We start from the raw sequence: 44,134 nt of genomic DNA, 5'->3' as shown, positions 1-44,134 counted from the left end.
GTGCTGAATGCCTTCGCCATCACGTTCGGTGACCGCTGGCCGGCCGCCGAGAACTACTGACCAATGCCAGAAACACCGTTCGCGTTACGGACCCCCCGCCGCCTATGCCGCGGCGCCCTGCCGTCCCCGTTGGGCCCGCTGCGCCGCTGTGTCAGTCGCGCCCGCCGTGTTGGTCGGGTCCCTGTGCCGTGTCGGTCGCGTCGCTGGCGCCCGCCCGTGTCGTTGTGCCTGCGTCGCTGTGTGAGGCCGCCCCGCCGAGCTGCTGCGCGGTCGTATCCGTTGAGCCGGCCGCGCAGCCGTGTTGGCCGGGCCGCTGCGTGGTCGTGCCGGCGTCTACCGCGCTGCCGTGCTGGCTGCCTGCCGGGTCGCTGCGCGATCGTGTCGGTTAGAACTGCCGTGCCTGCCCTAGCGAAGCGGTGCCGCCCTGTAGTCGCGCCGATCCGGTCGAGCTATTTCGTTCAACGTCCCCTTTGCTCTGAGTGCATATATGCGCCACTCGCAGCTGCACGAAACCCGAGGCTGCATCGAAGTGATGCGCGTATGTGCTCAGAGCAAGCGAGGTTGTTCGGGTGGAAGGCAATTGCGGTGGTGCCTATATGCGCTCAGAGCAAGGGCTGGACTCGGACATGAAGTCGCCGGCTTTGATGCGCGGCGGGGCGTCAAGGCGTTGGCTATGCGCGTTTAGAGCAGCGCCTAGTTCTGTTGATGCGGAACGCAAAAGTGTGTCGCGCGTCGAGGATGGGCGGGCTGTCCCGCGCGCTCAGAGCGAGAGCAGGCCGGCGAGTCGTTTGTTGCGGAGCGGTAGGGCGTTGGGGCGGGTGTTGCCCATACGCGCTCAGAGCAAGGGGGGCCGTGTGGGTTGGCGCGGAGCGCCGCAGGGGGTTGTTTACGCAGAATGAAGGGGTGGGCGGCTCTGTTCTGGCCGGTCACGGCCTTGGAGCCGGGTGACCGGCCTCGGCGGGAGTGCCCTGTGTCAACCCATGTCGGGTTTTGGGTGTTGTTGGAGTAGCAGGGTTTGCAGGGCCCGGTGTTGGTCGGGTTGGTAGGGGGTGTTGGTGGTCCAGCACTTGAAAATGATGGAGAGCCAGGCGCGGGCCAGGATGCGGGTGGCGTGGTTGTGGTTCTTGCCGCGTGCGCGGGCTTGTTGGTAGAGGTTGGCGGCCCAGGGGTTGGCTTTGCGGCTGTCACCGGCGAAGTCGCAGACCGCGTCGCGGAGTTGTTTGTCGACCGCCCATCGGAACGCGACGATGCGGGTGTGCCCGGATTGCCGGGTGGAGGGGGTGACTCCGGCCAGCCCGGCCAGGGCGGCTGCGGTCGGGAACCGGCCGCGGCAGTCGCCGATCTCGGCGAGGAGCCGGGCGGCGCGGGTCGTGCCGGCGCGGGGCAGGCTGGTGAAGATCGCCGCGTCCGGGTGTGCTGCCAGGGCACCCGCGATCTGGGTTTCGAGTGCTTCGATGTGGGTCATGACGGTGTTCAGCGCGCCCAGATAGGCCTGCGTGATCCCTGCCATGGCCTGCCCGGCTGCTCCGGTGACCCCGGGGGGCGCCTCTCGCAGGTGTTGCAGCAGCACGGTCGCGGGTTTGACGTGGTAGTACCGCTGCCGCAGCCACGGTTGTAGCTGCTTGGCGGTCAGCGCGTCGACGGCGTCCTGGGTGCCGAACGCGGCGATGAACGCCCGTGAGGTCGCCGCGTCGAACTCGCTGAACAGCCCGACCACACCGGGCAGCACGATGAGCAGATGCGCGCGTAGCTGGTTGGCGACCGCGAGGCGGTGCCCGACCAGGTCTTTGCGGGCCCGTACCAACGCGCGCAGTGTTCGGGTCTCTGGGCGGTCGTTGACCAGTGGTGCCAGCCGGCGCTGGTCGGTGCGCACCACATCGGCCAGGACGAACGCGTCGAAACGGTCGTCTTTGTTACCCGCGGACCCGTAACGGCTCCGCAGGTTTCTGACCTGCGAGGGTGCGATGACGAACACCGGCAGGTCTGCCGCTAGCAACGCCACCACCAGCGGCCCGTCACCGCGTTCGATCCCGACCCCGGCCACCTGCGCACGGGTCAGCACCGTGATCAGCCGGGCGATACCGGCTTTGTCATGCACAACGGTGATCCGGTCGATCACCTGCCCGTCAGCGTCGACCAAACACACGACGTGGTTGTTTTCCGCCCAGTCGACACCAGCGAACACTCGCGCCGCTGGGCCAGGCCCTGTCAGACTCGACATTGCTTCTCCTGCTGCTCGATTCAGCTGGACAAGCACCTGGTGGTTCCGGGGTCATCACTGCCGGACGCTCATTGAAGGCGCTCTACGGCGCAGTGCCCTGTCGCCAGTCGGGATGCCCCCGGACCGCCAGACCCCCGCAGACACTCCCGCAAGCCCTCAACAAAAAAAAGGGGGCAGCAACGGTGGGCGGTGAGCCTGACAATCCAGATGCTGCCCGACCCTGACGGGCCGGACAAGATCAAGGGTCCACCAATGAGCGACGGTCAGAACCACCCACCGAGCAACGACATCAAGCTCTTGATCTTGATCTGGGGTGGTGGGCCGAAGAGGTGCGGCATCAAGCTCTTGATCTTGAGGTGAGGAGGAGCGTCAGAGGTTGGTTTCGTCGAGCCAGGTGAGGATCATGTCGCAGCTGCGGAGGACTATTTCGGCGGCTCGGCGCTGGGCGGGGGTGGTGCCTGGGCGGTTGGGCTCGTGGCGCCAGCGGTCGGCGGCGGCGTAGGCCTCGGACCAGATGTCGTCGGCGGTGGCCTCGGCGGGCATGTTGAGGCGTTCGCCGACGCTGGTGCCGGCGCCGCCCAGCAGGCGGCGGGCCTCGGCGGCCGACTCCGCGGGCAGGTCGACGCGGCCGGAGCGCAGGGCGGACAGCAGGCGCAGCTCGCGGAAGGGGTGCACCTCGGCCATCAGGAGTTCGATCTCGGCCAGGTGGTCGCCTTGACCGGGCGGGGGTTCGGTGCGCAGCAGGTGGTCGAGCACGGTCAGGGTGGATCGTGCTTTCAGGGTGGCTCGGCGGGCGGTGAAGAGTTCGGCCACGGCCGATTGCAGTTCCTTGAGGCCGCTGTACTCCTGGAGGCGTTCGGACAGGTCGGCCCGGGTGGTGCAGCCGGTGCGGACCAGGGTGATGGCCAGGCGGACGCCGCCCAGGCCGAGGCGGCGGAGCAGGCGGTCGCGGTTCTCGACCGGGACGCCGGGGATGGCGTCGGTGGCGGTGAAACGGTCGGCCGACAGCAGGTAGGGCTCCAGGTCGGTCCGCTGGTATCGGGCCAGCTCGGCCAGGGCGCGGAACTCGTCCTCGTGCAGCATGCGGGCGGCGTGGCCGATCAGGGGGGACGCGGCGATCACGTCCTGGCAGAGGGCGCCCACCCTCGGTTCGCGGCGACGGCGGCGGGCCACCTGGCGGGCGGTGATCATGGCGTCGGGGCGGCCGCCGGAGGTGGCGTCGGCGCGGGACAGGACGACGATCACGTGCACGGGGAACACCGACGGGCCGCGCAGGCCGCGGCCGGCCCAGAGGAAGTTCAGGTCGGACTCGTCGAGGTGGCCGGTGAGGTAGAGGACCGCGTCGGCCTCGTGGAAGACGCGCTGCGCGCCGGTCTGGTCGTCACCCTCGGCCAGGCCGCCCAGGGTGTCCACGATGCGGGTACGCCGCAGCGCGCGGCTCGGCCACTCGACGATGGCCCGGCGCGTCTGGTCGGGACCGGGCGGGGAGGAAGCCGCGCCGGTGCTCAGGCTCAGGCCGGGCGTGGTGCGGACCATCGACACCTGGTGTGGCCGTTGGTCGTCGGCGAACCACCAGGCCCGCGGCTCGGGGCCGTCCTGGTAGGAGGCGAACGTGACCGGGCCGTCGGTCGGCGCGGCCGGCGCCACGTCGTCGCCGATCAGGGCGTTGACCAGGGTGGACTTGCCGGATCGGGGCGGGCCGGCGACGGCCAGGCGCAGCGGCTCGGCCAGGCGTACGGCGGCCTCCTCGAGCCGGGCGGACGCCGCGAGGTTGCCCCGGTAGGCGTGTTTCGCCTGGTCCAGCTGCCGGTGGACGCGTTGCTCGAGCTCCTCGTCCTCGATCACGACGCGCTGCGCTGCGCGGGGATCGCCTGGCGTTTCGGGCCGGCGGCGAGCGCGCGGGACTGCTGGGACAGGGCGGAGAGCTGGGCCAGCTCGTGCTGGACGGTGCGGGCGCGCTGGTCGCGGGCCGCCACCTCGCGGTCGGCGTCGGCCTTGGCGCTGCGCAGGGACTCCATGACGGCTTCCTGCAGGTCTTCGGTCACGGCCGTGAAGTGGTCACGCAGGGTGCGCTGGATGCGGCGCACGGTGTCGCGGGCGTCCTTGGTGAGGCGTACGAAGATGTCGTCGACGTGGCGCTGCACCGCCGTCCGCGCCTCGACCTGGCGCCGTTTCAGCAGCGCCTTGCTCTCGTCGCGGATGCTCTTGCCGCCGAACAGCGCGCCGCCGCCGATCGAGATCGGGTTGATCAGCGACATCCCGGTGAGGCTGGTGACCAGGCCGAACATGATGACGCCGCCGTACGAGCCGCGCAGCCCGATGAACAGCTTCTGGCTGGCGCTGAACGTGGCCACCGCCGGCGCGTCCAGGCCGCCCGGACCGTCGACCAGTTCGTCGGGCACCGCGAACATCTCGGCCGGCAGCACGTCACCGGCGTCCGGGGGGAACTCGTCGGCCACCTTCCGCGCCATCCACTGCGCCCGCTCGACCAGCCAGGTCAGGCTGGTCCGGGTCAGGTCCTCGATCGACTCGCGCAGCCAGGGCTCGAACTCGTCCCAGTTCTTGGCCGGGTCGGCCGTGGTGAAGAACTCGTCGACCTCGGACAGCACCGCCCGGGTCCGTTCCCGCAGGTCGTGCTCGATGTCCGACATCAGGTCGCCGACCTCGTCGGCCAGTTTGTTCTGCCACCGGCCGGTGCAGCGCCGCAGGTCGTCGAGCCGGCGCTGGGTGGCGTGCAGCCGGGCCACCGCCTCGGATGCCTCGCTGGCCTGGTCGGCGGTCAGTTGTGCCCGCAACGGCTTGGCCAGGCGTTCGAGCACGGTCCGGCTGAGCACCGCCGCCGTGGCCGTGGCCAGCTGGTCGGGCTTGGCCGCGAGCAGCTGCTGGAGGCGGACGATCAGGTCGGGGAAGCCCGACTCGGTGTTCAGCCCGGCGTCACCGGCCTTGACCGCGTGCAGCCGCAGCGACGCGGACACCGCGGCGATCGAGGCCGGCACCCCGGCGCGGCTCAGCCGCTCGCGGTTGCGGGTCAGGTGGTGCCGCCAGTCGGGGGCGTAGTCGGCCTTGGTCAGCACGACCATCAGGGTCGGGAAGAGGCGGGCCAGGTCGGTCAGCACCACCATCTCGGCGTCGCTCAGGTCGCGGTTGGCCTCGCAGGTGAACAGGACCAGGTCGGCGCCGGCGCCGGTGGTCAGGTCGCGGGCCTGGGCGACCGCGTCGGCCCCGCGGCCGGGCAGCCCGGTCAGCGGCGGGGTGTCGATCAGCACCAGCCCGCCGGCGAGCAGCGCGCGCGGGACGCCGATGTCGGCGTGCAGCGGGGTCGCCGCGGGCAGGCGGGCGGCGGTCTGGAGGATCGCGGTGTCCAGCTGTTCCAGGGCCAGCGGGATCCGGTCACGCAGCGCGACGTCGCCGATCCATTCCGCGCTGGGGGAGTCGCGACGGACCAGGTCGGCGACGGGCGAGTCGGCGTGCCGGATCACCGCCGGCACCGTGGTGCCGCCATGGTCCGGGACGCCGCACACGGTCGCATTGATCAAAGCGTTGATAAGCTGGCTCTTGCCCTGTTTGGCGGCCCCGGCCACCAGCACCCTCAGCTGCGGTTCGAGCATGCGGGTGCGGCGCCGGGCGAGCCAGTTGGCGATCTCCGCGCGGCCGTGCGCGGAGCAGGCGCGGATGGTCGCGTCCATGACGTCCAGCCACGACAGCGGCGCGTCGGCCGCCCGCAACGGGTCGGGCATCGCCCGGTTCAGCGGGATGAGGGAGGTCGGACCCGCATACGCCGTGGGTCCGGCCTCCCAGTTACCCATCCTCGCCAATCCTGCCCTTCCGGCCTGTCATGTCGGGCTGTCCGCCGGACGGGCCACCGATCAGAGGTGCAGGTCGGTGAGACCGCCGAGGGCGCCGTGCCCGGTGTCCGTGTCGGCGTGCGCGTCGGTGCCACCGAGCAGCCCGCCGGTGACGCCGTGCACCGTGTCGACGGTTCCGCTGACCGTGCCCGCGACGGTGCCGTGCACGGAGTGCACCACATCGTCCGTCAGGTCCGGCTTGACCACAGACGATACGACCGAAGAGGTTGCCCCCTCGACGCCCGACACGTCAAGGCCCGTCACGTGGCTCAGGTCGAGCGACGTCGGAACATTGGCCACGTTGTCCAGCGTCTCGATCGGGCGCAGGTCGGTGTCCGGAAGGACGTGACCGGCGGCCGGGAGGACCGCGTCGACCGTGCCCTGGACGGCCACACCGGCGTCCAGGTCGAGGGCCGGGTCGTGGTCGACGGAGAGATCGGCCACAGTGCCCGTGTTGACGCCGCCGACACCCGGGATGTTGAGGCCGCCGCCGGAGAACACCGAACCGGTCAGCAGGTCGTCGCCGCCCAGGCCGACGGCCGCGGTGTGCACGCCCGCGACGCCCACGTTCAGGTCCTGCACGGTGCTCTGCACCGGCGAGAGCGCGGCGTGCGCGGTGATGGTCTGGAGGTGGGCGACCGCGCCCGCGACATCCAGGTTCGCCACCCCGTGCGACAGGTCGTCGACGCCGCCGAGCTCGGTGACACCGGAGACCGGCGCGTAGTCGACGACGAGCGGGAGCACCTGCTGCACGTCGACCGGGCTGATGTCGCCGAGGCCCGCCTGCTGAAGGGCCGCCTGCGGGTCGGCCTCGAAGGCCGTCCGGGCTTCCGGACGGTAGAGAAGATCCAGGACGAAATCCTGCAACGTCGGCGACGCATCCATTCGAGATTTTCCTCCACTGTGGGTGGTGCATGAGTGGCGCCGGTCATCAGCGCCGGGGCAACCGTACGGTTCCCGGCAACCCCCGGGCATCGGGGCCGAGCCCCCTATCGGCCGGAGGCGTACGGTACTCGGCAACCCCATTCCGATTAGGGGATTAGGGGATTCCGGGGCCGGATTTACGGGGGCGGCCCGGGTCGGTTCTTCTGGTACGAAGGGATGTCCCATCCGGCCGAGAAGAGAGGCTGACGTGCCCTACCTCCTGGGTATCGACATCGGTTCCGGCAGCACCAAGGCTGCCGTCACCAGGCCCGGCGCCGCCCGCGACGCGCGCGGTCCACTGTGGGAACCGTTGTCGCTCGGCGTACGCACACGAACCGTGCCGTCCGCCCTCGCGACCACCCCGGAGGGCGCCGTCGCCCCGGCCGAGGCACACCGTGACAACTCGGCTGCGGTGAGTGGCTACCTGGCCCGGGTCGGCGACAGCCTGCCGATGCGGGTGGGCAGCGCCTACTACCCGGCCCACGGTCTGGTCGCGGCGATGGCCCGCTGGGTCGTCAACCAGGCCTGGGAGCTGCTGGACGAGGCGCCGGAGCGGGTCGCGCTGGCCTGCCCGACCGGCTGGGGCCCGGGCCGGGCGCGGCTGGTGCACGCGGCGCTGGCCGAGGCCGACCTGGCCGGCGCCGCCCTGGTGACGCGGGCCCGCGCGGTGGTGGAGAGCTTCCAGGCGGCCGGCCGGGTCGCGGCGTCCGGCGGGATGCTGGTCGTCTACCGCCTCGGCGAGGCCGGCGTGGAGGTCTCGGTGGTGCTCACGCACGGCCCCGGCCGGCTCGAGCTGCTAGGAAGTTCGGAGATCGAGGAGATCAGCGGGTACGAGCTGAGCGGCGCGACCCCCGACGAGGCGCGCGCGGTTCTGCGGTCCACCGTGGACCTGGCCGAGCACACCGTGCGGAGTTGCGGGGGAGTGCGGGCCGAACTTGCCGCCGTACTGATCGCCGGAGGCTCCGCGGCCGTACATCCCATCGTGACCGATCTGCTCAGTGCGGCCTTCCCGGTTCCCGTGCTGGTGGACCACGACGCCGAGATGACGGTGGCCGGCGGCGCCGCGCTCGCGGCCCGGCCGCAGATGCGTGCGGCGCCGCCCGCCGCCCCGCCGCCCGCGGCCGCCCCGGCCGTCGTCGGCACCACGCCGGCCTGGCCCGAGACGGCCGGTGGCGTGCGGGTGGTGCCGGAACGCCCGCCGCGCCCGCCGGTCCGGGTCAGCCCGGTGCGGGTGGAGGCCAAGTGAGCGCGCCCGTGCTGCCCGACCCGATGCTGAGCCCGTCCGCCCTGGTCAGCCGCCTGACCTCCGACCCGCGGGCCCCGTTGCGGCTGAGCGTCGGCGCGCCCGGCGGATACGGCAAGACGACGCTGCTGCGCGAGCTGGAGCGGGCCGGCCGCCGCGCCGGCCTGACCGTGGCGACGCCCTGGCCGGCGGCCGGCGCCGCGGACGCCGACCTGCTGCTGGTCGACGACGCCCACCTGCTCGACGAGGACCGGCTGGCCGAGATCAGCCGGCTGGCCGAGCGGCCCGAGGCCCGGCTGGTCGTGGCCCACCGGCCGTGGCCCCGCTCGGCCGCCCTGCTGCGGCTGCTCGACCTGCTGCGGCGTACCCATCCTCCGGTGACGCTGACGCCGCTCGGCGCCGACCAGATCCGGGCCCTGCTACCCCCCTCGTCCACGCCGGAGCTGGTCGCCTTCGTGGCGGCGCAGACGCACGGCATCCCCCGATACGTGGAACGCGTGGCGGCCGGCCTGAGTGCGGCAGATCCCGCGTTGCCGCCACGCGTTCCCGCAGCTTCCCTGGCCCCGTTCGCGGCCGACCTCGACGAGCTGCCGGCCGCCCTGCGCACGCTGCTGCTCGCCGTGGAGGCCGGCGCCGGCCTGTCCTACGACCTGATCGCCGCGCTGCTCGGCCAGGACGCGGACCGGGTGGCCGACCTGGCCGACGCCGGCCGGGCCACCGGCATGCTGGCCGTCGACGGCACCCTCGTGCCGCTGGCCCGGCTGGCCATCGCCGCGCTCGGGCCGATCGCCCAGCGCATCGACGTGCGGCAGCGGCTGGCGGCGTCGCAGCTGGCCCGCGGCGGCCCGGTCCTGCCCCTGGTCCGGCCGCTGCTGGGCACCGCGTCCGGGGTGGGGCTGGTGCCCGGGGCGGCCGGCAACGACCTCGGACCGGTCTACGAGGCGGCCGGTGAGGAGGCGCTCGGCGACGACCCGGCGCTGGCCGCGCAACTGTTCGCGGCGGCGGCCGGCGCCGGGCGGACCACCGCGGCCCGGCGCGCCCTGGCCACCGCGCTCTCCGGCGACCTCGACCTGGCCTCCCGCCTGGCCGACCAGGCCCTGGTCGCGGGCACGACCGACCAGCGGTCCGAGGCGGCGTACGTCTCCGCCGTGGTGCTCACCCACCGCGGCCAGCCGGCCCAGGCCGTGGCGCTGTATGACTGGTCCCGGCACGGCGCCGCGCCCGGCTTCGGCGCCATCGGGCTGCTCGCGACCGGCCGCCTCGCCGACGCGCAGCAGCGGATGGCCGCGGCCGGCGCCTCGCCCGAGCCGCCGACCTCGCTGAGCGCCACCGCGTCGCTGATGGCCCGGGGCGTGCACGACTCGGTCACCGCCTCGCCCACGGCCGCGCTGTCCGCGCTGGTCCAGGCGTCGGCGCTGATCGAACCGGCCGGCCAGGGCGTGCTGCTGGCGGACAGCCCGGCGGCGCTCGGCGCGATCATCGCCGTCCAGGGCGCCGAACTGGACACCGCCGACATGCTGCTGTCCCGGGCGGCCCGCTCCGGCACCGGCGGCGCCCTGCTCCAGCCGCGGCACCGGCTGCTGCAGGCGTGGATCCTGATGCTGCGCGGCCGGCCCGTGGCGGCGGAACAGCACGCCCCCGCGGCCGAGGCCGGTGACACGACGGTGCGGTCCGGGCGCGACGTCCTGCTCGAGGCGGCGCTGCGGGCCGGGCTCGCCCGCCGCAACAGCGACCTGGTCGCCCTGCGCGCCACCTGGCCCGACGCCTGCCAGGCCCTGATCGGCCACCCGGTCGACCTGTTCGGGCTCCTCCCGCTGGCCGAGCTGACCGTGGCGGCGGCCCGGCTGGGCGAACGGCACCGGGTGGCCGACCACCTGGCCCAGGCCGACCAACTCCTGAGCAGCCTCGGCGACCCGCCGCTGTGGAGCACCCCGCTGCACTGGAGCCGGCTGCACGCGGCGATCCTGGCCGAGGACCACGCGTCGGTCGAGCGCCACGCCGAGGCGCTCGACCGCAACCGCGACTTCAGCCCGTACGCGGGCGCCACCGCCGCGGCCGCCGCCGCCTGGCGGCAGGTGCTGGCCGGGCGGATCGAACCGGAGCCGGTGATCGACGCCGCCCGCCGGCTCGGGGCGCTCGGGCTGACCTGGGACGCGACCCGGCTCGCCGGGCAGGCCGCGATCCGCACCCCGGACCGCAAGGCGATGACCGTGCTGCTCGACTGCGCGCGCACCCTGCAGGCCCCGGCCGAGGTCCGCGGCGCCCCCGAGCCCGGCGCCCCCGCCCGCACCCGGTCCGCCGACGGCGGGCAACACCTGCTCAGCGAACGGGAGCACGAGGTCGCCGCGCTGGTCCTCGAGGGGCTGACGTACAAGCAGGTGGCCGAGCGGCTCTACCTCTCGGCCAAGACCGTGGAGCATCACATGGCTCGCATCCGCCAGCGGCTGGGCTGCACCGACCGCCAGGAACTGCTGTCCCGCCTGCGCTCCCTGATCGGCGGCGCCTCCGAACCGGTGTCGGGAGCCCGCCGGTGAGCAGGGGGAAGTGGTGGGCCGGCCTGGCGCTGCTCGCGGTGCTGTGGGCCGCGGCGGCCGTGCCCGCGGTCGCCGCGGCGGTCCGGGTGATGTCCGACCGCGCCGCCGCCGACCGGCTGGAACCGCTCATCGGCCGGGCCGTCCTGGCCCTCGAGGCGGAACGCCGGCTGTCGGTCGCCGAGAACACCCGGCCGGGGACGAGTGCGGCCCCGGCCGGGCTCGCGGCCCAGCGGGCCCGCACCGACCAGGCCGGTGAGCTGCTGCGCCAGGGCGGCGACGGGCTGCTCGACCGGCTGCGGGCGACCGACACCACCCGCGCGGCCGATGCGCTCACCGAACGCATGGGCGGGCTGGCCTCGGTCCGCGCGGCGGTGGACGGCGGCCGGATGGATCGCCACGGGACGCTGGCCGCGTACACGAAGATCATCGCTTTTGACGGGGTTGACCGCAGCCCGCTGAGCCAGGCCCGGGAGCTGCTGTCCGAGGAAGACGCCCTGCTGGCGGCGGTCGCGGGCACGCCCCGGCTGGCCGACGCCGACCGGGCCCGCCTGGCCGAGCTGGCCGGCGCCCGCCGCACGCTGATGACCGGCGCCGACATCCCCGGCGACACCCGGCTGCGGTCCATGGAGGACGCGCTGATCCTCCGCCCCGGCGCGGTCCCGGGCGGCTGGTCGGTGGCGTTCAACCAGGTCAACAACGCGCTGTGGGAGCGGTCGACCAACGCCGATCAAGAGACCCGATCCTCGGGTACGCCGTACGCGATCGCGGTGATCGCCTGGGCCGCGCTGACCGGTGGCGGCGGGCTGATCGCGGTCGCGGCGCTGCTCGTCTTCCTCCGGCGCAACCGCCGCGCCCCCGGCCTGGGCCGGGCCGCACGCAACGCCGAAACCCAGGCACTGCCGCAGGTGACCGCCCGCGGCGTCGACTCGCTGCTGCGCGACCTGGAACGCCGCAACCAGAGCCTGGTGCACCGGCTGCTGCGCCAGCTGGACGGGCTGGCCCGGCACGAGACCGACGACGCGACCCTCGGCGACCTGTTCCGGGCCGACCACCTGGCCAACCGCATGCGGCGCAACCTGGAGAAGGCGGTCCTGCTCAGCGGCGACCTGCCCGGCCGCCGCTGGAGCCGGCCGGTCCCGCTGGCCGACGTGGTCCGGGCCGCCGCCTCCGAGGTCCCCGAGTACGAGCGGGTCTCCACCAGCCGCATCGCGCCGGTCAACCTGGAGGGCGACGCGGTGACCGCCACCATGCACCTGCTCGCCGAACTCATCGAGAACGCCACGACCTTCGCCCCCGCCCAGACCCGGGTACGCGTCTCCGGCGAGCCGACCCCCGACGGCTACGAGATCACCGTGGCCGACGTCGGGCCCGGCATGACCGACGACGACCTGGCCACCGCACACGCCGTGATGACCGACCCCGCGCCCCGGCCCGGCGGCACCTGGTGGGGCCTGTACAGCGCCGGCCGCTTCGCCGACCGCCTCGGCGTCACGATCCGGCTGCACAACGCGCCCGGCGGCGGGCTGGTCGCCACGGTGACCGTCCCCGCGAACCTGCTCGAGGTCCCCGCGGAGTTCCCCGTCGAGGATCTGGTGGGCCAGTCATGAGTCTGTGGACCGAGACCTGGTACGACGAGGAGAGCGGCCCCCTGGTCCGCCGGTACGCGCGGATCGGCGACCGGTCGGCCACCGTCGGCGACGACGATCTCGAACTCAACGCGCTGGTCACCCGCCTGCCCACCCCGGTCGAAGAGCCGCCGTCCGGGCTGTCCTCGACCGAGTCGGCGATCCTGCGCCTGTCCAGCCGAGCGGTGTCCCTGTCCGAGATCGCCGCACACCTCGATCTCCCGATCGGCGAGATGCGTAGTCTGCTCTGCGGCCTGCGCGACGCCGGCCTGGTCGTCGTGCGGCGACCGTCCGACGACGGCGACTCCTCCCCCGACGTCCTGCAGCAACTGCTCGTCGGGCTGCGCTCGCTCTGAGAGACCGGAGGCACCCCATGGCCGACAACACCCGCGGACAACGCCGTACCGTCACGGTCGTCGTCCTTGACTGGCTGCTGGGCCTGGCCGCCCGGGTGCAGGCCGGCCCGACCCCACAACCCCGCGTCCGCACGGCCGCGCTCTCCCGCCGCTCCCGGCTCTGGCGCGTCCTCCTGGCCGCCGGCGTGGCCGCCGCCCTCGGCGGCACCGCCATGCTGATCACGGTCCTGGTCCGCACGCCGGACGCGTCGCCCCTCCGCCCCGAGACCGCGGCCGGCCTGCCCGGGCCACCGTCCCCGCCGCCCGGCACGGTCGTGGCGCAGTCACCGTCGGCCCCACCGACCCGCACCGACTCCGCACCGTCCCTGCCGCCGCTGCCCTCCGCCTCCGCCTCGGCATCCTCGGGCAAGGCCGCGGTTCCCACGTTCCCCCTGCCCGGCGGCGGCGCCCCCTCCGCCTCGGCGGGCGGCAGCGCGCCGGCCCTGACGGCCCGCTATGCGACGTCGTCGCTGCTGGTCGGGTTGCTCGGCTATCACATGGTCGTCACGGTCACCAACCCCGGCGCGGCTACCCGCAACGGGTGGACGCTGGTCGTCACGCTGCCCCGCAAATCGCTGTCGGTCGGCGGGGTCTCGGGGGCGTCGGCCGATCAGGATGGCGCGGCCTGGACCTTCACGCCGGACGACTCCACGTCGCGCATCCCGGCCGGGAAGTCGGTGAGCATTGCCTTCGACGTGCGGGGGGCCACGCTGCTCAACGCGGCGCCGGCCGGCTGCACGATCGACGGCGCTCCCTGCTCCTGACCCTTCTGCTCTGAGCGCGTATAGGCACCACCTTGTCGGTGTGGATGCGCTTCGCCTCTGGGTGGTGCCTATATGCGCTCAGAGCAAAGGCTTGCATGCGGCTTCTGTCGCCACGTGCGGTTGGTGGTTGGTCAGGTCGAGCGGCGGTGGCGGTGAGGTGCATGCTCGCGGCTTCTGGGCTCTGGCGCAGATTGTGTGATGGACGCCGGCCGATGAGTCGTTGTCCGGCTGTGCGATGCCGTCGAGCAACTCCTCCCGTACCTGGCCGGTATCAAGATCGAGGAGGTGCAGACAGGCGCTGAAGTTGTCATCACGGCCGCCGTGCGCGGTGACAAGGGCACGTGCCCTGCCTGCTCGAGGCCGTCTTTCCGGGTGCATTCGCGTTATGGCCGGACCTTGATCGGTGCTGTTCGCCATTCTGGGAACCGTCGTGTGGCACGCCGTCTGGCCCCTCGGGGCGGGTGCTCTGCTCGGCGGCCTGATCGGCCCGGCGATCGCCCGCCGGGTCCGGCCGGCGTCATGCGGATTCTCATCGCCGCTTGCGGTTTTCGTCCTCGCCGGCTGGTTGCTCTTGAGGTAGGAGTTGTCCACCCCGCGGTCCGGGCGCCTTCTTCGCGAACACGCGCTCGAACGGGCGGGTCACCTTCTGCAGCAGGAACATGCCGCGGAACAGTGCGACCAGCTTGCGGGGCGGACCGTCGGCGAACATGAGGTCGAGGCTCCTGGCCGAGCTTCCCGCGGCCTTCGCCCCGCGCCGGAACATCTTCAGCTCGTAGGCGGCGATCGCCTCGTCGACATCGGTGCGGCCGAGCATCTCCCGGGCGAGGTCGGCGCCGTCGATCATGGCCATGTTGGCGCCCTCACCGGCGAACGGCGACATCAGATGCGCGGCGTCGCCCAGCAGCGTCACTCCCGGCACGCGGTCCCACGTGTGACCGGTCGGCAGCGCGTAGATCGGGCGTGGCCAGATCGTGTCGTCGCAGTCGCGGATCAGATCGGTCAGAGCGGGAGCCCAGTCGGAGAACTCCCGCAACAGCGCTTCGCGGGCCGCCGGCGGGTTGTCCCAGTCGATACCGCTGGCGGTGACCCAGTTTTCCGGCACGCGCAGGCCGCAGGCGAACGCGATCTGGTTTCCGCCGTGCCCGCCGATGTACTTGTTGTCCGACAGCGCGAAGAGGTTTCCCGTACCCGTCGTGGCGAGTGCCTCGGGATGCCTGGTGGCCGCGTCGGACAGCCGCATCTCCACCACCGTGATCCCGGTGTACTCGGGCTTCACGGACGTGAGCAGTTCCCGGACCTTCGACCACGCCCCGTCGGCGCCGATCAGCACGTCGGCGTGGGCTGTCCGGCGATCAGCGAACTCCACCTCGTACCCGTCGCCGGCCGACCGGACCGCGGCGACCTTCCGGCCCCACCTGATCGTGCCCGGCGTCAGCGAGTCGACCAACATCTTGCGCAGGATCTTCCGGTCGATCTCCGGGCGGCCGTTGCCGCCCTCCGGCTCGCCGTGGTTGAGGTAGACACGGGCCGTCTTGTCGAGCATCCGGATCGCCTCGCCTCCGGGGTGGGTGCGTTGACGGAACTCGTCGTAGAGGCCCGCTTCCCGCAGCGCGATCTGACCTGAGTCGTCGTGGATGTCCAGGGACCCGCCCTGCTGCCGGGCCGCGTCGGACGGATCCATCTCGTAGACGACGACGTCGATGCCGTGCTGTTGCAGAATGCGGGCGCAGATCAGGCCACTGAGGCCGGCACCCACGACGGTGATGGTCATGTACCGCTCCTCTCGGTCGTTCCGCGGTTTCCGGCCGGTGGGCGTGCTGAGCCGCCGTCGGCCACGATCTGCTGGGGTCGGTGGGTCGGCCGGGTGGCCGCTGAACGCGCCAGGATGCCGTCCAACAGGACGTCCAGGCTCCAGTCGGCCCGGTCTGGCCCGGTCCCCGAGACCAGTTCCGGTCCAAGCCCGCTGATGTTGGGGTACAACCGCGGATCGAGATGATCGACCCGGTTGGCCATCTCGTACACCCGGTCGTCCTCCTGCGCGGGGGGCACCTCCACGTTGTGCTCGATGGCCGTCGCGGCGGGCAGCAACAGAAGAAGATCGACTCCCCATGCCGCGGCGCGGTCATCGGCTCCGCCCTCGCGCAGCAGGGCGAGGATCTGCTCGACGATGCTGGTGAAGTTCGGGCCCGGAGGCTGCGTGGACAGCGCCATTCGAGCCATTTCGGGATGGCTGCGCAGCACCTTGCCGTAGCTGGTCACCAACGCCTTCAGTCGCTCGCGCCAGCCTCCCGTCCCGTCCCGCGTGACGGAGGCGAGCAGCCGGTCGAGAACCTGAGCGTGCACGTCCTCGGTGTCCCGTACGTACACGTAAAGCGAGGCGTGTCCGGTGTCGAGCACGGCGGCGATCCGCCGCATGGTCACCCGCTCCAGGCCTTCGCTGTGCATGAGGCCGAGCGCGGCGTCGATGATGCCTTGCCTGGTCAGAGGTGGTTTAGCGGGCCGATCGCGTCGGCTGCGCGGGGCCGATCCCGGCGTGTTCGCGGTCATGCGATCAACGTAACACGACCATGGTTGTTACGACCACGGACGAAGCGACCGCTGTCGTACCGACCATGGTCGTGTTATGGTTCGCCCTGATCCGTCCCTTCAACCGGCCACGCCGACCTGTCATCCGCCGGCCGGCCGAAGCCCGAAAAGGAGCCCTGTTCAACAGGGCCGACCGGCGCTACCGCATCGGATCGCAGGAAGTACCGCATGCGGCGAACGAACCCCTCGACAAGGAAGTCACCATGCCGACACCGACACCTCCCCGCCGGATACTCGCTCTGGCAACCGCAACGCTGACCGCGACGCTGACCCTCGCCGCGTGCTCATCGAGTTCCGACGACTCCGCCACAACCACCGACGGCGCCTCGGCGAGCCCGCACGGCGGTCATAGCAGCGGGCCGCCGGCACCGGCCGTGCCGTTGCGAGCCGGCGAGCGGTTCGTCAACCTGAAGACGCCCGAGCCGTACACGCCGTCGCCCCCCAGCGGTGGCACGGACGAGTACCGCTGCCTGCTGATTGATCCCCAGTTCACCGAGCCTGGGTTCCTGACCGGCACGCAGTTCGATCCGCAGAACAAGACGATCCTGCACCACGCCCTCATCAACCTCGTCAGACCCGAGGACGCCGCAGTCGCGCGGGCCAAAGACGATGCCGACCCCGGACCGGGCTGGACCTGTTTCGGCAGCCAAGACCTGGGCCCCGACCGTCCCACCTCGTGGGTCGACACCTGGACCCCCAACGGGATCGAAACCGTTCTGAAGCAGGACGTCGGTTTTCCCGTCAAGCCCGGCGGCCTGGTGCTCCTGCAGGTGCACTACAACCTGCTGGCCACGGACGGCCGCCCCGGCGAGACAGACCAGTCCGGCGTTCGGCTGCGCCTGACCAAGGGCACCGCGGCCACCACACCGCTGGAGACGACGCCGGTGCAGGCCCCGATCGAGCTACCCTGCGCCACCGGTGAATCCGGCCCGCTGTGCGACCGCGCCACCGCCATCGCCGACGTCACCAAACGATTCGGCGCCGAGGTCGGCGAAACCGAAGGACAACTGCTGCAGCAGTGCAGCAACGGCAAGCCCGTGCCGGGCAACACCCAACGCTGCGACTACCCGGTGCCGCAACCCGTGCGGGTCTACGCCGGCCTGGGACACATGCACCTGCTCGGACGCTCGATCAAGGTCGAGGTCAACCCCGGCACCGCCAACGCGAAAACCCTGCTCGACGTGCCGGCGTTCAACTTCGACGACCAGAAATACCAGGTACTCCCCACCCCCTCCGACGTCAAGGCCGGAGACATCGTCCGGGTCACCTGCACCCACGACGCGAGCCTTCGAAAACTCCTGCCGCAGCTGAGCAAGCTCCCGCCGCGGTACGTCGTCTGGGGCGACGGCACCAGCGACGAAATGTGCAGCGGCATCCTCACCACCTCCGCCGTCGTCTGACCCACACCACCTCCACACCGCCCAGGAAACCCAGGTAACGGCGTCAACCCGACGTGAGACGCCGTTACCTGGGGTTCGGGCGCGCCCACGAAAGCGACTCCTCGTGTCCCTCACGCCCTCACCCGCCACCGGCGGGACAACACCGCGGCGCACGCGATCGGTCCGCTGGGCCCGGTTCCGGACTGACGCACCACCACAGACGCCGGCCTGTTGTCCATCACCGCCGCGATACGTCGTCGAAAAGGCATCGCCTCCGGCGACGACGAACGACGTACCCTGCTCTGGGCCGGCCTGATCACCGCGACGACCGCCGTCCTCGGCAGGGCCATCGCCCTGATCCTCGCCGCCTGCACCCACCAGGGCTGTCCCGTCGCCTCCACCGGCCCGGGCTCCGCTGCCCGTGCCACGGGGTCCACCTTCGACGGTGACGGTCAGGTCACCGCCGGGCCGGCGACAAGTCCCCTCGTCAAGGTGCCCGTACAAGTCGTCGACGGGCAGGTGGTCACCAGATAGCCCGGCCATGTACGACCGTGGTCGTAACGACCATGGTCGTGCTACGATTTTCCGATGACGTCGCTGACTCCGGAACCTGTCTCGCGAAGCCGCCGGGAGCGGCCCGCGAAGCCCGCCCTGACCAGGCAGGGGATCATCGATGCCGCGCTCGGCATCCTATCCGAGGAAGGCCTGGCGAAGGTCACCATGCGACGCATCGCGGGAGTGCTCGACACCGGTCACGCGTCCCTCTACGTGTACGTGCGGGATACCGAGGATCTGCACGCCCAGATCCTCGACGCGATGCTGGCCGACGTCGAGCCGCCGAGCAGCGGGAACTGGCGTGACCGGCTGAAGGGTCTGCTGGGCAGCTACGGCGAAGTGCTGCGCAATCATCCGGAACTCGCCCGCATGGCGCTGTCGACCCAGCCGAACGGCCCGCACTTCACCGCGATCGTCGAGCAGGTGCTCGCGCTGCTGAGGGAGGGTGGCGCCGACGACCGTTCGGCGGCCTGGGGAGTCGACCTGCTGCTGCTGCTGCCGACGGCGCTGGCCGTCGAGCACAACGTCGAAGTCTCGCCGAAGCGGGAGGCCGAGCGGATCTCCGACATGGAGACCCGCATCAAGGCCGCCGACCCGGAAAAATATCCGAACATCGCCCGGCTCGGCGCCGACCTCGTCTCGGGCGACGGCCGGCTCCGCGGCATCTGGGCACTGGACGTGGTGCTCGACGGAATTCTCGCGCGCGCCGCCGCAAACCGCACGCCATAGCCGGACCGCGGAACTCGCCCGGAAGGCCGCTTGTACGCTCCGCTCACCCCGGCTGCCGCCGCTCACGCCCCCTGCCCCGGGCGACAGTGATGACCGGGGCAGGCGATGCCGTGCTGTCCTAGCTCCACTTCTCATCAGCGCGAGCCATGCCGGCTGGAACGAGCAGGGGAGGGCGCCGGGAATGGTGGAGGGGCTCTGAGCTGGGGGTTTGGTTGGGCGCGAAAAAAGTTGGGGAGAAAGTTGGCGAGGGTGTCGATTGGGGGTGGGGGCGTTCGTAGCCAGGGTGAGAGACCGGCACGAGGTCGGTCGCCGCCTCATCGGAGGAAGCAATGACCACCACCACTGACACCCGCATCGCTGCTGTTCGCGCTGACCGCGGCTCGATCCGGTCGGTCGTCGGGCATGGGCTGGTCGCCGCCCTGGTCGCCGGGGTCGCCACGTCGGCGGTTGCCGCTGCTGGGAGTGCGGCGGGGATCAGCCTCGACGTCGCGGGGGCGCCGATCCCGGTGACCGGGTTCGCCACGCTGACCGTGATTTTCTCGCTGGTGGGGCTGGTGCTCGCGGCGGTGCTGCAGCGGGTTGCCCGGCGGCCGCGGCTGGTGTTCGTGCGGACGACGCTGGTGCTGACGGGGCTGTCGCTCGTGCCGGATGTGCTGGCCGACGCGGCTACTGGTACCAAGGTTCTGCTGATGGTGACGCATCTCGTGGCCGCGGCCATTGTCATTCCGGCGGTTGCTCGCCGGCTGTCCGTCTGACCACCGTCAAAGAGGGGAACGATCATGAAGCAGTACATGCTGGCCGTGCAGTTCGACTACACCGCGCCGTCGCTGCCGGACGATGAGGTTCAGACGTTGTACGGCGACGTCGAACGGGTCAACGAGGAGTTGCGGAAGGCGGGGGCCTGGGTGTTCGGGGGTGGTCTGCTGGCTCCGTCCAGTTCCACCGTCGTGCGGGTCGAAGGTGGGGACACCACGATGACCGACGGGCCGTACGCCGAGACCAAGGAGACGATCGGCGGGTTCTGGGTGCTGCGCTGCGCCGACCTGGACGAGGCGCTGGCCTGGGCCGAGAAGTGCTCGCGGGCCTGCCGGGGCCCGATCGAGGTGCGGCCGTTCGAGGACGAGGACTGAGTGGACCTCGAAGGCATCTACCGCGCGGAGTACGGGCGCTGCGTTGCCACGCTCGCCCGCCTCCTCGGTGACATCAGCCTCGCCGAGGAGGCCGTGCAGGACGCGTTCACGGTGGCGCTGCAGAAGTGGGACGTGGCGCCGCCCAACCCGGGCGCCTGGATCGTGACCACGGCCCGGAACCGGGCCATCGACCGGCTGCGCCGGGAGTCCACCCGCGAGGCCCGCCACGCGCAGGCCATGTTGCTGAACCAGGCCGACGAACCCAGGGAGGTGGGACCGGTGCGCGACGACCAGCTGCGACTGATCTTCACCTGCTGCCACCCCTCACTGGCGCCCCTGGCGCAGACCGCCCTGACGCTGCGGCTGCTGGGCGGGCTCGAGGTGCCTGAGATCGCGCGGGCCTACCTCGTCCCGGAGGCCACGATCGCCCAGCGCATCGTCCGGGCCAAGAAGAAGATCCGCGACGCCGGCATCCCCTACCGGGTGCCGGGCGAGGCCGAACTGCCGGCCCGCCTTCCGCCGGTGCTGACCGTGCTGTACCTGATCTTCAACGAGGGCTACACGTCCACGGCCGGGAGCCTGGTGCGCACCGACCTGTCCGCCGAGGCGCTGCGGCTGGCCCGCGAGCTGGCCGCCCTGATGCCCGACGAGCCCGAGGTGCTCGGGCTGCTGGCCCTGCTGATGCTGATCGAGGCGCGGCGCCCGGCCCGGGTCGGCCCGTCCGGCGAGCTGGTGACGCTGGCCGAGCAGGACCGGTCGCGGTGGAACCGGCCGCTGATCGCCGAGGGCCACGAGCTGGTGCGCCGGTGTCTGCGCCGCAACCGGCCGGGCCCGTACCAGATCCAGGCCGCGATCAACGCCGTGCACACGGACGGTCCGGCCACCGACTGGAACCAGGTGCTGGCCCTGTACGACCAGTTGCTGGCCCTGACACCCACGCCGATCGTCGCCCTGAACCGGGCGGTCGCGGTCGCCGAGGTGCATGGTCCGGCGATGGCGCTGGCCGTCCTGGCCGACGTCGACCTGCCGGGCTACCACCTGCTGCCGGCGACCCGGGCCGCGCTGCTGGCCCGGCTGAACCGGACCGACGAGGCGCGCGCCGCCTACGACGAGGCGATCGCCCTGACCGCCAATGACACCGAGCGGGCTTTCCTCCGCGGCCGTCAGGCCGCTCTCGGAGGGTGACCACTCCCGCACGTGGAGCGGAGCGACCCTCGGCGGGAGCGACGGTCTGAACCACCCACCCGGCTACGACCTCAAGATTGTGACCTTGATCTGTGGTCCGCGGACGACACTGGTCAGATGACTGTGACCGTGGTGTCGGGAGCGACCGGGCGGCTGGGTGGGCGGATCGCGCGGCTGCTGGATGATCAGGGTGTTCAGCAGCGGCTGCTGGTGCGGGACGCGAGCCGGGCGCCGAGGCTGGGCAACGCCGAGGTGGCCGTGGCCGAATACGCCGACCGGGAGGCGATGCGGCGGGCGCTGGACGGCGCCGGCACCGTGCTGATGGTGTCGGGGGCGGAGAGCGCCGACCGGATGGACCACCACCGGGCGTTCGTCGACGCGGCCGCGGACGCCGGGGTCGGGCACATCGTCTACACGTCGTTCTACCGCGCCGCGCCCGACGCCACCTTCACGCTGGCCCGCGACCACTGGGCGACCGAGGAGTACCTGCGCGCGAAGGGGCTGACGTTCACCAGCCTGCGGGACAACCTGTACGCCGACTTCCTGCCGATGATGGCCGGCGACGACGGGGTGATCCGCGGGCCGGGCGGGAACGGGCGGGCCTCGCTGGTGGCGCAGGACGACATCGCGTCCGCCGCGGCCGCGGTGGTGCTGGCGCCGGAGGGCCACGCCGGCCGGGTGTACGACCTGACCGGGCCCGAGGATCTGTCGTTCGCGGAGGCGGCGGCGATCATCAGCCGGGTCACCGGGCGGCCGGTGCGGTTCCACGACGAGACCCTCGAGGAGGCGTACGCCTCGCGCGCGGTCTACAACGCCCCGGGCTGGCAGGTCGACGCCTGGGTCAGCACCTACACGGCGGTGGCAGCGGGCGAGCTGGCCGGCGTCTCGGGGGCGGTCGAGGAGCTGACCGGACATCCGGCGATGTCGCTGGAACAACTTCTGACATCGAAGTGATCACCTATCCGACAGTTACCTTGCGCTGATGTTCGAGGCAGGGATCGAGAAGAATCTTCGTCTCCGGGGTTACGCGGAGTAATGATCAGTGCCAGACTGAGCGTCACCATTAAACGGGTAGCGCGTAGGTAGTTCACCCGTGTCCACTGGAGAACGAGCGCCTCATAGTTGCAGCCAGAAAGGAGTGACCATGTGCGAGCACCTGCCGACCTGCCCCCAGGCGGCCGAACCCGGCCACGACGCCGCCCGGGTCGTGGCTGCTCACCCTGAGCAGGGCTGGAGCCTGCTCTGTAACGGTGTGGTGACCTTCGATGACACCGGCGAGTTGATGCCGGACGGTAGTGCCGTCGCCCCCCACCCGCCCAAGATCAGGATGGAAACCGCCGTACCCGCGTGATTCCGGCCATCCCGGCAGCGGTGCGCACCCACTAACGTGCTCTCCTATGAGCACTGCCACGACCGCGCGTGGTTCCCTCGGCAACCTTCCCGCCGAGGTGACCAGCTTCGTCGGTCGTCGGCAGGAAGTGACCGGCATCCGCCGGCTGTTGTCGACCAACCGCCTGGTCACGCTGACCGGCGGCGGTGGGGTCGGCAAGACCCGCCTCGCGCAACGCGTCGGCGGCGAGATGCGCCGGGCCTTCCCGGACGGCGTCTGGTTCGTCGAGCTGGCCGAGCTGCGCGACCCCGACCTGGTGGCGGTCACGGTCGCCGAGGCCCTGGGCATCCGTGAGGAATCGATCGGCGCGGCCGCCCCCGGCCTGGCCGAGTTCCTCGCCGACCACCAGGCCCTGATCATCCTGGACAACTGCGAACAGCTGGTCGCCGCCTGCGCCGACCTCGCCGCGCTGCTCCTGCGCAGCTGCCCCGAGGTGCGCATCCTGGCCACCAGCCGGCAGGCCCTGCGGGTGGCCGGCGAGGCCACGCTGGCCGTGCAGCCGCTGTCGGTGCCCGACCCCGAGGTTCCGGCGACCCCGGCCGAGCTGGCCCGCAACGAGTCGGCCAGCCTGCTCGCCGAGCGCGCGGCGGCGGTGCTGCCCGATTTCACGGTGACCGAGGAGAACTCGGCCACCATCGCCCGGCTGTGCCAGGCGCTGGAGGGTCTGCCGCTGGCGATCGAGCTCGCGGTGGCCCGGCTGCGGGTGCTGTCGCTCGATCAGATCCTGGAACGCCTCACCGACCGTTACCGGCTGCTGACCAGTGGAACACGGAACGCACCCGCGCGGCAGCAGACGCTGCGTGCACTGATCGACTGGAGCTGGGATCTCTGCTCGGACGCGGAGCGTACCCTCTGGTCGCGGGTCTCGGTCTTCTCCGGCGGGCTGGAACTCGACGCCGCCGAGCAGGTCTGCGCCGACGACGCCCTGCCGGCCGAGCAGATCCTCGACCTGATCGCCTCGCTGGTCGACAAGTCGGTGCTCAACCGGATCGGTGACGGGCCGCGGGCGCGCTACCGGATGCTCGAGGTGGTCCGCGAGTACGGCGCCCTGCACCTGGCCGAGGCCGGCGAGCAGGACCGGGTCGCCGGGCGACACCTGGAGTGGTTCGCGCGGCTGGCCACCTACGGCGACCGGAACTGGGTGAGCCCCGACCAGGCCGCGGTCATGCAGCGGCTCAAGGACGAGAAGGCCAACCTGCGGGTCGCGCTCGAGTTCGCCGTCTCACACCAGCTCACCAACGTCGCCTGCCGGCTCGCCGCCGACCTGGAGAACCACTGGTTCGTCCGCGGCTTCCTGTCCGAGGGACGCCACTGGCTCGAGCGGGCCCTGGCGCTGCCGCCCCAGAAGCACTGGACGCGGGTGAAGGCGCTGCGGGTGGCCGCGTTCATCGCCACCGTGCAGGCCGACCTGACCCGGGCCGAGCGCCTGCTCATCGAGACCCGTGCCCTGGTGAACGAGCTGCCGCCGTCGATCGAGCGGGCCTACGTGCCGCTGATGGAGGGCCAGATCGCGATGTTCAGCGGCGACAACATGCGCGCGCTGGAACTGTTCGGCCGGTCGCTGATCACGTTCCGCGAGTTCGGCGCGCGCGGCGGCGAGATGTGGACGCTGTGCTGCCTCGGGCTCACCCGGGGCCTGTCCGGAAGACCCTCCGACGGGTACGCCGACCTGGCCGCCAGCCTCGACCTGGGCTCGGCCAGCGGCGAGGTGTGGTGGCGTTCGTTCGCGCTGTGGGCGTTGAGCGTGCTGCGCTGGCTGGACGGCGACAACGCCGGCGCCGCGGCGGCCGCCAAGGAGGGCCTGGACGTCCGCCGGCTGGTCGAGGACGAGCAGTTCGGGGTGGGCCTGTCGCTCGAGTCGCTGGCCTGGGTGGCCGCCGTCGAGCAGCGCGACCAGCGGGCGGCCCGGCTGCTCGGCGCGTCCCAGCGGGTGTGGCACGCGATGCACACGTCGCTGGCGGCGTTCCACCGCCTTGGCGACTTCCACGACCAGACCGTGGCGTCGGTGCGTTCCCGGCTGGGCGGCCGCGCCTTCGACGCCCAGCTCCAGCGTGGCCTGGCGCTGAGCGCGGCCGACGCGGTGGCCTACGCCCTGGAACGCGCCGCGGCGCCGGCCCAGCGCACCGCCGCGGCCCCCGACGACTCCGGCCTCACCAAGCGCGAACGCGAGGTGGCGGCCCTGATCGCCGAGGGCCTGAGCAACCGCGAGATCGCCGCCCGCCTGGTGGTCGCCCAGCGCACCGCCGAGGGCCACGTCGAGAACATCCTCAGCAAGCTCGGTTTCACGTCCCGCTCCCAGGTGGCCGGCTGGCTGGCGGCTCAGTCGACGCCCGATTCCTGACGCGCCCTGTCAGCCTCTGCCCGCAGACTGGGGCCATGACCACGTCTGGATTCGCCACGTTGGCAATGCTCAACCTCGACGCCGACAACCCGGCCGAGCTGGCCCGGTTCTACAGCCAGGTGCTGGGCTGGGAGGTCCTGCACAGCGCCGACGAATACGCCATGATCGGCGACGGCTCGTCCAGCATCGGCTGGGGCAAGGTGCCCGGCCACTCGGCCCCCGGCTGGCCCGACGAGCAGTCCCCGAAGCGCTTCCACCTCGACCTCTACGTCGAGGACCTGGACAAGGCCGAGGCCGAGGCGCTGGCCCTGGGCGCGACCAAGCCGTCCACCCAGCCGGAGCCCGATCGCTGGCGCGTGCTCCTCGACCCCGGCGGCCACCCGTTCGACCTCTGCCTGAAGAGCTGAGATCAAGAGCTTGATGTCGTAGCGCGGTGGGTGGTTCAGACCGTCGCTCCCGCCGAGGGTCGCTCCGCTCCACGTGCGTGAGCGGTCACCCTCCCGAAGGCCCGCGGCGCCTGAGCGCCGCGGGCCATCGGACAAAAGTTACTGCTGCTGCTGGCTGTCGCCGGCGCCGGTGCGCTGCTGGGCGGCGTCGACACCCTTGTCGATCTGGTCCGAGTGCTTGTTGCCGGTGCGCTGGTCGACCTGGTCGCCGGCCTTCTCGAGACCCTGGTCGACCTGCTCGTCGTGCTTGTCGGCGAAGTTCTTCGCCTGGTCCGCGATACCCATGATCGAGTTCTCCTTCGCTACTGCTGTGCGGCCTGCTTGGTCTGCTGGGCCGACGAGGCGGCCTGGTCCTTGGTGGTCTGAGCCGCGTCCTGGGCGGTCTCCTTGACCTGGGCCACCGCCTGCTGGGCGTTGTCCTTGAGCTCGGCGCCGAAGTCGCTCGCGGTCTCCTTCACCTTGTCGGTGAGGTCGCCGCTGTTGTCCCGGATCTGCCGGCCGGCGCGCTGCTCGGCGTCGGTCACCGGGATCAGCGTGGCGGCGAGCATGCCGACGCCGAAGGCGATGACCCCGGCGGCGATCGGGTTGCCCTGCGCCTTCCGGGCGACGGCGTGCGGCGCGGCGCGCACCGAGCCGGCGGCCTCGCGGACCGAGTCGGCGGCCGAGCTCGCGCCGTCACGGACCGAGTCGGCGGCGGAATGGGCCGCCGAGCCGGCCGAGTGGACGGCGGAGCCGGCGGCGTCACGGGTGGACTCCGTCGTACCCATCACCTTCTCGCGTACCGCGGTCCACCGGCGCCGGGCCACCTGACGCGGGCTGGTCTTCTCGGCCAGCAGGTCCACGTCGCGGGTGAGCGAGGCACGGGTGCCCTCGATGTCCCGCCTCAGCCGGTCGGGTTCTTCAGCCATTTCGCGTCCTCCTTCAGGGTGTCGACCGTGCGGTGCGGAACCGGGTCCACGGTCTTGAGTCGTTTGCGGCCGGTGGTGTAGAGGACGGCGCCGATGGCGGCCCAGACGACCGCCACGATGAGCGCCGCCCATCCGGCGTCGATGACGTTCGCCAGCCCGAAGACCAGCGCGAAGCTGAACAGCACGACGGCCAGGTAGCCGGCGAACCCGGCGCCGCCGAGCAGCCCGGCGGCCTTGCCGGCCTTGGCCGCCTCCTGCCGGATCTCCGCCTTGGCCAGGTCGACCTCCTGGCGGAACAGCTGCGACAGGTCGTTGCTGATGTTGCCGATCAGTTCGCCGACCGAGGTGTCGCCCGGATCCGGCCGCGTGTCGTCCGGGTAGGGCGCGGTCACAGCCCACCACCCGGACGCTCGGTGAACGGGCGCTCGGGGACCGGCGGGACGGCGTCGGGCGTACCGGTTCCGGTCGACACGTACTCGGTCGCGACCGGGGCGGCCGGCTCGGCGTAGACCGGTTCGGCGTAGGCAGGTTCGGCGTACACCGGGGCCGGGTCGACCGGCGGGGTGGTGGCCGGGCCGGGGTCGCGGGAGACGTACGCGTCGGTCTCGGGCTTGTCGTCGGCCTTGGCCACGCTCTTGCCCAGCCGGCCGACCACGAAGCCGGCGGCCAGGGCAGTGGCCAGGAACGCGCCCGGCCGCCGCCGCGCGAAGTCCTGCACCTCACGCAGCACGCCGTCGGGTCCGTGCCGGTCGAGGTAGTCGGCGAACTGCCGGCCGCCGTCGGCCACCCGGGAGACGACCGCCGCGGCCGGCCCGTCGGTGCGCTCGCCACGCATCTCGTCGAGCTGGTCGGCGGTGTCCCGGATGGTCCCGACGAGCTTGTCGTTCTGGGTACGCGCCTGCTCGCCGACCCGGCCGCGGACGTCGGACGCCAGGTTGCGGGCCTGGGCCCCGGCCTCCTGGACGACCCGCTGGGTCTGCTCCTTAGCGGTCTCCTTCACGTCACCGGCGGCCTGCCGGCCCTCGTGTGCGACCTGCTTGGCACGATCACCCGCGGACGGTGTGTCGCGATAGGACCCCGGTGCGTCGATCCCGACGCCGGGGGAGACGTCACTCATGGTGCCCTCCAAGGGGGTGTGATGTGTCCTCGCTGGAGGCTGGCTACCCGCCGCCCTGGCCCGCAATCGTGTTGTGCCAATGAAAATCGGTCACCCCGGATGAGGAATAGTGCTGGTCATCGGGGGTACACGCGCTGGACTGCCATCGCTCGGCGACGGCGCGAAGACTCCACGCTTGTCCCCTGGAGTCGCCGCGCCGGCCGGAACGCAGAGTGATCGCCGACCCGGTGGCGCCGCGCGCCCTCGCTCACGCGCTGCGACCGCGGCTGCACGCGCGCCGAAGAAGATCGGGATCGGGTTTGGCACTCCTCGTCGGCGGGGTAACACCGGCGCCGCAACCCCACCGATCGAGGAGTTTCCATGGCCATTCAAGGCGTCTTCTATTTGATCGCTGTCATCCTGCTCGTGCTCGCCGCGCTGCCGATCGGCACCCGCGGCGTGTCCCTGGCCCTGCTCGGCGCCGCGTTCGCGCTGCTCGGCTACTCGTGGGACACGATCACGGGCTGACCGTGCGGCGGTACACCACGGCCTGCCAGGGGCCGAGGATGCGGTCGGACGGCGCCTGCCCGGTGTTGTCGAGCACCAGTTCGGCGTCGTCCCAGCCGGCCAGATCGTCCAGCGCGGCGGGCGTCGCGCCGAAGTTGCCGGCCACCAGCAGTTCGGTCGCGCCGAGCCGGCGGGTGTAGGCGTACACCTGCTCGTCGTGCGGCGCCAGCATGGTGAAGTCGCCGCTCACCACGGCCGGCTCGGTGTGCCGCAGGTCGATCAGCTTGCGGTAGTGGTGGTAGACCGAGTCGGGGTCGGCCACGGCGGCGGCGGCGTTGATCTCGGAGAACGAAGGATTCACCCGGAGCCAGGGCGTGCCCGTGGTGAAGCCCGCCTGCGGCGAGGAATCCCACTGCATCGGCGTGCGCGCGTTGTCCCGCCCGCGCGCCCGCAGCACCGTCAGCACCTCGTCCGGCCTCCGGCCCTCCTTCTCGACCGCCTGCGCGTACTGCCCGAGCGCCTCGATGTCCCGGAAGTCCTCGATGGTGTCCCAGGGCGCGTTCGTCATCCCGAGCTCCTCGCCCTGGTAGACGTACGGCGTCCCGCGGTGCAGGTGGAGCACCGTGCCGAGCATCTTGGCCGACTCGACCCGGAAGTCGCCGTCGTCGCCGAAGCGGGACACCACGCGCGGCTGGTCGTGGTTGTTCCAGTAGAGGCTGTTCCAGCCCACCTCGGCCAGCCCGGCCTGCCAGCGCCCGAAGATCGCCTTCAGGGCGGTGAGTTTCAGCGGTACGAGCTGCCAGGGGTCGGCCCCGCGGTCGATCCACACGTGGTCGAACTGGAACACCATGTCGACCTCGCCCCGGGCCGGGTCGGTGTAGAGCTTGGCCTCGTCGACCGTGACGCCGGGCATCTCGCCGACGGTCAGCAGCGCGTCCCGCCCGGCGAACACCTTCTCGTGCATCTCGTGCAGGAACTCGTGGTTGCGCGGCCCGTTCAGGTAGTGCGGGGCGCCGTTCGCGTACGACTGGCCGACCGACAGCACGCCGTCGGGCAGCGCCGGGTCCTTGGAGATGTGGTCGATGACGTCCATCCGGAAGCCGTCCACGCCCCGGTCGAGCCACCAGCGCATCATCTCGTACACGGCCTCGCGGACCTCGGGGTTCTCCCAGTTCAGGTCGGGCTGCTTGCGGCTGAAGAGGTGCAGGAAGTACTCGCCCGTGGCCGGGTCGTACTCCCAGGCCGAGCCGCCGAAGACCGAGCCCCAGTTGTTCGGCTCGGCGCCCGGGGTGCCCGGCTCCATGCCGTCGCGGGCCGGCCGCCACCAGTACCAGTCGCGCTTGGCCGGGTCGCGGAACCAGGCGTGCTCGTCCGAGCTGTGGTTCACCACCAGATCCATGATTAGCTTCATGCTGCGGGCGTGCGCTTCGGTCAGCAGCTCGTCGAAGTCGGCCAGGGTGCCGAACAGCGGGTCGATGTCCTGGTAATCGCTGATGTCGTAGCCGTTGTCGTCCTGCGGGGACGGGTAGACCGGGGACAGCCAGAGGACGTCCACACCCAGCTCGGCCAGGTAGTCCAGGTGCTGGATGATGCCGCGCAGGTCACCCATGCCGTCGCCGTCGGAGTCCGCGAAGCTCCGCGGATAGATCTGGTACACCACCGCGCTTTTCCACCAGGGATCCGTCATGCCTCTTCCCTAACACGGGAAGTCCGCGAAATCCCCTCGTAACAAGATCAGGCCGTCACATACTGGCTGAGTGATTTAGACCACTTCGGGAGGCGACATGAAGATTGCCCTGCTGGGACCGATCGCCTGGCGTACGCCGCCGCTGCACTACGGCCCATGGGAGTTGATCACCAGCCTGCTCGCCGAGGGCCTCGCCGCCCGCGGCGTCGACGTCACCCTGTTCGCGACGCTGGACTCGCTCACCAAGGCCACCCTGGACGGGGTCTGCCCGACCGGGTACGCCGAGAACGACGAGCTGGACGGCCGCGTCTGGGAGTCCATGCACGTGGCCCACGCGCTGCGCCGCTCCGGCTCGTTCGACCTGGTCCACAACCACCTCGACTGGCTGCCGCTGGCCTTCTCGCAGCACTGCGCGGCGCCGATGCTGACCACGATCCACGGCTTCTCGGGCAGCCGCATCCTGCCGGCCTACCGCAAGGCCGAGAGCTCGTACGTCTCCATCTCGGACAGCGACCGGTCGCCCGACCTGGACTACGTGGCCACCGTCTACCACGGCGTCGACCTGGAGGCGCTGCCGTTCGACCCGGACGGCGGCGACGGGCTGGTCTGCTTCGGCCGGATCCACCCGGACAAGGGCACGCACGAGGCGATCGAGATCGCCCGGCGCTCGGGCCGGCGGCTGACGCTGTGCGGGATCGTGCACGACGACGCCTACTTCCGCGAGCTGGTCGAGCCGCACATCGACGGCGACCAGGTGGTCTACCTGGGCTCGGTCGGCCCGGCCGACCGCGGCCGGATCCTCGGCGGCAGCGCGGCGCTGCTGCATCCGATCTCGTTCGCCGAGCCGTTCGGGCTGTCGGTGGTGGAGTCGATGGCCTGCGGTACGCCGGTGATCGCGTACCCGCTGGGGTCGATGCCCGAGGTGGTGGACGAGGGTGTCACGGGACGGCTGGTCGGCGGCGTGGACGAGGCCGTGGCCGCGGTGCGGGCCATCGAGGCGATCGACCGGGGTGGATGTCGCGTACGGGCTCGGGAGCGCTTCGGCGCCGATCGCATGGTCGACGACTACCTGCGCGTTTATCAAAAAGTAATCCGATAACAAACTATTTTGGTACGCTCAAAATCAGCTCAAATCGGACACCCTAATGCTGCTGCGGGGAGGCAGCCCCGAGTCCAGGAAAGGCCGGCCATGCCTGCGTCGTACGGCTTTCTCAGCACCTATCCACCGACCCAGTGCGGTTTGGCGACCTTCAATGCGGCACTCGCCACGCATTTGAACGCCGGACATCTGGGCAACGGCGTGGTCCGGCTGGTGGCCGGCGACGACCAGGGCGGCCTGGCCGTGGACAAGGCGGCGCCGCGGGTGACGCACACGTGGCACACCGACCAGCCGGGCGGCTGGGTCGCGGCGGCCAACGCGCTGAACCGGTTCGACGTGGTGATCGTCCAGCACGAGTACGGCATCTACCCGGGCGACGCCGGCGAAGAGGTGCTGCCGCTGCTCCGGGCGCTGAAGAAGCCGAAGATCGTGGTCCTGCACACCGTGCTGGCCAGCCCCGACCCGCTGCAACGCGTGGTGTTGGAGCGGATCGTGGCCACGGCCGACGCGGTGGTCACGATGACCGACACCGCCCGCCGCCGGCTGACCGAGTGCTACCGGGTCGAGCCGCGCAAGATCTCGGTGATCCCGCACGGCGCCAACAGCCACGCCACGTCGGCCAAGGGCCGCACCGAGGTCCCGCACCTGCTGACCTGGGGTCTGCTCGGCCCCGGCAAGGGCATCGAGTGGGCGCTGCGCTCGCTGGCCGAACTGGCCGAGCCGAGGCCGGTCTACACGGTGGCCGGGCGTACCCACCCGAAGGTCCTGGAACAGCACGGGGACGTCTACCGCGACGGGCTGAAGAAGCTCGCCGCCGACCTGGGCGTGGCCGACGTGGTGCGCTGGGAGGACCGCTACCTCGACCAGGCCGAGCTGAGCGCGCTGATCCGGTCGGCCGACGTGGTGGTGCTGCCGTACGACTCGACCGAGCAGGTCACCTCGGGCGTGCTGATCGAGGCCGTCGGCGCCGACGTGCCGGTGGTGGCGACCGAGTTCCCGCACGCCGTCGAGCTGCTCGCCGACGGTCCCGGGCTGCTGGTGCCCCACCAGGACCCGCCGGCCATGGCGGCGGCGATCAAGCGGCTGCTCGCCGACCCGGGCACCACCAGCCGGCTGACCGGGCTGGCCGGCGGGCCGACGCTGCGCTGGCCCGCGGTGGCCGCCCGCTACCAGGCCCTGGCCGGCAAGCTGCTGGCCGTCCGTACGCCCGCCACCGCGGCGAGCGTTCCGGCGTGACGCAGACATTGCGGCTGGTGCCGCCGCCGCCCCGACTCACCGACGCGCCCGCTCCGAGCTGGGCGCAGATCGCCCGGCTGTCCGACGACGTCGGCCTGCTGGAGCACGCCCGCAACGCGACGCCCCGGCGCGAGCACGGCTACTGCGTCGACGACGTCGCCCGCGGCCTGCTGGTCGCCTGCCGGGAGCGCCAGCCGACCGGCGCCGTGGTCACACTCACCGAGCGCTACCTGGCCTTCTGCGCGCACGCCCTGGGCCCGGACGGCGGATGCCGCAACCGGCTGAGCTACGAGCGGCGGTGGCTCGACGAACCGTCAACCGGCGACTGGTGGGGCCGGGCGCTCTGGGGGCTGGGCACGGCCGCCGCCCGCAGCACCGTCCCGTGGATCCGGCGTGAGGCGATGGAGGCGTTCCTGATCGCCGCCCGGCAGCGGTCCCCGTGGTCGCGGGCGATGGCGTTCGCCGGGCTGGGCGCGGCCGAGGTGCTGCGGGCCGACCCGCGCCGGACCGAGGCGGCCGACCTGCTGGCCGACGCGGCCACGGTGATCGGCGTGCCCGGCTCGGGGGAGTGGGCGTGGCCCGAGCCCGAGCTGACCTACGCCAACCCGGCGCTGCCCGAGGTGCTGATCGCGGCCGGTGACCTGCTCGGCGACGAGCACCTGCTGGCCGACGGGCTGCGCATGCTGGCCTGGCTGTGCGCCGAGCAGCAGAACGACGGGCACCTGTCGGTGGTTCCGGTGGGCGGCTGGCGGCCCGGCGTACCCAAGCATCGGTTTGATCAGCAGTCGATCGAGGTCGCGGCGACCGCCGACGCCTGCGCCACCGCCGCCGCGGTCAGCGGGGACGAGGGCTGGGACGCGCGGCTGTTCCAGGCGATCGCCTGGTTCCTGGGCGACAACGACACCGGCACGGTGATGTACGACCCCCAAACCGGTGGAGGTTATGACGGGTTGACACCGGATGGTCCAAATCTGAACCAAGGTGCCGAATCCACCCTCGCCCTGCTCTCCACGCTGCAGCACGCTCGTGCCCTGGCGGCGCGGAGATGCGCGACCCGACCCTCAGGCGGCTTAGCATGACCGCAACCATGAATCCTCCACAGCTCGCCACCCGGCTCGACCTCACCATGGCGCCCGACGACCGGCGCACGGTGATCAAGCTGTTCGTGCCCGGCGAAGACGCCCAGCTCGTGCAGAACCGCGCCTCCGGCCTGATCGAGCGCATCCTGCAGCTCGACGAGGAGCAGATCGGCCGGATGCTGGAGGAGGTGCTGTCCCGGTTCGCCGGCCGGCACCACGACCTGACCGGCGTCTTCGCCCACCACTACGAGCTGGTCAGCCACCGCGTCCCGGCCGAGATCGAGCTGTCGCCGGCCGCCCGGACGCTGATCGGGGCCTACTTCAGCCACGAGTACTCGGTCGAGGCGGCGGCGCTGTGCAACCCGTCGATGGTGCCGCACCCCGACCAGTCCGACATGCGGGCGGGTGAGCTGCGCGCGGCGATCAGCCTGCGCCAGATCGGCGAGGGGCACATCTCGTCGATCGGGTTCGCCACCGCGATCCTCGGCCCCGGCCCGCAGATCCAGCTCGAGGACCGCGGCGGGCCGCTGATGATCGGCCAGCGGGTCGGCGCCAAGCACCTGCTCGAACAGCTGGCCGCCGGGCTGGCCGACGCCGAGATGGACAACGAGGCTTCGGCGTACGTGCTGTCGGCGCTGCCCGACCGCTACGACGACGAGGAGTTCGAGGACGTCCTCGGCCACCTGCCGTCCGAGCTGATGTCCCGGCCCACCACCCAGGAGACGCTCGAGGTCATCCGCCGGATCGTCAGCGCCGACTACGCGGTCGCCTTCCCCTGCACGGTCGGTCTGGACCAGCGGGTGCTCTGGCCGTCCACGCCGGCCGAGAGCAACGGCATGGAGGACGCCCGGTTCGTGCAGGAGATCGAGCCGGACGGGCGGATCATCTACCACGCGACCTACACCGCGTACGACGGCCGGCAGATCGGCGGCCGCCGCGTCACCACCCGCGACCTGCGGCACTTCGAGGTCACCGCGCTGTACGGCCCGGCCGCCCGGAACAAGGGCATGGCCCTGTTCCCCCGGCCGGTCGGCGGCCGCCGCCTCGCCCTCTGCCGCTCCGACGGCGAGACCCTCGGCCTGACCGTGCTCGACGAGCAGAACCGCTGGCAGCCGGCCGAGCCGCTGCTCCTCCCGCACCGCGGCTGGGACCTGATCCAGGTCGGCAACTGCGGCTCACCGGTGGAGACCGAGGCGGGCTGGCTGGTGCTCACCCACGGGGTGGGCCCGATGCGGCGGTACGCGATCGGCGCGATGCTGCTCGACCTCGACCACCCCGAGCGGGTCCTCGCCGACCTCCCCGGCGGCCTGCTGGAACCGGACGAGGAGGAGCGCGAGGGCTACGTGCCGAACGTGCTCTACTCGTGTGGCGGCCTGCTCCACGACGGGATGTTCTGGCTCCCGTACGGCGCCAGCGACGTCCGCGTCGGCTTCGCCTGCATCGAGCTGGACCGGCTCCTCGAAGCGATGGTGCCGGTCCAGCACTGATGCCGTTCGCCGGCCTCGATCTCCGTGCGGGCGCTGGCCTCCTCCTTGCGGTCGGCGGCCTACTTTCCGTCGGCGGCCTACTTTCCGTCGGCGGCCTCGACCAGGCTGAGCAGTTGCCGGCCGAGCCCGGCCGGCGCCTTGACGCGACCGCCGGCGGTCGAGACCGCCTGCGGGCAGGTCGCGTCGCCGAGCACGACGGTGATCGAGTCGGCCCGCTTCTCCCGTGACTCGTTGATGGCGAGCGCGACCGTGCCGGATCTCTCCAGGACGCATTCCTCACCGGCGGGCACGGGTTCGCGCAGCTGGGCGAGCTTGGCCCGGATCTGGGACAGGGTGGCGGCGTCCTGCGCGGTGACCATCTGCGGAGCTTCGCCGAGGACGCTGTCGAAGGTGGCCGGCAACACCAGACCGCCGGAGCGCGGGGCGGGCGCGCCGGCCGGCCAGGTGACCCGCGGCAGCAACTGCTCGTGGCCATCGTCGTCCCCGGCGGAGATGCCGGCCGTCGTCGCCTCGACGTCGTTGCCGAACGCGGTGTAGGTCCACATGGAGTCGACCATGCCGAAGCCGCCCCGCTGAACCTGGATCGGCTGACCGTCCTTCACGATCAGCCGGTCCGGGGTGAGGCTCCGGCCCATGCCCGTCCGGACGACGACCATCCACGCCCTGCCCTCCGACTCGCAGCCGCCGAGGCTGTCCCGGGGCTGCGGCGCCCGCCCGGCTCCCCAGTGCTGGGCGAGATAGACGGTGTTCGGTTGGGCCGTGCACGGCTCGAAGCCGTCGACCCGGCTGGTCTGCCAGCCCTTCGGCACGGCGACCGTCAAGCCGCCGAAGGTTTCCGTCGACCCGGGCGCCCCCGTGGCGTCGGGCCGGTTCGGAATCCCCATGACGACGGGCACGGCCACCACGGCCGCGACCGCGGCGGCGACGAAGCCGGCGGCTCCCAGGGAACGGCGGCGCCGCACACTGCGGCGGCCCAGATCCACCAGGCGGGCGGCGGGATCGGTCTCGGCCGGGGTCACCGACGCGGCCGCGCGGTCGAGCAGTTCGCTCACTTCGTTGTTGGTCACTGCATCTCCTTCGAGGTCTCCAGGAGCAGGCCGCCGGCCCGCAACGCGGCCAGGGCACGGGACGTGCGGCTCTTCACCGTTCCGACGGCGACGCCGAGGGTCTGCGCGACCTCGGACTCGGAGGCGTCGGCCCAGAACCGCAGCACGAGCACCACCCGTTGCTCGGCCGGCAGCCCGCGCAGCACGTCGAACATCTGCACGCTGAGATCCGACTGATCCGCGAAGCCCGGGCCGGACGCGTCCGGCATCTCCCCGGTCGGCACCTCACCGCTCCAGCGCCGCCGCCGCGCCCGCATCGCCGTCCGCACCATCACCCGACGCACGTAGGCCTCGGGCCTGCCGTCCGGCCCGCCGAGCTTGGGCCAGGACCGGTAGGCCGCGATCAGTCCTTCCTGCGCGAGGTCCTCACCCAGGCGGCCGTCCCCGGCCAGCAGCGCTCCGAAGCGGACGATCTCGCGGTACCGCCCGGCCACGAACTCCTCGTAGCCGCCGGTCTCCACTCTGCGAAACAAGCCCATGCCCTATTAAGGTCCCTGGACCCCCACTCTGGTTCCGCGCCCTTTGCTCTGAGCGCGTATAGGCAACACATCGATGGTGGCGGTATCCGGATGTCGCCCGCATCCAGGTGGTGCCTATACGCGCTCAGAGCAGAGGGCCGCGGGGTGGGGGTCGGGCGCGGAGCGCCGGGAGGGTGACCACGCGCGGTGCCTGTACGCGCTCAGAGCAAAGGGCGGCGGGCTGGGGTGGGCGCGGAGCGCCCGTAGGGTGACCACGCACGCGGAATGAAGGTCGCGCGGCTCTGTTTTGGCCGCGCCAGCGGCCAGGAGCCGGGTGACCGGCCTCGGCGGGAGCGACGGTCTGTACCTCCCGCCGAGCTACGACATCAAGCTCTTGATCCTGGTGGGGAAGGGCCGAAGGTATACCTGGTGTCGACGAAGGTCGCTGGCGAAAGAGCGCCGGTCTGGCGTTGACTCGGCGCTGTGTATGACGGGGATGCCGTGACCACGCCGGTGGGGCTGCGGGTGTTGTTCTGGGCGCTGCCGCCGGTGCTCGGGGCGGCCGTGGTTTTCGGGGTCGAGCGGCTGGCCGATGTGGTGGTGGAGTGGCGCTGGGTGCCGTGGAAGGGGCTGTTCCGGGTGATCCACGAGATCCCCGAGCCGTGGGCGACCGGCGGCGCGCTGGTGGTCGGGGCGCTCCTCGGGCTGGTGCTGGCCGCGATGGTCGACGCCGAATCGCTCGCCGTCCGGGTCGACGGGCCCGACCTGGTGCTGACCCGGCCCGGTGTGCGGCGGGTGGTGCCGCGGGGCGAGGTGGTTACCGCGTTCCGGGACAAGGGCAAGCTGGTGCTGCTCGGCCGGAACGGGCGGGAACTGGCGCGGGAGCCGTCGAACACGTCACCCGCCCGGGTCGAGCCGTTGCTGCGGTCGTACGGGATCGCCTGGGCCGAGAAGGACCCGTTCGCGGACGCGTACCAGCGGTGGGTCCCGGACTCGCCGGAGGTGTCGGCCGCGGCCAACGCGGTCTTCGCGGCCCGGCAGAAGGCGCTCGAGTCGGACGACGACCGCGACGTGGCCGAGCTGCGTGAGGTGCTGGCCGGGCATGGCTACGTGGTGCGGGACGAGCGGAAGAAGCAGTACTGGCGCCAGGTCGGCCAGAAAAGCTAGAACGGCTAGAACGGTTAGAACGGCTCGAGGACGGTGCCGGTCACCACCCAGATGGTGAGGACGGCGAGGAAGTCGCCGCGCTCGCCGGCCGCCGCCACCTCGGTCAGCCACGGGTCGCGGTGCCCGTCCGGCCACATCCCGGCGTCGGCCGGCACGACCGGGTTGACCATCGGGAGCACCACGGCCGCCGAGGCCGGCGTACCGAAGAAGAGCGTGACCGGCACCGCCGAGACCTCGCCCAGGCCGTGCCGGACCAGGCGCGATCGCAGCGTACGGCCCATGTCGCGCTGTTCCGGGGCGAAGGTGCTCAGCGTGTGTGCCACCAGGGACCCGGTCAGCTCGGGGGACATCCCGTCGAAGGCCAGCGAGCGCCAGTCGGTGTCGATCAGGCAGATCCGGCCGCCGGGGCGGGTGACCCGGCGCAGCTCGGCGATCGTCTGCTCGGGGTCGGGCACGTGTTGCAGCACCCGCTCGCACCAGACGCCGTCCATGCTCGCGTCGAACAGGTCGAGGTCGGCGATGTCGCCCTGCTGGTAGTCGACGTTGCTGCCGTCGTGCCGGCTGCGCGCCGCCTCGATGTGCACCGCGGAGAAGTCGACCGCGGTGACCGAGCCGGTCGGGCCGGTCCGTCCGGCCAGCATCCGGGCCACCTCGCCGCCGCCGCAGCCCGCGTCGAGCAGGTGCTGACCCGGCCGTGGGTCGAGGGCGGCCATCGCCGCCGCGCGTACCCGCTTGATCTCCGGGTGGCGGGACATCGCCTCCAGCGACGTGATCAGCAAGGCCAGCATGGGCGCGGGCATTCGGTCGAGGTCGGCGAAGGGTGTGCCCACCGTTGCATGGTCCATTCCGCCATTGTGCTGATCCACCGGCCGTGATCCGGGCGCTCGTCGGCCATCCGACAAGCTTCCGGCGTATTAATGCCTCGCTCAGAAATGCCCGGTTTCGGCCGAACGGGGAAAGGTGAGGCGGCTACGCGCGTGGGTTCCGGACACCAGCCTGGGCCGGGTCCGGCTGGTGGCGACGGGGATCTCCGTGCTCGGGCTGGCCGGGCAGACCACCAGCATCGGCGGCGCCACCGGCTCCCCGGCCTGGGACCACGCCGGGCGGATCGCGCTGCTCACGCTCGGCGCCATCGTGCTGAGCACCTACGGACGGGACCGCGCCTGGCCGTGGGAGCCGGTGGTGACCCCGCTGCTCTGCGTCGCCGCCGGATCGGCGATGGACGGCCCGGTCCCGGTGGTCGGCCTGACCATCGCCATGCTGCTGGTCCAGTCGTTGTACGGGAGCCGGCGGGGCTGGGCCGTGCGGTCGGCCGGCGCCATCCTCGCCGTACCCGCCGCGCTCTGGTTGTCGCCCAGCCCGGCCCAGGACATCTCGTTCGACGCGCCCGGCGCGCTGAGCGTCATCCCGCAGATCACGCTGACCACGGTGATCGCCCGGATGATCTACCACGCGCTCACCACCCAGCAGTTCCTGACCGCCCGCGACGCCGTGCTGGCCTCGGCCGGCGCCGCGCTGCTGGCCGCCTCCGACGGCGCCGCGGTGCACCGCGCGGCCCGCGACGCCGCCGCCGAGCTGATCGCGCTGTCGCCCGGCACGGTCGTGCTGCTGTGCGCCCCGGACGCCGGCGGTGTCCTGGTCATCGGATGTGTCGGCCCGGCCACCGACCTGACCGGGCAGGTGCTGCCGGAACGGGTGCTCACCGAACCGGCCACGGTCCTCGAGGGGTTCGCCGACTGGCACGTCGAGCAGCTGTCCGGCGGCCGGCACCGGATGATCGGCCACCCGCGGCGGGTGCCGCCCGGCATGATCAGCGCGTTCCGCTCGCTGACCCGGGGTGTCGAGCTGAGCGAGGCGACCCGCCGCTCACACGACGAGCTGGACCGCCGGGCCAACCACGACCACCTGACCCAGCTGCCCAACCGGGCCAAGTTCTTCGCCGAGCTGGCCGTCGCGGTCGGCCGTGGCCCGGACGGCACGATCGCGCTGCTGAACATCGACCTGGACGACTTCAAGCAGGTCAACGACACCTTCGGGCACGCCGCGGGCGACGAGCTGCTGGTCCGGGTGGCCGAGCGGCTGGGCCGGCGACCGCGGGGTGGCCGCCCGGTTCGGCGGCGACGAGTTCGCGCTGATGCTCGCCGGCGTGCGCGGGCCGGGCGAGGCGGAGCAGGTCGCAACGGATCTGGGTACGCGGCTCAGCGCGCCGCAGCGGCTCGCCACGGCCACGGTCACGGTCGGCGCCAGCATCGGCGTGGCCGTCCACGAGCCCGGCGTCAACGCGGCGGCGCTGACCCGGCGCGCGCGACCTCGATCGTGCAGGGCGTGACGTCCCCCGAGCAGGTCGAGTCGCTGCGCCGGACGCGCGCCGTCGCAGCTCAGGGGCCGTACATCAGCCCGCCCGTGCCGGTGGATCGAATCGCGTCGGTGATTGCTGCTTAAGATCGTCACATGTCTGAAACCGCTTCGGTCAAGTTCGCTCTGGTCGGGTACGGCTCGGGCGGCCGGATCTTCCACGCCCCGCTGCTGTCCTCGGCCGAGGGCGTCGAGTTCGCCGGCGTGGTCACCACGTCGCCGGAGCGGCGCGCCACGCTGCCGGACGGGCTCAAGGCGTACGACTCGCTGGCGCAGGTGGCCGAGGACGGCGTACGCGCGGTATCCATCTCCACCCCGGCCGCAACTCACGCCGACCTGGCCAAGGAGGCCATCTCGCTGGGCCTGGCGGTGGTCGTGGACAAGCCGTTCGCGCTGGACGCCGGGTCGGCCCGCGAGGTGGCCGCGGCGGCCGAGGAGGCGGGCGTGCCGCTCACCGTCTACCAGAACCGGCGCTGGGACTCCGACTTCCGCACCGTGCAGCGGCTGGTCGGCGACGGCACGCTGGGCGAGACGCGGCGCTTCGAGTCGCGCTTCGAGCGCTGGGAGCCGGCCCGCGAGATCGGCGCGTCCGGCGGCGGCACGCTGCGCGACTTCGGATCGCACCTGGTCGACCAGGCGCTGGTGCTGAACGGCCCGGCCACCCGGGTGTACGCCGACGTGCGCTCCGCCTCTGAGCATGATCTGGACGACGACTTCTTCGTCGTGATCAACCACGCCTCCGGTGTCGAGTCGCTGCTCTGGGGGACCTGGCGGCAGGGCGCGCCCGGGCCGCGGTTCCGGGTCACCGGCACGACCGGCACCTACGTGGTCGACGGGGTGGAAGGCATGGACGGGCAGGAGGCGGCGCTGAAGGCCGGGCGTACGCCGGCCTCGCTCGGCGACCGCTGGGGTGTCGAGCCCGAGCACGCCTGGGGCCGGCTCTACCGGGGCCGGGCCGGCGCGCCGGTGCGCTCGGAGCGCGGCCGGTGGGATCAGTTCTACCCGCTGTTCGCGGCCGCGGTGCGCGGCGAGGGGCCGCTGCCGGTCGACCCCAACGACGCGGTACGCGCCCTCGAGGTGCTCGACGCCGCCCGGATCAGCGCGGCGACGGGCACGGCGGTCGAACTGTAAAAGACGTTGCCCGGTGGACGATTCCGGTCGAAGATCGTCCACTGTGCAGCAGACGTGGCGGCTCTTCGACCGGTTGGCGTCCTCGTACGACGAGGTGGTGCCGTTCTTCGCATCGTTCGGCCGGTCGATCGTCTCGGCGCTGGATCCGCCGCCAGGATGCCGCTTCCTCGACCTCGGGGCCGGGCGCGGGGCGTTGACCGATCCGGCCCTGGCCCGCGGGTGCCGGGTCACGGCGGTGGACGCGGCGCCCGGGATGACCGAGCGGCTCGCGGCGGCGTACCCGTCGGCGACGGTTCTGACCTTCTCCCTGGGCTTCTCGGACGAGCTGCCGCTGCCCGCGGCGTCATTCGATCTGGTCGCGGCGGCGTTCGTCGTGCATGTGCTGGACGACCCGGCGGCCGCCGTCGCCTCGGCCCACCGGGTGCTGGCGCCCGGCGGACGGTTCGCGATGACCGGGGGCGGGCATCCGTCGTCCGGGTTCGTCAGCGGCCTCGATGACCTGTTTGCCACCTTCACACCCCACCTGCCGCCGGGCGGAAGCATGGGGGCGCTGCTGCCGCCGGCCGCGTTGCTGGCCGGCTTCGACGACGTCCACGAGGTAATCGTCACCTCCGAGGTGCACATCCCTGACAACGATGTCTTGTGGCGCTGGGTGATGTCGCACGGTTACCGAGCGTTCGTGGAGGACCTCCCACCTGGTCCGCGTGCGTCCTTCGAAGATCACGTGCGTGAGCTGCCACTTGGTGACGGGATGCTGCGGCGCAGCAGCTCCCTGTGGATCGGGACCAAGCCCTCGGGGTGACCATCCGTATCAGGACGGCGAACACGGGTAGTGATGCGGGTAGTTTCCCCGTGTCCCCCGTGCCGGTGCTGACGAAAGATGGAAAACACCAATCGCAGCAGAGAGGGGAACGCCATGGGCCGCCATGCCGCCGGCCGCCCGCCTTTGCATGCCGACCTCTTCACCCCGCCGCCCGGCAGCAGCGCCCGGCAGGCCGGCGAAGCCCGTTCCTCGGCCGCGTTCGAGGCCCTGGTCCGGCCGCACCGCGCCAGCCTGCGGGACTACGTCCACAAGCTCACCGAGGGCGACGACGCCCTCACGGAGTCGATCGTCAAGGAAACCCTCTACCGAGCCTCCCAGGACCCGGCCCGCTATCCGCAGCGACCCTCCGCCGTCCGCCCGTGGCTGGTTCTGATCGCCCGCACCGCGCTCCGCGACGGCGAACGCCTGGCCCCCGCCGGCCATGACGACCGGCCCGACCTCGTCCCGTTCACCGCACCGACCTCAACCACCATCCTCGGTGCGATGGACGCCCTGGCCGACACCCACCGAGACATCCTCGTCGAACTCTTCTACCGCGGCGTCTCCCTCGAGGAGGCGGCCCACCACCGCGGCGTCCCCGTCGAAACCGTCAAGGCGTGGCTGTACTACGCGATGCGTGCGCTCCGCGGTGTGATCGATCGCCAGGTGGGCGATCAATAGACCTTCCCGCCGAGCCGGTCACGCCCCCCGACCGGCTCGGATCCGGAGAACAACCTTGCCCCCCAGGGTCGACTCCGGTGAATGGCGGGCCGGCGTCGTCGCGGCGGCGCCGGCCCCCTCCAGGAGCCCGTTGCTCTCGAACGGGCTCCGGCGCGGGGCCGGGCTTCACCCCTCTGAAGCCCGGCCCACCCGCTCCCGTTGGCACCCATGGATGCGCTGGTCAAGCGGCGTTACACTGCCGCGGTCATGGCAGCTCGGAGCGGGAGTCGGACGCGGTCCTGGTGCACGGCGGCCGGGGTCGCGGTGGCCGTGCTGCTGCTGGTGGCGAGCAGTTCCCCGCCCGGGCGGCGGCCCGAACCGGCGACACCGAGGGACCCGGACGTCACCCTGGTCGCTCTCCGCCGGCACGCTGTCGACGTCCTGGCCGCCGACGGCTCGACCCCGCCCACATGGGACGCCTGGGTCGAGGCTCCCGACGGTGTCAGTGTCGACGCCGTGGCGGGAACGCCGGCCTCGAACCGGCTGACGCTCAGGTTCATCGGCGCGAACGGGCCCGCGACGGAACCGTGCGGTGCCGACTACACCGCCACGGCGGTCGAATCCGGCGCCGCCGTCGCGCTCGTTGTCGTCGAGGATCGCGGCGGCGTGCCCTCGTCGCCGCGGAGCGAGTACGGCGACGACCTCGTCGAGATCTGCACCCTGGCGGGCTTCCCGCGTTCCGGCACGGTGACCCTGACCAGGCCGCTCGGCCATCGCGCCGTGCTGGACACCCAGAGTGGCGCCCAGCTACGCGTCGCGCGGGGTTCCGGTTGACGCGCCGGCCCGTTTCGCTTCGATGAGGGTTCGGGTGGAGTGGGCGGTGAAGGCGCCTTCGGCCTGGATGTGGGTGTGCAGGCGGCGCAAGGGGTCGAGGTAGCGGTCGACGGTGAAGTCGGGGACCCACCAGACGCACTTGCGCAGGATGTAGACGACGGCGCCGATGTCGTGGAAGTGCATGCGGAGGCGGGCGGTTCGGAGAGAGATGATCTCCAGGCCGGCGGCCTGCGCGGCGGCCGTCTCGGCGGACGGGGATCGGCGGTCGCCGTCGCGGGGGAGGGGGCCCAGGAACCACTCGCTCAGCTCGATCGCCGATTGCGGGCCGACGTGCTGGGCCAGGTAGGTGCCGGAGCCGGTCAGCACGCGGGCGATCTCGGGCCAGTCCGGGCGGACCGGGTGGCGGCTGGTCACCAGGTCGAAGGATGCGTCGGGGAACGGCAGGGGCTCGCCGGGGGAAGCCGGCACCACCTCGGCGCCGCGGGGGGTCAGGAGGTGGCGGGCGCGGGCGATGTTCGGGGGCCAGCCCTCGGTGACGGCCATGCGCGGCGGGAACACCGGGGCCTCGGCCACCACTTCGCCGCCGCCGGTGTCGATGTCCAGGGCCGATGTCGCCTCGGCCAGGCGGGCCGTCAGCAGGTGGGAGTAGCGCCACGGCGGGCGTTCCTCGGTGGCGCGGCCGGTCAGCCAGTCGAAGTTCCAGCCCGAGACGTCGGCCGCGGCGGCCTCGGCGATCAGGGTTTCGAAGGTCATATCAGGGTCAGCGCCTCGGTCAGGTTGTGCTCGGCGATGGCCGCCATGAAGTCGCGGTCGGGGAACGGGCCGTCCAGCAGGCGCAGCGGGCCCGCCGTCAGGGACAGGCGCTGGGTCAGCAGGTAGAGGGCCAGCCGGGCCTCGTCCAGCCCCTCGGCGGCGACCAGGGTGTAGTCGTCGTGCAGGCGGATCTCGAGGAAGACGTGTTCCCACTCGACGTCGAAGTACATCAGGTCCTCGATGTCGATCAGCGCCGGTCGGCCGGCCGCGTCGACCATGACGTGGTCCAGGCCCAGTTCGCCGTGTACGACGGAGAACTCGGCCCGGGAACGCACGGCGCCGTGCAACTCGTGCAGGCGCGCGGCGAGGCGTGGCTCCGCGTCGGCGATGCGCTGGTCACGGGCCGCGGCCTCGGACAGGCAGCGCAGGGCGAAGCCGAGAGCCGCCGCCTCGCAGGTGGCGGCCCGGGAGCGGCCG

Annotated in this window: 41 protein-coding genes and 1 pseudogene (1 of these 42 only partly in view); 26 read left to right on the top strand and 16 right to left on the bottom strand. The window is 72.0% G+C overall.

From position 1 onward, the window contains the following. Positions 1 to 973: 973 nt before the first annotated feature. The 4 genes from AB0M54_RS41615 to AB0M54_RS41600 form a co-directional block, all read right to left on the bottom strand. Positions 974 to 2,257 carry an IS110 family transposase gene (locus AB0M54_RS41615; protein ID WP_364477738.1) on the bottom strand — a complete coding sequence of 428 codons (1,284 nt, stop codon included), beginning with the start codon at positions 2,255 to 2,257 and terminating at the stop codon, positions 974 to 976. Between the two features lie 333 nt (positions 2,258 to 2,590). Next, positions 2,591 to 4,066: a hypothetical protein gene (locus AB0M54_RS41610; protein ID WP_364316637.1), complete on the bottom strand. Its 1,476-nt coding sequence runs from the start codon at positions 4,064 to 4,066 to the stop codon at positions 2,591 to 2,593. Continuing rightward, complete coding sequence (locus AB0M54_RS41605) at positions 4,063 to 6,027, bottom strand: GTP-binding protein (RefSeq protein ID WP_364316640.1); 1,965 nt, start codon at positions 6,025 to 6,027, stop codon at positions 4,063 to 4,065. The genes AB0M54_RS41610 and AB0M54_RS41605 overlap by 4 nt, the downstream gene beginning before the upstream one ends. Positions 6,028 to 6,087: 60 nt before the next feature. Continuing rightward, the gene (locus AB0M54_RS41600; RefSeq protein ID WP_364316642.1) at positions 6,088 to 6,951 is read right to left on the bottom strand and encodes an IniB N-terminal domain-containing protein; all 864 of its coding nucleotides are present in this window, start codon (positions 6,949 to 6,951) and stop codon (positions 6,088 to 6,090) included. Between the two features lie 247 nt (positions 6,952 to 7,198). Between AB0M54_RS41600 and AB0M54_RS41595 the strand changes: the two genes are divergently transcribed. From AB0M54_RS41595 to AB0M54_RS41575, 5 genes are read left to right on the top strand one after another with little or no spacing between them, the layout of a single operon-like run. Further along, entirely contained in the window at positions 7,199 to 8,236 is a 1,038-nt protein-coding gene (locus AB0M54_RS41595) for a hypothetical protein (RefSeq protein WP_364477736.1), read from the top strand. Further along, complete coding sequence (locus AB0M54_RS41590) at positions 8,233 to 10,767, top strand: helix-turn-helix transcriptional regulator (RefSeq protein WP_364477733.1); 2,535 nt, start codon at positions 8,233 to 8,235, stop codon at positions 10,765 to 10,767. The genes AB0M54_RS41595 and AB0M54_RS41590 overlap by 4 nt, the downstream gene beginning before the upstream one ends. Next, positions 10,764 to 12,374, top strand: a complete 1,611-nt coding sequence (locus tag AB0M54_RS41585) for a nitrate- and nitrite sensing domain-containing protein (protein WP_364477730.1) — start codon at positions 10,764 to 10,766, stop codon at positions 12,372 to 12,374. The genes AB0M54_RS41590 and AB0M54_RS41585 overlap by 4 nt, the downstream gene beginning before the upstream one ends. Then, positions 12,371 to 12,748, top strand: a complete 378-nt coding sequence (locus AB0M54_RS41580) for a DUF742 domain-containing protein (RefSeq protein WP_364316651.1) — start codon at positions 12,371 to 12,373, stop codon at positions 12,746 to 12,748. Before AB0M54_RS41585 ends, AB0M54_RS41580 begins: the two co-directional genes overlap by 4 nt. 17 nt (positions 12,749 to 12,765) lie before the next feature. Further along, a complete protein-coding gene (locus AB0M54_RS41575) occupies positions 12,766 to 13,551 on the top strand; it encodes a cellulose binding domain-containing protein (protein WP_364477727.1) in 786 nt (261 codons plus the stop codon). Positions 13,552 to 14,080: 529 nt separating this feature from the next. Here AB0M54_RS41575 and AB0M54_RS41570 read toward each other — a convergent pair. Together AB0M54_RS41570 and AB0M54_RS41565 are read right to left on the bottom strand one after the other, a co-directional pair. After that, positions 14,081 to 15,322 carry an NAD(P)/FAD-dependent oxidoreductase gene (locus AB0M54_RS41570; RefSeq protein WP_364477724.1) on the bottom strand — a complete coding sequence of 414 codons (1,242 nt, stop codon included), beginning with the start codon at positions 15,320 to 15,322 and terminating at the stop codon, positions 14,081 to 14,083. Then, complete coding sequence (locus AB0M54_RS41565) at positions 15,319 to 16,098, bottom strand: TetR/AcrR family transcriptional regulator (RefSeq protein WP_364316657.1); 780 nt, start codon at positions 16,096 to 16,098, stop codon at positions 15,319 to 15,321. The genes AB0M54_RS41570 and AB0M54_RS41565 overlap by 4 nt, the downstream gene beginning before the upstream one ends. A 20-nt stretch (positions 16,099 to 16,118) precedes the next feature. Here AB0M54_RS41565 and AB0M54_RS41560 point away from each other — a divergent pair, with 20 nt between their 5' ends. From AB0M54_RS41560 to AB0M54_RS41515, 10 genes are all read left to right on the top strand, one after another. Then, on the top strand, positions 16,119 to 17,537 hold the full coding sequence (locus tag AB0M54_RS41560) for a monooxygenase (protein WP_364477722.1): 1,419 nt from the start codon (positions 16,119 to 16,121) through the stop codon (positions 17,535 to 17,537). A gap of 210 nt (positions 17,538 to 17,747) precedes the next feature. Continuing rightward, positions 17,748 to 18,050, top strand: coding sequence for a Rieske (2Fe-2S) protein (locus tag AB0M54_RS41555; protein ID WP_364477719.1), 303 nt, complete (start codon positions 17,748 to 17,750; stop codon positions 18,048 to 18,050). 54 nt (positions 18,051 to 18,104) lie between these two features. Then, positions 18,105 to 18,800 carry a TetR/AcrR family transcriptional regulator gene (locus tag AB0M54_RS41550; protein WP_364316664.1) on the top strand — a complete coding sequence of 232 codons (696 nt, stop codon included), beginning with the start codon at positions 18,105 to 18,107 and terminating at the stop codon, positions 18,798 to 18,800. A 329-nt stretch (positions 18,801 to 19,129) separates the two neighbouring features. Further along, positions 19,130 to 19,555, top strand: a complete 426-nt coding sequence (locus tag AB0M54_RS41545) for a DUF6069 family protein (RefSeq protein WP_364316666.1) — start codon at positions 19,130 to 19,132, stop codon at positions 19,553 to 19,555. A 24-nt stretch (positions 19,556 to 19,579) separates the two neighbouring features. Further along, complete coding sequence (locus AB0M54_RS41540) at positions 19,580 to 19,930, top strand: YciI family protein (protein WP_364477716.1); 351 nt, start codon at positions 19,580 to 19,582, stop codon at positions 19,928 to 19,930. Next, positions 19,931 to 21,115 (top strand): RNA polymerase sigma factor, encoded by a 1,185-nt coding sequence (locus AB0M54_RS41535; RefSeq protein WP_364316672.1) that lies wholly within the window; start codon positions 19,931 to 19,933, stop codon positions 21,113 to 21,115. 117 nt (positions 21,116 to 21,232) lie between these two features. Next, positions 21,233 to 22,069: an SDR family oxidoreductase gene (locus AB0M54_RS41530; protein ID WP_364477713.1), complete on the top strand. Its 837-nt coding sequence runs from the start codon at positions 21,233 to 21,235 to the stop codon at positions 22,067 to 22,069. 190 nt (positions 22,070 to 22,259) lie between these two features. After that, positions 22,260 to 22,466, top strand: coding sequence for a DUF5999 family protein (locus AB0M54_RS41525; protein WP_364316677.1), 207 nt, complete (start codon positions 22,260 to 22,262; stop codon positions 22,464 to 22,466). Between the two features lie 46 nt (positions 22,467 to 22,512). Then, a complete protein-coding gene (locus AB0M54_RS41520; RefSeq protein ID WP_364477710.1) occupies positions 22,513 to 24,846 on the top strand; it encodes a LuxR C-terminal-related transcriptional regulator in 2,334 nt (777 codons plus the stop codon). 35 nt (positions 24,847 to 24,881) lie between these two features. Next, positions 24,882 to 25,253 (top strand): VOC family protein, encoded by a 372-nt coding sequence (locus tag AB0M54_RS41515; RefSeq protein WP_364316682.1) that lies wholly within the window; start codon positions 24,882 to 24,884, stop codon positions 25,251 to 25,253. A gap of 138 nt (positions 25,254 to 25,391) precedes the next feature. On the opposite strand, the gene AB0M54_RS41510 is transcribed toward AB0M54_RS41515, so the two are convergent. From AB0M54_RS41510 to AB0M54_RS41495, 4 genes are read right to left on the bottom strand one after another with little or no spacing between them, the layout of a single operon-like run. After that, complete coding sequence (locus AB0M54_RS41510) at positions 25,392 to 25,577, bottom strand: antitoxin (protein WP_364316684.1); 186 nt, start codon at positions 25,575 to 25,577, stop codon at positions 25,392 to 25,394. Positions 25,578 to 25,594: 17 nt separating this feature from the next. Further along, positions 25,595 to 26,200: a DUF3618 domain-containing protein gene (locus tag AB0M54_RS41505; RefSeq protein WP_364316686.1), complete on the bottom strand. Its 606-nt coding sequence runs from the start codon at positions 26,198 to 26,200 to the stop codon at positions 25,595 to 25,597. Continuing rightward, complete coding sequence (locus tag AB0M54_RS41500; protein WP_364316689.1) at positions 26,176 to 26,592, bottom strand: phage holin family protein; 417 nt, start codon at positions 26,590 to 26,592, stop codon at positions 26,176 to 26,178. The genes AB0M54_RS41505 and AB0M54_RS41500 overlap by 25 nt, the downstream gene beginning before the upstream one ends. After that, positions 26,589 to 27,317 carry a hypothetical protein gene (locus tag AB0M54_RS41495; protein ID WP_364316692.1) on the bottom strand — a complete coding sequence of 243 codons (729 nt, stop codon included), beginning with the start codon at positions 27,315 to 27,317 and terminating at the stop codon, positions 26,589 to 26,591. Before AB0M54_RS41495 ends, AB0M54_RS41500 begins: the two co-directional genes overlap by 4 nt. 360 nt (positions 27,318 to 27,677) lie before the next feature. Here AB0M54_RS41495 and AB0M54_RS41490 point away from each other — a divergent pair, with 360 nt between their 5' ends. Then, the gene (locus AB0M54_RS41490) at positions 27,678 to 27,824 is read left to right on the top strand and encodes a hypothetical protein (protein WP_364316694.1); all 147 of its coding nucleotides are present in this window, start codon (positions 27,678 to 27,680) and stop codon (positions 27,822 to 27,824) included. Here the strand turns inward: AB0M54_RS41490 and AB0M54_RS41485 are convergent. After that, positions 27,814 to 29,490 carry an alpha-glucosidase gene (locus AB0M54_RS41485; RefSeq protein ID WP_364477707.1) on the bottom strand — a complete coding sequence of 559 codons (1,677 nt, stop codon included), beginning with the start codon at positions 29,488 to 29,490 and terminating at the stop codon, positions 27,814 to 27,816. The two genes, AB0M54_RS41490 and AB0M54_RS41485, sit on opposite strands and share 11 nt — an antisense overlap. Before the next feature lie 97 nt (positions 29,491 to 29,587). On the opposite strand from AB0M54_RS41485, the gene AB0M54_RS41480 reads away from it, so the two are divergent. The 4 genes from AB0M54_RS41480 (at position 29,588) to AB0M54_RS41465 (ending at position 34,391) form a co-directional block, all read left to right on the top strand. Then, complete coding sequence (locus AB0M54_RS41480; protein WP_364316699.1) at positions 29,588 to 30,589, top strand: glycosyltransferase family 4 protein; 1,002 nt, start codon at positions 29,588 to 29,590, stop codon at positions 30,587 to 30,589. Positions 30,590 to 30,679: 90 nt separating this feature from the next. Next, complete coding sequence (locus AB0M54_RS41475) at positions 30,680 to 31,825, top strand: glycosyltransferase (RefSeq protein WP_364477704.1); 1,146 nt, start codon at positions 30,680 to 30,682, stop codon at positions 31,823 to 31,825. After that, positions 31,822 to 32,904, top strand: coding sequence for a glycosyltransferase (locus AB0M54_RS41470; RefSeq protein WP_364316704.1), 1,083 nt, complete (start codon positions 31,822 to 31,824; stop codon positions 32,902 to 32,904). Before AB0M54_RS41475 ends, AB0M54_RS41470 begins: the two co-directional genes overlap by 4 nt. 8 nt (positions 32,905 to 32,912) lie before the next feature. Next, positions 32,913 to 34,391 carry a glycoside hydrolase family 130 protein gene (locus tag AB0M54_RS41465; protein WP_364477701.1) on the top strand — a complete coding sequence of 493 codons (1,479 nt, stop codon included), beginning with the start codon at positions 32,913 to 32,915 and terminating at the stop codon, positions 34,389 to 34,391. A 77-nt stretch (positions 34,392 to 34,468) separates the two neighbouring features. Here AB0M54_RS41465 and AB0M54_RS41460 read toward each other — a convergent pair whose 3' ends face one another. After that, complete coding sequence (locus AB0M54_RS41460) at positions 34,469 to 35,458, bottom strand: hypothetical protein (RefSeq protein WP_364316710.1); 990 nt, start codon at positions 35,456 to 35,458, stop codon at positions 34,469 to 34,471. Next, a complete protein-coding gene (locus AB0M54_RS41455; RefSeq protein WP_364477698.1) occupies positions 35,455 to 35,970 on the bottom strand; it encodes a SigE family RNA polymerase sigma factor in 516 nt (171 codons plus the stop codon). The genes AB0M54_RS41460 and AB0M54_RS41455 overlap by 4 nt, the downstream gene beginning before the upstream one ends. A gap of 486 nt (positions 35,971 to 36,456) precedes the next feature. On the opposite strand from AB0M54_RS41455, the gene AB0M54_RS41450 reads away from it, so the two are divergent. Then, a complete protein-coding gene (locus tag AB0M54_RS41450; RefSeq protein WP_364477695.1) occupies positions 36,457 to 37,122 on the top strand; it encodes a hypothetical protein in 666 nt (221 codons plus the stop codon). Positions 37,123 to 37,136: 14 nt separating this feature from the next. On the opposite strand, the gene AB0M54_RS41445 is transcribed toward AB0M54_RS41450, so the two are convergent. Further along, entirely contained in the window at positions 37,137 to 37,952 is an 816-nt protein-coding gene (locus AB0M54_RS41445; protein ID WP_364477692.1) for a methyltransferase domain-containing protein, read from the bottom strand. 388 nt (positions 37,953 to 38,340) lie between these two features. Here AB0M54_RS41445 and AB0M54_RS41440 point away from each other — a divergent pair. From AB0M54_RS41440 to AB0M54_RS41420, 5 genes and pseudogenes are all read left to right on the top strand, one after another. Continuing rightward, positions 38,341 to 39,451 (top strand): annotated as a pseudogene (locus AB0M54_RS41440) (GGDEF domain-containing protein). A 122-nt stretch (positions 39,452 to 39,573) separates the two neighbouring features. Beyond that, the gene (locus AB0M54_RS41435) at positions 39,574 to 40,608 is read left to right on the top strand and encodes a Gfo/Idh/MocA family oxidoreductase (RefSeq protein ID WP_364477689.1); all 1,035 of its coding nucleotides are present in this window, start codon (positions 39,574 to 39,576) and stop codon (positions 40,606 to 40,608) included. Between the two features lie 43 nt (positions 40,609 to 40,651). Next, positions 40,652 to 41,410, top strand: coding sequence for a class I SAM-dependent methyltransferase (locus AB0M54_RS41430; RefSeq protein WP_364477686.1), 759 nt, complete (start codon positions 40,652 to 40,654; stop codon positions 41,408 to 41,410). A 114-nt stretch (positions 41,411 to 41,524) separates the two neighbouring features. Then, complete coding sequence (locus tag AB0M54_RS41425) at positions 41,525 to 42,091, top strand: sigma factor-like helix-turn-helix DNA-binding protein (RefSeq protein ID WP_364316727.1); 567 nt, start codon at positions 41,525 to 41,527, stop codon at positions 42,089 to 42,091. Positions 42,092 to 42,337: 246 nt separating this feature from the next. Continuing rightward, positions 42,338 to 42,904, top strand: coding sequence for a hypothetical protein (locus AB0M54_RS41420; protein WP_364477684.1), 567 nt, complete (start codon positions 42,338 to 42,340; stop codon positions 42,902 to 42,904). Here the strand turns inward: AB0M54_RS41420 and AB0M54_RS41415 are convergent. Both AB0M54_RS41415 and AB0M54_RS41410 read right to left on the bottom strand, forming a co-directional pair. Further along, on the bottom strand, positions 42,878 to 43,657 hold the full coding sequence (locus tag AB0M54_RS41415) for a methyltransferase domain-containing protein (RefSeq protein WP_364477681.1): 780 nt from the start codon (positions 43,655 to 43,657) through the stop codon (positions 42,878 to 42,880). The two genes, AB0M54_RS41420 and AB0M54_RS41415, sit on opposite strands and share 27 nt — an antisense overlap. After that, on the bottom strand, positions 43,654 to 44,134 hold the 3' portion of the coding sequence (locus tag AB0M54_RS41410) for an aminoglycoside phosphotransferase family protein (RefSeq protein ID WP_364477679.1). 473 nt of this gene lie beyond the right edge of the window; the window shows 481 of its 954 coding nt (coding positions 474-954); its start codon lies off the right edge, out of view; it ends in the stop codon at positions 43,654 to 43,656. Before AB0M54_RS41410 ends, AB0M54_RS41415 begins: the two co-directional genes overlap by 4 nt.

The organism is Actinoplanes sp. NPDC051470 (assembly GCF_040682035.1).
Taxonomy (GTDB): domain Bacteria; phylum Actinomycetota; class Actinomycetes; order Mycobacteriales; family Micromonosporaceae; genus Actinoplanes.
Note: the sequence above shows the minus strand (reverse complement) of the source record. Positions and strands in the feature narration are given on the sequence as shown.

Coding starts and splice junctions, on each gene's coding strand:
- AB0M54_RS41435 (WP_364477689.1), top strand. CDS start 39,574: ATGTCTGAAACCGCTTCGGTCAAGTTCGCTCTGGTCGGGTACGGCTCG.
- AB0M54_RS41515 (WP_364316682.1), top strand. CDS start 24,882: ATGACCACGTCTGGATTCGCCACGTTGGCAATGCTCAACCTCGACGCC.
- AB0M54_RS41580 (WP_364316651.1), top strand. CDS start 12,371: ATGAGTCTGTGGACCGAGACCTGGTACGACGAGGAGAGCGGCCCCCTG.
- AB0M54_RS41560 (WP_364477722.1), top strand. CDS start 16,119: ATGGTTGTTACGACCACGGACGAAGCGACCGCTGTCGTACCGACCATG.
- AB0M54_RS41465 (WP_364477701.1), top strand. CDS start 32,913: ATGAATCCTCCACAGCTCGCCACCCGGCTCGACCTCACCATGGCGCCC.
- AB0M54_RS41570 (WP_364477724.1), bottom strand. CDS start 15,322: ATGACCATCACCGTCGTGGGTGCCGGCCTCAGTGGCCTGATCTGCGCC.
- AB0M54_RS41530 (WP_364477713.1), top strand. CDS start 21,233: ATGACTGTGACCGTGGTGTCGGGAGCGACCGGGCGGCTGGGTGGGCGG.
- AB0M54_RS41510 (WP_364316684.1), bottom strand. CDS start 25,577: ATGGGTATCGCGGACCAGGCGAAGAACTTCGCCGACAAGCACGACGAG.
- AB0M54_RS41495 (WP_364316692.1), bottom strand. CDS start 27,317: ATGAGTGACGTCTCCCCCGGCGTCGGGATCGACGCACCGGGGTCCTAT.
- AB0M54_RS41490 (WP_364316694.1), top strand. CDS start 27,678: ATGGCCATTCAAGGCGTCTTCTATTTGATCGCTGTCATCCTGCTCGTG.
- AB0M54_RS41505 (WP_364316686.1), bottom strand. CDS start 26,200: ATGGCTGAAGAACCCGACCGGCTGAGGCGGGACATCGAGGGCACCCGT.
- AB0M54_RS41575 (WP_364477727.1), top strand. CDS start 12,766: ATGGCCGACAACACCCGCGGACAACGCCGTACCGTCACGGTCGTCGTC.
- AB0M54_RS41520 (WP_364477710.1), top strand. CDS start 22,513: ATGAGCACTGCCACGACCGCGCGTGGTTCCCTCGGCAACCTTCCCGCC.
- AB0M54_RS41420 (WP_364477684.1), top strand. CDS start 42,338: ATGGCAGCTCGGAGCGGGAGTCGGACGCGGTCCTGGTGCACGGCGGCC.
- AB0M54_RS41605 (WP_364316640.1), bottom strand. CDS start 6,027: ATGGGTAACTGGGAGGCCGGACCCACGGCGTATGCGGGTCCGACCTCC.
- AB0M54_RS41550 (WP_364316664.1), top strand. CDS start 18,105: ATGACGTCGCTGACTCCGGAACCTGTCTCGCGAAGCCGCCGGGAGCGG.
- AB0M54_RS41425 (WP_364316727.1), top strand. CDS start 41,525: ATGGGCCGCCATGCCGCCGGCCGCCCGCCTTTGCATGCCGACCTCTTC.
- AB0M54_RS41415 (WP_364477681.1), bottom strand. CDS start 43,657: ATGACCTTCGAAACCCTGATCGCCGAGGCCGCCGCGGCCGACGTCTCG.
- AB0M54_RS41600 (WP_364316642.1), bottom strand. CDS start 6,951: ATGGATGCGTCGCCGACGTTGCAGGATTTCGTCCTGGATCTTCTCTAC.
- AB0M54_RS41475 (WP_364477704.1), top strand. CDS start 30,680: ATGCCTGCGTCGTACGGCTTTCTCAGCACCTATCCACCGACCCAGTGC.
- AB0M54_RS41565 (WP_364316657.1), bottom strand. CDS start 16,098: ATGACCGCGAACACGCCGGGATCGGCCCCGCGCAGCCGACGCGATCGG.
- AB0M54_RS41545 (WP_364316666.1), top strand. CDS start 19,130: ATGACCACCACCACTGACACCCGCATCGCTGCTGTTCGCGCTGACCGC.
- AB0M54_RS41525 (WP_364316677.1), top strand. CDS start 22,260: ATGTGCGAGCACCTGCCGACCTGCCCCCAGGCGGCCGAACCCGGCCAC.
- AB0M54_RS41485 (WP_364477707.1), bottom strand. CDS start 29,490: ATGACGGATCCCTGGTGGAAAAGCGCGGTGGTGTACCAGATCTATCCG.
- AB0M54_RS41540 (WP_364477716.1), top strand. CDS start 19,580: ATGAAGCAGTACATGCTGGCCGTGCAGTTCGACTACACCGCGCCGTCG.
- AB0M54_RS41480 (WP_364316699.1), top strand. CDS start 29,588: ATGAAGATTGCCCTGCTGGGACCGATCGCCTGGCGTACGCCGCCGCTG.